The organism is Pedobacter steynii, from assembly GCF_900103665.1.
Lineage (GTDB): Bacteria > Bacteroidota > Bacteroidia > Sphingobacteriales > Sphingobacteriaceae > Pedobacter > Pedobacter steynii.
The window spans coordinates 115,343-173,013 of the sequence record NZ_FNGY01000013.1 but is presented as its reverse complement, the minus strand read 5'-3'; the positions used below and the strand labels follow the sequence as shown (position 1 = coordinate 173,013).

Here is a 57,671-nt window from a genome sequence, read left to right as displayed (position 1 = left end):
CACTGATTTCCAGTTCCAGCGGATTTTTTAAAGGATTATAAATTTTGGTTTCTACCAACACCTTTGCAGCACCCTTATCCAGAAGATTTTGGGGGACATACCAGGTTGTTCCTAATCTCCCATTATCAGGAAAATAAAGTGTCCCCGGATACAGCCCTCCCTTGGGATCATTTGGTGCCCTGACCACATAATTAGTCAGGCTATCCCCATTCAGCTGCAGCTGATTATAACCTCCTAGGTTTACCAGTCTTACCGTTGAATTTTTGCGGGCATCCGTTACTTTACGATTGTCAGATTGAAAATCTGTCTTGTCCTTTTTACAGGCTACAATAGCCAGCATCAGGAAAAACAGCATATATTTTTTTAGTTCTTTCATCATTAAAACAAATTATAAGTGAATCCCATCATAAATTCGCTGCCACGCTTATAACCACGGTTCAGGTATTCGTTTCCATACCAGGTACCGCCAGTTCCAGGATTGGCATATACTGTTTTGACAGATGGGTTCAGCAGGTTTTTCATGTAACCTTTAAAAATCACGTTCTTAAAAATGCGCTGACTGAATACAAAATCAAGGACCGGAACCGGACGGGTATACAAGTCAGGCTCACCAGTCAGGTTGATTTGTACCAGACGCTCCCCTACCATATTGAATGTTCCGGTAAGACTTGTTCCAGCGCGTTTGTTGTTATAGTTCAGCCATCCGTTAAGGGAATAAGGAGACTGTTCAAACAGCGGACTGTTGCTTGGTGTATGTCTGTCCAAAGAACGGTTTGCTTCCAGGCGCTCCGGTGATTTTTTAATCTGACTTTGGGCAAGCAGCAGGTTAGTACCGATAAAGAAATTCTGTAGCGGGTCCCAGATTCTGCCCAGGTCTTTTACAATTTCCAGCTCTAATCCCCATACTTTACCAATGTTAGGATCGTTTTCAAACCTGATGGTTGGATATTCCGGATAGGTTGCTGCCAGGCCACTTGTTTGCAAACTGAATACTTTATACAATTGGTTTTGAATCCGTTTTCCGAATAGAGATACTGCAACCACCTCCCCGTTGTTCGGAAAATATTCCCAACGGAAATCCAGGTTTTGGGTGTATTGGTTGATCAGGTTTGGATTTCCTACCACCAAGCCCATCTGGAAGGCATCAAACTCAAATACGTTAGTGATCTCTCTAAGTTCAGGTCTCGCCAATGTCGTATTGTATCCCGCCCTGAAATTCATCTTATCTTTAAAGTTGTAAGTCGCGTTTAAGGAATAGTAAGGCTTATATCCTGTTTTATAAACAGAGTTAGGGCTCGTTAAAGACAATGGGATCCTTGTTCCTCCTGCTCCAGGAGCAGTTAATGCAGGATCTAAAAACACTCCCGCCGTATCTACTGCCGACTGGATATTGGTAGATTCAAAACGGACACCCCCGGTTAACCTCAGCTCTTTTGTCACTTTCAGATCGACCATAGCATAAGCAGCCTTGGTTTCAAAGAAACCGGTATAATTGTTCGGTGACTTCTGACTATTGTATAAAAACCCACCTACCGGAGCTGCTCCTTCTCCTGCCCCCGGGGCCATCGGACGGATTCCGATAATCTCCGGACTTACCAGACGGTCCAGATTTCCTTCTACTCTGTATAATGGCAATGCGCCAAGGGAAGAGAAGTTAGAGCCCGGAAGAAACAACACATTTTCAGTAAAATCACGGTCGCGGTTCAGATAATTGACCCCGGTTTTAAATTCCTGTTTTTCTCCAAAGAGTTTAAAAGGGATGTTGATGTCTGCTTTATAATTGTAATTCTTCTCATCCAGGTTTCTGTAACGTCTGCCGTTGGGTTCCGCCTGGATAATGCCATACGCACCAAATCCATTTACATAACCAGATGACAACGCATATAAATGAGCTGAGTTTACCGGGTCAATGCTTCCGTTATTAAGACCTGTTGTTGGCCTGCTGTAATAAGCATCCCCTTTTGGCATATAGTCTGCAAGGGTAATGAAACGGTAATCCGGGTCATTCTGACCTGCTCTTGAAGAAGCGACATTATAACTTAACCTTGGCGAATATTCTCCGGCCAGGAACTTATGTTCTCCCTGAAGGTTAAACGTATTGAGCTTACGGTAAGATTGCTTCAGTGAATAGATCGTACTGTGGACATCACCAGGCAATCCGCTATATTCATAGCCACCATACATATTGGTTGCCTGCGTTTCACCACCCCAGCTGCCCAGGTATTGCATGCTGATTTCATGCTGCGGGCTAAAGCGGTAAGTTAAACCCAATAAGGTTCCATAATTCAGGGTTTCTGTTCCTGTATTCTCTTTATAGGTCTGATATTTACCCATAAATAAGCTGTTTGGGGTAATATAGTTGGGAATATTCCTTGGGCTGCTCACTTGTGGGTTACCCGTTACCACCCCCTGATAAATGCTATATTGCTGGATATCTCCACCTGAAATATCTGTAGTACGGCGGTAGTAGTTTCCTCCGGCAATGACACCCAGTTTATGTTTTTTAAACAAGGTATAGCTGTTTCCGAAAGTGGCCGAATACAACTGGTTCAGGGGACTTTGTTTGTAACGCGTAGTCATTACCGGATCAAAACCCTGCATGATTCCATTGATTCTTTTGACCTCCTGCTTCATCTCCGGACTGTATCCGCTGTTGGCGATCATGCTCTGGATTTGCGGAAGTCCGCCTTTGTATTGTGTGGCAAGGTTTAAGAAATCAGCGGATAAGTTTTTCTTATTGATTTTATCACCCAGGAACCCCATATCGCTATTGAAAAAGCTATTGTGTTGTCCGCCGATTCCGATATTGGAATTGAAACCCGATTGAATGATTACATCAAAGACCATACTGTCTGGTACAGATTTCGTTTTTAGTTCTACAATTCCGGCAGCCGCATCTGCAGGCTTATCCGGGGTTACGGTTTTATAAATCGTGATGTTGTCTAAAAGCGAAGCCGGAACCAGGTCTAAAGGAATAGAACTGCGGTCCGGATCAGAGGAAGCCAGACGGACACCATTCAATTGTCCGATCACACTTCTATCTCCTAAACCACGGATGGCCACGTATTTATCATCCGTGATGGTCACCCCTGAAACTCTTTGTAAGGCCTGAGTGGTGGTAATACTTCCGGTACGCTCAATCTGAACTGCTGAAATCGCATCCTGTACAACGGCCGACTTTTTACGTTCGTCCAGTACGGCAACTTCAGTATTTGTTTTACGTCTGGCCTGAACGGTCACCTCACTAAGCTGAGTAGAGGAAGCAATAAGATTGATGTTCAACTCTTTTGTCGCCGCATCCACTTTAATTTCCCTGCTTTGGTATCCCATATAAGAAACCACCAAAATTCCGCCGCCTTCGGGAACCGAGATTTTGAATTTACCGTTCACATCTGTAGATGCAGCAGTATTCGTCCCTTTCAGTTTTACGCTTACGCCAATGAGGGTTTCTTTGGTTTTCACATCGCTGACCGTTCCGGTAATGACGATAGGAACAGGTTTGCTATCAATTACGACATAACCTTCCACCAGTTTATATTGTAAACCGGTATTGGCAAGTAGCTTATTGATGGCTTCTCTGACGCTGATCTGTGCAGCAACAAGCGTAACATTCTTCTTTTCCCTTTGCATAGATTGCTCTCTCAGAGAAAACCGGATGTTTCCTACCTTCCCGATTGCAGACAATCCCTGTGCGATGGTCACATTTTCTAACCGCAGGCTTATTTTATGATCAAGATCCTGACTCTTTACATTACTGGCCATCAGGACACTTATAAAAGTAAGCTGGGCCGCAATGAGGATAAAAGAGCATTTCATAATAAATCGAATTGAAGGATATAGTTTTAATCCTTTTTGCATATTTTTGAACATTACTGGTTTATTCGCTGCGAGGCGATGATCTGTTAAAATTCCGTAGCTGTTTACAGTTACGGGTTGCTTTAAACCGTTAGGACGTCGAAATCATACGGTTTATGGGCATTAAATTCGTTCCCTGCCCTTCCAGGCGGGGAATGTTTGTTTGTAGACAACCTTACATAGCTTTCCTTTCCTGATTTGTAGTATTAATTAATGGAGACATTCCGAGAGGTGATGTGATATTTAAAATGGCCTGTTGCTGCCAGTATCTTCATGATTTTATTGAGCGGAACATCGGCCTGCAATACAACTGAAATTTTTTCCTTTGCTTTTCCTTTGTTATCAAAACTGATTTCCACATTGTACCAGCGTTCCAGTTCTGTTGCGATCTCTTTGAGGGATTCATTGTGAAACACCAGACGGGCAGCTTTCCATCCATTGATTTCATCGATTTCTGTATTTGCAGTTTTAATCATCCCCTGATCGTAGGTTACTTTTTGTCCGGGAGTCAGAATGGCCAATGATTTACTCGTCTCGTTTAGATATTCATCCACTCTTACTTTTCCCGTGGCCACTGCTATGGTTAGCGGACGGTTTTTGAAAGCATCAATTTTAAAGGAAGTTCCGAGTACTCTGGTCTGCACTTTTCCGGTATGGACAATAAAAGGTTTCTTTGGATCTTTTGTCACTTCAAAAAAAGCTTCACCTTCCAGTGCGATCTCACGGGAGTTTGCTTCAAACTGTTCAGGAAAAGTGATTCTGCTTCCCGCTCCCAGATAAACGGCAGAGCTGTCTGGCAATACAATCCTTGAGCGTTGGCCGCGGGGATTTAGAACCTCACGCATGGCGATCTGCTCCGCTACCGGAGTTTTTTTATATTGTAGAATTCCATAAGTACCCAGGCCAAGGAAGATGACCGCCATTACAGCAGCATAGCGCAAATAGGTCCTCTGTTTTATAACGCGCACTGTACTTTCTTCTTCTCCCTTTTGATGAGAACGCCGCGCCTCTTCCCCTTCCAGGTTTCGATAAAACTGTTGCAGCTTTTCCTGCAGGTGTGGCTGATCTGTATTTTCCTCTGCCTCCAGCCCTGTCCAGTTTTCTGACAGCAGCTCATCAAAAATTTGTTGTGTACCTGGAACCAACATCAATCTCTTTACTTCCTTCATCTCTTCAGGGCTGCAATTTTGATTGAGGTATTTTCTAATCAGGGTTTTATCTTTATGCTCTGGCTCCATTCTTATTGTCCTTCATATTGCAAAACACAATTATTGAAGAACACCACCTATGGGAAATGAAAAAAATAACATTTATTCTTATTTTGAAAATAGCATTGAACAAAGCCTGTGAAAATCAGCATCATTCCTACTGTATTGTTTCGGATAGCATTCGTAATCACCACGCTTTTTTTCAGAATTTAAGACAAATACAGATGCCACTTCGGTATATTCCTCCGCCTTTTCAATTATGGGTTCAAAAAATGGAGCGAAAGAAAAAAGATAAATTAACCCAATAGTAAGCTAATCAATAACACCAGCGTAAAGTCTGCATGTTCTTTCAGCTGCTTGCGAAAAAAGCTCAAAGAAGCAACCATATAATTTTCTACAGTATTAACAGACAAGTCCATATTTCTGGCAATTTCCGAATAGGTCATATTCTCTTCTCTGCTCATTTCATAAACTTTTCTCCGTTGAGGACTCAATAGATTTAACTGCTGACGGTAAACTTGTTCCAGTTCTTTACTGTCCAGTTCATGATCAGCAGATCTTGAAGTATGATTTAAATCTTCGGAGATCAATTCCAGGGACACTGTATTTAATATCTTTTTGCGGTAGTGGTTATAGATGGCATTCTTTACGGAACGATAAAGGTAGGCTTTGAGGTTATCTTCAACCTTTACTTCTCCCTTTGTTTTCCAGAGTCCGAGCATGACATCCATGGTGAGTTCTTCGGCTATACCCGCTTCTTTTACATTTTTTAAGGCATAGCCATAAAGTGGGTCATAATAACGCTTAAAAAGAACATTATAGGCGGAAGTATTCCCCTGACTATATTTTTCTAATAAAATTTTATCCCCTAATGATGTAATTGATTTTGACATGCTTGTATCAAAGAAACTCTTTGAGGCAAAAATAGGAGCTGAAATCCGTGGGTATATTAAGGAAACATTAACTTATAAAGAAGTGCTCGTAACAACAATAGGAGAATAAACTGAAAAATAGTGAAAAGAAGAATCCTCCTTTAAAACTTCCGTTATTACAATTGGATTGAAAGAAGGAAATTAATTAACCGTCTGGTTCTTGTTGACAAAAACCGGACGGCCCCTTTTTTCAACAGGAGCCATCCGGTTGGTCTGCTAAATAAGAAAGCAAGACCATATGGAGAAAAAAAAAATATTCAGATAAAGTCTAATTTGTTACATTAACGCCCATGTTGGCAAAAATGGTGGGACCAAAATCAGTTTCTCCAACAAGGTAAATAAACTGCTGACCGGTTGCTCCAAAGTCGGCTCCGCTAAGTGTAATAGAAGTTTTGCCGTTGACAGGTGCCGAAGCATAAAATTCCAATCGCGGGTTCCCCATTACCACCCACCTGAGTTCTGTTGCATTACCAAACATTACGTTTGCAGTATACTCATAAGGACCACCAGTCAGACTAACATTACGGGGTCCGGTCATGTTAAGCAATACCTTGCTTTTTTTAACTAAGTTTTTGGATGTAGTTTTTCTTTTTGAACCAGTATCATTATTCGCATTAACACTTAATGAACCAATCAAAAGAAATAGCGATAAGGATAAAATTACTGTCTTTTTCATTGTTTTTAATATTTAAGGGTTGATTAATAATTATTAACACACAATTTAGTTAAAATTACCATAATAAAACAAATAGATACAAAAACATCACCTATTAGAAAAATAAAGACATTTTACCTCATTAAATCATCGCTAACAGACATCTTATCCGGGCTCGTTAGACTATTTTGACGGGAAAAAACTGGTGTAATGTTCATCATCCTCAACTGCAAACAAATAAATGAAATTGTTTTCCCTAAAGGAACAGAGTCAAGACAGAAAAAAAACAGCCATAACTCACTAAAAATGAGCGATAAACAATAAAAACACAAATCAAAACAGACAGGCATATACAAATCCAGGGGCGAAATAGCTTTTTTAAAAAGACCACATGACACCAAAATACATTGATATATCTACATCCAGATATCTATACATAAATGAATCTAAAAAAATCAAACATAAAGATATAGAGACATCAATATATAAACATACTTAAGATACATAAACATATTTATATATTGACACACAGACATCCTATAGCACCGCGGAATACCGCCTTAACGCATAGATATAGCAATTTTAAATCGCTATATATTAATTACATATAGAATATATCCAGATATACTGAGTCAAAGAAACATCCATATCAATATATCTTAGTATCATTGTGTTCTTGTATAAAGATATATTGATATGAAGATTATTGCTATAATAAACCATAAAGGTGGTACAGGGAAAACAACCTCCACCCTAAATATTGGCGCTGGATTAGCGCGTATAAAGAAGAAAACCTTACTGGTTGATATTGACCCTCAGTCAAACCTAACGGAGGGCTTAGGATTCAGGGATGTGAAAGTTTCGATTTATGACAGCATAAAAGACGACGTAGCACTTCCAATAGCATCCGTTTCGGAATACCTGGACATCATCCCCTCTTCTCTTGATTTATTAGGGGCAGAAATTGAATTGGTTTCCAGGCTTGGAAGAGAAACCATCCTTAAAAGATTGCTAAAAAGCGTGGAAGGAAAGTATGACTATGTATTAATTGATTGCGCACCTGCTTTAGGAATGCTAACCGTTAACGCATTAGTAGCAGCCGACACCGTAATGATTCCTTTAGAAGCTGAATATTTTGCTTACCGGGGGATTGACCGTTTGATTTCCATCATCTCTGACGTCAGGACACATTACAATGAAAACCTGACCATTGGCGGGGTATTTATTACTAAAATCAATCCAAGACGTGTCATTACAGAACAAATCACAGAAAGTATCAAAAAATACTTCAGTGATAAACTATTCCAGACTTCAATCAGAGTCAACGTAGCACTGGTAGAAGCGCAGTTGAAAGGCGTGGATGTATTTGAATACGCGCCTATATCAAATGCAGCAGTCGATTATGCAAATCTGACTGATGAAATTGTAGAAAAAATATAAAGATTATGGCAAAAAAGAACTTAGGTGATATAGAGGATAACAACAAGAATTTAGGTGGCGTATCTGCCCTATTCAATTCTCCTTCAAAAGAGATCCTTACCAAAGCCGGCAAACCGGAAGCAGTTGCTGAAGAGGAAACTGTGACTTACCCCCTGAGACTTAAAAAGAGCTCATTAAAAGCTTTAAAAATACTCGCGGCACAAAGGGGGGTTACGGTAAAGGAATTGATTCTTTCTGTAGTAGACAAAGCTTACGACCTGTAAATCTGACCATCAAGAACGCTGATGTATAGAGATCAATATATCTATACATCAGCGTTCTTACATAAAAAAACCCCGAAACTGTGGTTTCCGAGGTTTTAATATTGAGAGAGCATTAGGGATCGATTTTGTTATCAGAATCGTCTGGGGGGATATATAGATTGACTCTAATTTCTTTTTATGGTAATGTTAATATGTATCTAAACTAAATCATTGCATCCGCTGATTTGATAGAACAAATATAACAGAAGATTCGCTGGATAAATATTTCAGCCTATTTCAACGAATGAATGAAAGCGCGGAGGAGATTCCTAAACAGAGAACTGGAGGAAATTCAAAAACAAAGAAATCATAAAACAAAACCCCGAAAAATGTAATTTCCGGGGTTTCAGTATTGACAATATAAAAGTCAGTAAATTATGGGCAGGTTAAAGGATAAGCTGGCCCTGTACCATTATACCTTGATAATGCACGTGCATCTGAATAATTCTCCGGATCCGGCTTGGTTGGAAACTGAAGGAAGATATCGTTAACTTCAAGTTTTTCCCAGGCGCCGAGCTCCGCATTCCAAACGGAATTTCCTTCTACTGCAGCGTCAAAACGGATATTAAATGCCCATGGATTTTTGAAAGAAACAAATTCATCCTTAAGGATGGAGTTTTCTGTTCCTACAGGAGAAATTGTCCTGTTCTTTTCCGTAAGGAAGTCCAGATACCCAGGATTAATCCAGCAGAAAGAAATGATGCCCATCACGATAGCACCAAATCCAAGAAAGGATTCATCACCACCGGCACCGAGATCATCCTCAATATTATTCACCATCGCAGCAGTATAATCTGCCTTATTCAGGCTAAAAGTTTTGTAATTTGTTGCCATGATTTCTTCCACATTTGCATGGGAACAAGGAACAGCACCTCCGGTATCGGTCACTTCGTATCCATTGCCGAACAAAGAGGTGAAAAGTGAATAATAAGCAGCCAGTGCCGCTGGTCTCTCGGCCGGAGCAGGAGCAGCCGGAATTTTGATCACAAAAAGATCAGCCCCTCCCAACCAGCCATTATTAGAATTGGGATCATAAGGAGAATAAACAGATACCGGTGTTGGAGGTAGGTCTTTATGCTTCTCTACATTTTTAATGATAAATACATTTGCTCTCCAATTCAGCTTTTGCTCTCTTGGAAGAAAGCCTTTAAACACTTCATTGTCAAGGATGTTTGTCCATTTAACATTGGGTACACTGATAAATTCTTTCAAAAATTCATCATCTTTCCAGCCACGGGCGATGCTTTGTAAATAGGCTGTACGGAAAGCCATTAATTCAGAGGTTAAATTCATTGTTGGTTTTTTTATGTTAAAGAAATAATTCTTGCTTATTTAATTCCAATTCTGTTAATTTCTGTTCCTGCCAGCCAAGCTGTACCGGAAGGTCGAACAAACGGCTGTTTCCCAGTTCCGGCCAGATAAAAATTAAGCCGGGAATAATGACCTTAACGGTATGTAAAACGCCTGCAGCTCTGGTGGTGTTGACCACAAAAATGTCAAAGCCCAATCTCGCCGTTTGCGCCAAACAGTATTCCACATCTCCTTTAATGTCGGGGCAGACTGCAATTGCATAATCTTCAAACACCTTCTGCTTCATATTTGCCGCCGGATATAAAAATGGCTGATCTGTGATTTGATTAAACTTAAAAGCTGTTTTATGCTGACCAGCGATCACAACAATCTGATAGAGCTCCGTTAATGCCCTGGTACAGGCAATTGCGATCTCAGGATGTGCTCCAAAGCCCAGCCGGAATTCATTACTTACCTTATGCTTTCCAACAGCAACGACCACAGGAATTTCAAAATCATGACTTAGATCCAGCACCCAGTAGTCCCAATCTTCGCCGAGGGCATTTTTGATTTTACTCAGCGCATCTACATTCATGCCCGCTATACAGACTTCTGGTCTGGGAATCCGGTTGTACCACCATACCGCTACTGCATCTCTTTCTATCAGCTCCAAAAACCCTTGCAAGACGGCTTCTTCGATTGTATTTCCAGCCGCACAACCATTAGAGTCAAAACGCATATACACTTCATCTGCATAAGGCGTATTGCTATAACAAAACGTAAACGGAAACCAGGCCTTTTCCTGATTCAATAAGGAATATGCCGGTGTCCAGTGTAATACCGTATCCCTCGGCATTTCCTTCACCGCCTGCCGTTCATTCAGATTCTGAGCAAAGCGCTCCAGCTGATCCTGACTATAACGCTTTAACATTTCAGGAAAAAACGCTACCGCATCCAGCTGATCTCCCTTCGCATAGGTACATTCTTCCGTGCCATCATACATGGCATTGTATCTTTCTATCGCCTCCGATAAGGCACTTATTTTTGATTGTTCCTTAGAAATCCCCTTCCCTAAAGAGTATTGAATAAAATCATCGCTTTTCAGCAAGCCATTTTTCCGGGGAACTTTAGAAAAAACAGTAGCATAAATACTTAACGCTTCATCATCGCCAGTCAGGCAGTTAACCGGACCTACAACTCCTGTCAGGGAGCTAATAACTGATTCCAGATTTTTGATGGATTGCGAAGGAGCAACCGTACGATAGCCCCCGTCATTTGTCTTTATTTTAAGTCTTGGGCTTAATACCAGGGCCGACTGCTTATTTCCCTGTGGTTCATTACACTGCCTGCAACTATATTGCGGACTAACCGGGTGCACTGTTATTTCAGCGCTCAATGCATTGATGACAGTCAATACAGAAAGGTCATCTGCCATTACCCCATTTAATGTATCCACAAGCAATTTCCTATGATTAAAGAAATGATCAACAGAAAAAACAACAGGAATTGTCATTGCCCCGGACTTGTTCTCAGTACCCCATTTACGGACAGGCTGATTTCTCCAGAGCTGCAGGGAAAGACAGTCATAACAGGCATTTGGCGAAGATGAGATTGTAAATAAAGGCCCGAGCATCAGTTGTGCTCCGCTCAGCTTAATGATCACCCATTGCGCCATATCCTTTAAAAACTCCTCCTGTATCCTACCTAAACGTGGATCAAGAAGATCATCTGTAAAGACAAAAAGTGTAGGAATGTTTACCGAAATTTCTTTAACGAAGTCTGCCAACCCCATTGTTTCGGGAATATCAGTCAGCAATAACATCCTGTGCTCCCCAACAGAAATTTCTTTTGGGTCTGAGGCATAATCAGGTACCAGAACCAGTTCTTCCGGTTCTTTATCCAGCAATAATCCCGCATCCTGGAATAAATTCACACAATATATCGCAAAAACTTCCTCCTGCAAATTGTTATAAAATCTATTTCCGTTTAACAGGAAAGAAACTGCCGTCTCATACTCCTGCTGTGTACATATAAAATGATCTGTTTCGGCTAAAAAAAGAAAATTGCCATTAGCAGCTGACTCCCGGGTGTACCTTTTATTCCAAAATAAAGGTTTACCAAAATACTCAAGATTCTCTATTTTGTCTTCAGCCTTCCCTTCAAATTTATCTTTAGCTTTCCCTTCAAAAGCCAGCAATATGATTTCGTAAGGTGCTTCCCCGTTATTTTTACTTTTAAAATCCGCTTCAGCATTGGCATAGGCGGGAGAACTTCCCGCTAAAGTATTGTAACGGCCTATAATTTCACTTCCTGAAACAATAGAAGTGATTCCACTGATCTGCTTAAACCCTGCCTGGAAATGGACTTTTTTAGCACTTCTGTTATTGATAATCGTCCCGTCATAGGAATAATCCGGATGGCAGTAATCAAATAAGATGCTCAATTTCCCCTCCTGTGATCTTACTTTCTGACCTATATTATAAAGTAATTTCTCCAGTTTTTCCTGCGTTAAATAAGGAGATACCCCCTCCATGATCAGCAATATCGGTTGTGGATCAGCACTCCACAGTTCATCCAGCCAATTTGCATTTTCTATGTCATCACAAGCTTTGTTACTGATATTTGATTGTTCCTCATAAAGTACATTTCTAACCTCAACAACATGCTTCAGATCAATGTTAATCCATTTATTACCACTTCCTTTTGTAACCTGTTGTAACCTGTTCGCGCGGGAACAAAGACCACAACCTAAACTCAGTACCGTTGCCCCCCGGTTTTGCAATAAAAATGTGCTGGTGACCCGATCAAATATCTTTGCCCGTTCTGTGATGGAAAAGATGAAATCTTTATCTGTTTTATCGATCGGAATGGCTGCCTTAACTTCATTTTTTATCGCTACTGCGTAGGGATCAGAAAACTGAAATTCCGGATAATACAAGGTCGCCAAAGCCCTTGCTTCCAACGTATACATCATAGAATAAGACATCGATTCCAACAGCGCTATTTTATTGGAAACGACATGAGGAGCGCTCTTAGTCAAGTTGTTTTGTTTTTATAAATATTGATTTTGTTTTTAACAATTCCGCTTTATAGAAATACTCTTTATTTTCTTCACAAAGTGCAAGGCATTGATCTACCCGTTCCAATGCCTGCTCTTCAAACCCGTTTTCATACTCCCAAACTGCAGGTAATGCCTGGTAATAAGTCAGCCCTAATTTACAACCCATCCCATCCAGCTGTGCGATGATCTGATCTATCGAATGTACATCATCAATTGCCCAGCAGTTTAGTGCCGCTGCATAAGCAGAGAAGGCAACGAGGCCATATTCTTTAGCCAGGGTTAAAATCTCGATGGTCAGCGCTGCTGTCTTTTCTTTTTCACCTTCAAACTGGTGTATTGCACTGCGATACATCAAAGTAAGACAAAGAGAAGGGATATGACTGATCTTTCTGGACCGTTCGATCGCCCAATCTGCTCTTTCTTTTCCTTCTTCCTTTTTACCATTTAACCACATCACCTGTCCCAACATAGAAGAAGCATAACAAAGATTATCAATCCCGATAGTCAACTCATTTGGCAGGTTAACATCATGATTTAAAGCATTCATGATCGTCTCCAGAATGAGAATAGAGGCATCAAATTCGCCATCAACATAGAGGTGAATTCCCTTTAAAATTCCCGCAGATGTCTCCAAAGTAGGGTCGTTCAAGTCCTTTGCGAGCTGTATCAAATGTGCGGTGATCTCTTTTACTTTCTCCCGCTCACTCGCCACATGGTAATAAGTAATCAGCGCCCAGTAAGACGATACTGAATTCATCAGCGAAACCTTACTTTCTCCAGGATTTTGTACCAGCTTAAAGGCAGTTTGCACACTGTCCTTCACCTCTTTTGCAGACCAGCCGTACTTTGCCATCAGTGCATTCGTTTGAATGCAATAAATGGTCAGCTCATCATCTTTACTCTTTACCTCTTCCTCCTGACAACCCAGCCAATCAATGACCTGTTTTGCATAAGCCAATGCCTCACTATTTAAGGACCTGTCCAAAGATTGTTTGGCTGCCCGGATTCCATAATGTACTGCTTTCGGATGTATAGCCGCTTCCGCGAGATGTCTGGCGATTTCAAAGGGATTTTCCTTAACGATGGCGTGAAAATCACTTTCTAACACTTCTGCAATCCTTCCATGCGTCTCTCTTCGCTGTGAGTTAAGCATTCCATCATAAGCCGCATCCCGTATCAGGGCATGACGAAAAATATAGCTTTCTCCCTGTACGTTTCGTTGCAGGTAGATCAGGTCTTTCTTCAGCAGTTCTTCAATATCAGCCTGGACCACTGCCTCCTCCAATAAGGAAGATTTAACCAAAAGATCATAACTGAATTCCCTTCCGATAACAGCCGCTAACTGTGCCGTTTCTTTTGAAAATTTCAACTTATCCAGTCGCGCGTTAAGCAGGTCCTGAAGTGTAGTTGGAATGCTTTCCGTTAAAATATTTTCCCTCAGCTGATAAGTCTCGTCCTCTAAAATCAAATGCCCCTGATCAACCAGCATCAACGTAAACTCCTCTATAAACAATGGAACACCATCTGTTTTTTGGGTCATATATTCAAGCGCCCCATCTGAAATAAATTTCCCGGCCAAAACACCTTCGATCAATGCCCGGGTTGAATTTACAGCAAAGGGTTGCAATGTAATTTCTATTGGCTGTATTTGCTGCCAGTGATGCGCATGCTCCAGACGGGCAGTTAACAGGATCATCACCTTTCCCTGTCCGGATTGACTTATAAATTCAATAAACTCCTCGCTGGTTGGATCAGACCAATGCAAATCCTCCACCAGGAGCAGAAAAGAACTGCCTTTATCAATGGCAAAAAAGCACCTGACCAACGTATCAAATAGAATTTTCTTTTGCTCTTCAGGAGAGACCTGACTGATGCTCAGGTCATCAGGTACAGGAATTGCCAGCCAGGAACAAAGGATAGGAAAACTTCGCTCCAGATCACATCCAGCTTCGGTTAAAGCACGCTTCAACCTTTCTGCTTTTTCTTTGTTTTCTGTTGAACTATTGATTCCCCACTGACTATAAAACATAGTCAGGAAAGGATAGAGCGCATTATTCTGATGTTCAGGAAGACATTGGGCTACTTTTACCAGCCCTGCTCTTTTACGAATGTCTTTTACCACCTCGTAGCTCAACTTGGATTTGCCGATACCAGCCTGACCAGTCAGCAGGACCACCTTATTTTCCGGGGATTCCCATTCGTTTAGAACCTGATCCAGCTCAGTTGCTCTTCCGATCATTTTACGCCCGGTACTCCAGGGTCTTAAAAAGGAAAGTGCTTCTGCCTCACATTCCCCTTTCAATAAAAAGGCCGCAGCAATTTCAGGGGTAGAAGGAGCTGCAGGAAGGGAGTCAAATTCAAGAAAAGGCTGCAGCAATTTACGGGAACTTTCGCTCGCCAGAATTTGCCCTGGTTTGGCCTGATACATCAGATCAAAAGCCGTATTGGCAACCAGACCTTCGGGAAGCTGATGGTCGAATACCGTAACATTCCCGGTATTTATTCCCATTTGGATTTCCAGCTTCACACCATGCTGCTTATAAAGTGCAGTACTTCTTCGCCTCACTTCGCTCAGCAATTCCAGTGCAGTTCTACCTGCCCTCCGGGCATCAGTGTCGTTCACTTCGGGAAAACCAAAATAAACAACGATATGATTGGTGATGCTTCCTGCAATCGTACCTCCAAATTGTATGGCGGTATTTCGGCACAGGTTAAGCTGATCCTTTTGCAGGGCTTCCCTGATTTCTAAATCTGATTTTGTCTTTTCTGTAATTTCTAAATTCAGTTTCAGGCACAATACGGTCATTTGCTTTTTCTCTGTGAACGCATTCTTTTTCAAAATGAAATTAGCGACGGTTAGTGCATCATCCTGATCATCCAGGTCTTCTGAGTCCCGGCCACTGAGGTCACCTACAATCGTATTAAAGTTGATCCGTGCATATTCTTCAAACACCGCCTTTGCATCTCCCATTCGCTTATGCTGACTTTTATCTAAAACACGTCTCAGCAAATCTGCCAATGGGTGTCCTGCGATAAAAGATGGCAGCGGAACGTTCAAAGCATTGAGCTGATTATGAAATATTTCAGCAACGGATCCGCCTTCAATAGCAGGCCGTCCTTTCAAACATTCAATCAGGATCAAACCCCAGGCATACAAATCCGATTTCAGCGTTGGAAACTCTCCACGCAATTGTTCGGGAGCGCTGTAGGTTGGCGTTCCCAAAGCCTCCGTAATCAGGGTCAGATCCCTCGTATCGTTGGTTTGATTATTTTTGGTAAAAGCACCAATTCCAAAGTCCAGAATCTTAGCATGAGGCTTTGATCCGGTTTGTGTGACCATAATATTGGCCGGTTTTAGATCCCGGTGTACAATCCCCAGAGAATGGGCACAAGCCAGTGCATCTAAAACCTGCCCCATCAGCTCTTTTGTAGCTACGGCCGACAAGCCGCGATTGGTATGGATCAGTTCTTTCAAAGAGACTCCTGAGATGTATTCAAAGACAGCAAAGGGCTCTCCGGCAGCACCATATCCCCTGTCCAGCAATTTGACAATATTAGGATGGTTCATTTCAGCACAAAGCTGGGTTTCCCGCTCAAAACGCAAAATCTGACGTTTCAGATACTGCTCTCCTTTTTCCTTCTGGAGTTTCAGCATTTTTATGGCAACCGTTTGTCCGGTACTGATTTGCTTCGCTTTGTAAACTAACCCATAACCTCCTTCTCCGATCTTTTCATCGAGGGTATAGTTGTCGTGAAGCAGTAAATCCTTTTCTTTATTGTCCATTGTATATGACATGAAGTCTTTTTTTTGTATAAGATGATTTTCCGGAACGAACTTTATTTAATTGAAACTACCAATGGCATTTTCTTTATTTATCCGAAAGTTATTATGCTCAAACCGCAGCTCTCCATTTCGTCTTTCGATAACATTTGAAAGAAGATGACCGAAAGGGTTCAACTCCATTAAGCGCTTTCTCAACCGATGAATTTGTAAGTTCACATAGTAGTTATCGATTTCTTTCAACAGCTCCTTCCCCAGAAGCGAAGTTAATTTCTCCATTGAAATCCAGCCCAGTTCTGTTTCCTGACAACCCTCTTCTAAATCTGCCTGCCTCTTTCTGGCCAACGCAAGTAAAACCTGATTATAGGTATGTTGCCCCAGGTCCAGTTCAAGATTGTTAATCTGAATCTTTATCGCGACCTCTTCTTCATCTACACTCAAAGAGAATAAAAAGTGAGTTTCTATTGAAATTTCAGGAATACACAAGGTTTGATCGAGCACCTCGTTTTCATAAAAGCACCACTCTCTATCTGCAAAAAAAAGGTTTTGACCATGCGTCAGCGCAATAGTTTGCAGGCCATTATCCACATGCCACTTTGTATCTGCAGTCCTGTAAAAAGAGACCTCAGGAGATTCCTCATTTGGGTAAGCGCTATACGATGAAAGCTCTATAATTTCTTTATTTTCAGCTAATGATTCCAGAAAGCAGATTGGGGGATTGACATTCAACACCAGCCAAATGGTATCTTGCTCCTGTCCGAATTGGATTTGATTACCGGCGGCTAGTTTCATACTTAAATGATTGATCCTTCTTCCCTTAATCAGCGTCCCATTACTGCTTTGATCTGCAAGAAACCAGGCATTGTTGACAAAACTAACAACCGCATGTGATTTTGAAATGTCGTTTCCCGGAATAATAGTCCGATTGTGTTTTCCTCTTCCAAAATTATGAACAGAAAAAAGAACTACTATTTCTTCCGTTTGCAAATTCTTAATTAATGCCATATCGTATTTATGTAAGTAAGCGCTAATGTTGGTTCAGCATTTATACTTCAAACTTACGTGCTTTAACCGTACAAAAACCGCTAAAAATACCATTTTTTTAAGACATATCTACCTGAATATTGACTATTTATAAAATCAAAAAAGACACTTTATAGTTTATAAAATGTCTTCCTTTGTAATTTAAAATTATCTCAACGAATTACTCCCTTATTCCTAATCAATAAAGCCGCGGCCGGCATCAACCCTCAAATCTTTTTTGTTTAGTGGAAAAATCCCGCTTATTTAGTCAGATTCCTGCTGGAGATATGCGGAACGATCGGATAAATGTAATCGTCGGCCTTTACACCCAATTTTTCCGGTGAAGATCCTACAAAAACAGTTTTCCTACCCTGAATGGTAATCCTCCCTTTATGATCAATTTCGATCATTGCCCAGAGTGGGTCCTGGTATGGAACGGTATATTTGATATTCGGGCGTGCTTTATCTACCGCTTCAGAATAACGTATTTCCTTAAAATCATCCCCTAACCATTGATATGAAGCACTATTAATCTGCACATAGTGAATGTCATTGATGCGGTTATAATAATCCTGATGGTGGTGCCCACTCAATACCAGTATCACTTTTTTCCAGCCAGCCTTTTGATTGGCCTGCTCCAGCGTGTAACGAAGTAAAGTGCCATTTTCTAGCCCACCGGAATCATTGTCAAGCCCTTGATGGCAACAAATAACCGAAGGCAATGTACTCGCTTCCAAATCCTTCCTTAACCAGTCCAGTTGTGTGGCCGAAATGAACCTTGCATAACCTCCGGGCCTGGACTTGCTTTCATTATGTTCATTTCCATTGAGCACTACAAAATGAAAACCATTGCGGTCAAAAGAGTAGTACTTTCCTTCCGCTTTCCAAAAATCAACCACTTCATCAGGTTTAAAACCTCCATCCGTATCATGATTACCTATGACATGGTATTTAGGCCCTTTAAACTGATTCCAGACCTCCATCAGCGGAGCATTCGTTTTCTTTGGCATGCAGAAATCTCCCATCTGGATGATAAAATCCGGAGTTTTTTGATTCATATCGCTGATAAATGCCGACAATCGTTCTATTCCATCATGCATAATGTCATGATGCAAATCTGCGATCACCCCAAAGCGAATCTTTTTATCCGCAGGCTGAAGTTCAGGATAGCGCGCCAGCAGGAATGTACCTCCTGCAAGCCCTGTTTTTGTGAGAAATTCTTTTCTGTTCATTTGTGTATGTGTTTAACCTTAATTTTTAAGCTTCATATTTGATGTATTCATGATCAAAACTCCCATCATTGTAAAGATTGAGCAGGGTATATCCAGGTACGGTCTGTTTATAAGCACTTTTCCCATCATCCCCTGGTTCCCACCAAAAGCCACTTGTTGCCCCGTTACACAAATAGGTCACGTCATTGTACCAGACTTTATCCAGTAAATGAATGTGTCCGCTTAAACAAAGCTTCACATTTTTATTCTTGTTAAAGACCTCAATAAATTTCATAATATCAAGGTGATTATAACTTCCGCTTATTTTAAAAGGCCCCGTGGCATCCGGCTTACTGTCCGTAATTCCGGTACAACTGAGTAGCGGATAATGGGACATGATGAGAATAGGTTTGCCCTGGCTATTCTTTTCCACATCATTTACAAACCAGTTCCATTGTATTTCGTCCAGCATTCCCGGACTGGTAGGATGATTGCTGTCCAGCATAATAAAATGCCAGCCATTCCGGTCAAAGCTGTAGTAATTGTGTGGCATGTCCAGCATTTTCAACACCCCTGGCTTGCCATACATTTCGTCGCCTTTTCCCTGCCACCACATGTCATGGTTTCCCAAAACATGGTGCATTGGAGTACCCGCCACCACTTTAACGCTATCTTTCCAACAGGCCCATAGCTCCAGTACCCTTTCTTTTTTGATGTGATCATAGTCTGCGGCGTAGATGGTATCACCACCGTTCAGAATCAGGTCTACCTTATCCTTTTTTATTTTTTCCAGGCAATTCTTAAACCGGTTCACGGCATTATACTCTGGTCTGATGTGCACATCGGTGAGGTGTGCGATTTTTAAAACTCTTTTCTTTTTTAGCGTTTTTAGCGCTGAGGCAAGGACAGGAGTACTGGTCATACCACTTAGCGCAAGCGTTCCGCCGGCAAGCCCTAACTTTTTAATTAGATCTCTTCTTTTCATAATTGACATCAGGCAAGCGTGCTCAGCTATGGAGACGGATTACCACATTAGACGAATGGTTATATTGGTTATCTTTCAATTAGTCATTTGCAATATTCTGAAAAAAGACCAACTAAACATCGGCGGCAGAACTGATTACAAATACTAAACAAAAGTTTTATTTAAATGTAGTAGTTTTTATCAAAAAAAATGAAAGACAACGAATATTTTACACCATAAAAACGACTAAAATCAACAAAAAGAATCATTTAAGCTAAAAATAGTCGCGATTACATGTTTTTAACGCAGGCTCGTTAAAACAAAAAACACAATTATAGAGCTCCAGAATAAAACACAAATACTAAACAATAGTTCATTTAGACCCGAACAAAAACAACCCTGATTATCTTTCTTAGCACAGCAAGATAACCAGGGTTGCGAGGATTATTAATTATAAAAACTACAGACTCAGTTTTACGCCTACTTGTCCGCGAACTCCATACCGCTCTACTTGAGAAGGACGTTCCGGTACTCCGAAATAATACCGGTATTCTGTGTTTAGTAAATTATTCGCTTCAGCAAACAACATTAACTTCGGACTGATCCGATAAGAAAGGTTCGCATCCATTGAGGTATTTTTACCAAAGTATTCATCAGCATTTGCGCTGCTGCCATGCGTTACAATATTACTTCCCTTATGATTTAAAGCAACTCTTGCCTGCAACGCTTTGTTTTCATAAAATAAGGCCAGGTTAAACAGGTTATTCGCCTGTCCAGGGATGCGCACTTTCTCTGTCCTATCAGGAATAGACATTTTGGAACGGATAAAAGTGTAATTGGCATTGATTCCAAGGCCCCCAAGCAGTCCCGGAAGGAAATCCAGCTTTTTACTCAGGCCCAATTCAAATCCGGCAACTCTTGCGTCTGCACCATTCTGATCCTGAACCACTCTTGCATCTTGTTTACCATTAAATTCAGCATAAAATTTAGAATCAGAGAAGATCGGATCTTTGACACTTTTATAAAAAGCACCCGCGGTGATTGCACCTACATTGCCGAAATAATACTCCGTCATCAGGTCCAGGTTATAAGACTTAACCGGCTTAATCAGCGGATTCCCATAAATGAATTTATTGTCCTGCGTAGTATAAGTACCACCGGCAACCAATGAACCAAAGTCCGGTCTGGCAAAAGTCTTCGTTGCCGCAATCCGGACATTTACATGATCATTTGGCGAGTATTTTATATGGAGCATAGGCAATAGCGTTGTATAGCTATTCCGCTTTGTTTGAGGCGTTAATTTCCCTCTGTAATTCGGTTGTCCAGCTACTGCTTCATACAACCAGCCATCCACCCTAAGGTCTGTATTTTCAACCCTTACTCCCCCGATCAGGGTCAACACTTCTGAAGCTTTCCATGTACCCATTGCATATCCTGCACTTTGCTTTTCATACACATCAAAGTTAGATCCGGTTTGTACTCCGTTTGCCAGCAAAGCAGAGCCTGTTGAATCGACTTTCAGGTTAGCCCTGTATTTGTTAAAGAAGTTATCCGTCTCTGAGACCGACATAAACTTAGGGAAGATTCCATTAAACTGATGACCAAATTCCTTTGCATAATCATTGGCGTAAGGCTTATTTACAAGGTTAAAATCGGTATAAGCCGGCGGCGGCGTAGTCCCTCCTTTATTGTCCCATGTCCAGGTTGGCAGTTCATACCTTTCGGTACGCAATTTATCCCTGTACTTCAATCCTGCCTTGAATTCAAAATCTGAGTTGATTTTATTTTTAAAGTTTACCTGGGCCACTACACGATCTGTTTCATTAATGTGATGAAGCTCCATCTGTACCGAGCTAAAAGTATATTTACCGGCATCATTAACCGCATTCTGACCTGGAAGGTGCGTTTGTGGAGAGTTGGGATCAATATCACCACCGTCCACCTGATAAGCCGCATACTTTCCGCCAATCAAATTGGTATATCCTACTTTATTCTGATCATATTGAACGATATAATACGAAGGAAAATCTTTGTTTGGAATATCCCCATAATTAAAATCATTGTTATAATGGGAGATTTTAAAATCTAAAGTTGAGTTTGTCCCCAAGCTAAAATCACCACCTACATCACCACCAAATAACCTTGTTTTTAAGATATTATGAATATTCTGAGCTTCAGCGCGGTCCTTTTCATAGCGCAAACGCAGTTTATAATGCTTCTCATTGTCATTAAGGGAACCATACATTCCCCTCACATAGATTTTAGAGTTTTTACCCACTTTATAGTCCGCCGCTCCGTTAAAACCCATGGTACGACGACGGCCATAATAATCACGCAATTCCATACGTGCTATATTCTGACCAGCAAAACGTGGTTCATAATTGTCTGTCGCCCATTGTCTGTTCCAGACAGATCCATTGACCAGGAATCCAAACTTATCATCTTTGCTGCGATTGCCATAAAGTACATTTCCGCTAAAAGCACCACCATTAGCTTTTGCGTTATAACCACCGCCCAGTGAAATGTCGAAAGTTTCCTTATCAGGAGAAGTCCGCGTAATAAAATTGACATTTCCTCCCAGCGCATCACCTTCCATATCCGGAGTGAGGGCTTTGGAGATTTCCACAAACTGAATCAGTTCTGTTGGAAAAAAATCGAAGGCCGTAGAACGTGAATTCGTCTGCTCCTCAGCCGTCGGAATCCTGTCGCCATTAATGCTGGAAGAGCTCCATTCTGCTGGTAATCCCCTTAGAGAGATGAACCTTCCTTCGCCCTGATCTCTCTCCAGAACTACACCAGAAACCCTTTGAACTGCTTCACCGGCATTACGGTCCGGTAATTTCCCAATTCCATCTGCCGCAATTACATTCACGATTCTCGGGCTTTCTTTTTGCATATTTAATGCCCTGGCTTCGCTGCCCCTTCGGGAAGAAGATCCGTTTACCGTAACCTCAGTCAGGTTATTTTCATTAGAGCTGAGTAACAATGCACCGAGATTGGTAATTTCTCCTGCTTTTAGGGTCACCTCTTTTTCCAATGGCTTATAGCCAATAAATTTCACCAATAATGTATAATTTCCAGCGGCCACATTCGACATCCGGAATTCTCCTTTCACATCAGAACTGCTTCCTGAACCATTCCCTTTCAGGAAGATGGAAGCACCGGGAAGGGGCCCTGCGTTGTCGGTAACTTTACCAGTCAATGCTCCTTTTTGAGCAAATGCGATACTGCTCAGCAATATCAGCGTAGAAGAGAGTAGAAATTTTAGTTTCATCAGGCTTTTTTTTCGTTGTTAATCGATCATGCAAACCTAAGTTGATGTTTAGCATTAATTACTATTGTATACAAATAGTAAACAAACGATAACAATCTCTTAACATAAAAAAAGCGCATAAGATGCGCTGAAAACGAGCCAATTACCCTGCGAAAAAGGGCTAAAAACCCAGCATTAACCAAGAAAAAAGATAGGTTGGACAAAGAAATATTTGAACGGTATTTTACACACCCGGAAAACCTGAACCTGGGCGAAATTTCATAAAAAGTAACCCACAAAGAATTTAATTAAACGTCCCGGAATCCGCTAAAATGATCAGGTCTTTTTCTTTCGTACGCTTTATGGTTCACCAAAAATTCACATTCCGGCGGCAAAGCAGCTTCGATTTTTGACAAGAATTCTTCATCTCCTTCCGAAGCGGAAACCAGAAGTAATTTTAAATTCCTTAAACATCCGATCTTCTCTAATCCATCAGGGCTGATTCCCGTTCCCCCCAAATGAAGTAATTCTAAACTTTGTATTTCACACAGGAAATCGATACAGCCATTGTCTATCGCGCTGCACTCTTTAAGCCTCAGTTCTTTCAGGACTTCTAATTGGGTTAAATAACCAATTCCTTCATTGGTTATATCCGTGCCGTCCAGGTCCAACTGCTCAATAGACTTCACATAACCGACCATTCTTAACAGCCCTTCGTCATCTACATTATAGATTCTAAAATTTACCCGTTTAAAAGAAGTGGGAATTTCATTAACGCCATCAGGAAGATTGAAATAACAGAAATTCGCCCAGAATTGCTCTTCCTTTAATCTTTGCAATTTCTTTCTTCTCATCAGATATCAGACTGAGGATCAATAACATTACCGTTCATTTTCAAAATCAAATCGGCTACATTTTTAGTACCCAGCTTTTTACCTATGTTCTTCCGGTGTGTTTTTATCGTCAGCTCAGCTACAAACAGCGCTTCCGCAATTTCCTTACTTGTTTTGCCAATCGCGATGAGCGAGATGATCTCTTTTTCCCGTTTTGTTAACCTCAGCTGCTGCGTAAAAGAATCTTCAAAAGTATGGGCCACAATGATGTTCGGATCAAGGTACAATTCTCCTTTTTTCATTCCCTCAAGTGCGTCTTCCAGAATGTTTTTTCCTGATATTTTCAGCACATAGGCATCTCCTTTAAAATTCGCCGGATTTAAACCGATATCCGAAGGCTGATACATCGAAAGAATCATGATTTTAAGCCCCCTGTATTCTTCCTTTATTTTCGTCAGCAACTCCAATCCATTATAGGGTGGCAGGTTGATGTCAAGCAATAAAAAATCAATAGGATGCTGTCTCAGTAAACTAAACATTTCCGGAACAGAAGCGGCTACAAAGGACAGTCGCAGATCAGAATTGCCAGAAATGATATTACTCAGGCCTTCTGCAAACAGCACGTGATCGTCGGTGATGCCTATATTATATGTTTTCATTGTTGTGCTGATTAAATTCAATAGAAATGCTGAAACCTTTATCTTCAGCGCTGTCGATACTAAAGTTACCTTTGAGCAGTTTGACGAGGTCTTCCAAACTTTTTAACCCCAGGCCGTCGCTCATTTTATGCTGATCCAGACCTACACCATTGTCCTCGGCGTAGATAGAGACCAGGTCCTGCTCCACCATCACCTGTAAAAATCCCGAACTTGCTTTGGAGTGTTTTAACAGATTTTGAAGTATTTCCTGTACCATTCTATAGATAATAATCTCGTATTGTACGGAAATCCTGTCTTTATGCCCCAGCCATTCAAACTGTAAATCAATCTTCCCGTTATTGATAATTAACTTCACCATTTCGGCAATGGACAGATACAATCCTTTATCCTGCAAAACCAGGGGGGAGAACTCATGGCTCATCGTCCTCACCTCCTGCCCCAATTTAGTGATGGCCCCGGCGATTTTATTCCGCCCCTCTTCTGTTAGCGGCATATTATCCGTTTCCAATCTTAGAAAACCAAGGTTCGCCCCTACGGTATCGTGTAAAAGTGACGACATGCGTTGCATTTCTTTTTGCTGATAAATGGCTGTTTCGTTAAAAATATTTTCCTGCTGAAGCTGAGTTTCCTTCAACAGTCTTTCTGAGTCATCTTTATAGGATTTGAAACGCAGGGCCAGGGCAAAGGCCATCACCATACCTTCGAAAAATAAGCCCCAATAGACGGCGGAAGAAGTAAAATCGTTCCTTGGCAGAATTTCATTTTGCTGAAGGACGTAAATTATTGAGGACACAAAAACAATCAGCAGGGAAATTACAGAATACCCCGCATAGCGGACGCCTTTTTTAAGGCAATAAACACCTTCCACAAGGATTACCATCAATACCAGGGGATAAACCACTCTGTTGGTGTGTACCCAATATCCCTGAATCTTATAATTTCCTGAAGCGGAAGTCGCAACAGCCAATACAAACAAAACCCCAAATGCGACCAGCAGACGCTTATTGAAAAGATACATCCGGGGCATTTTCTCCGGAAGGTTCATCAGGGTATTGAAAAAATTAACCTGGGGTATAAAGCTAAGTGCAAAAGCTGCAGGTCTGATGATGTCATTCAAAAAGGGATATTCAGGGTAGAAATACATAAAAAGATGCCCCATGCTTGTTCCCAGGTAGAGCGCAATCATCAAAATGTAAATGCTATACCACAGATACATACTCTGTCTCATGCTGACAAACAGATAAAAATTAAAAACAAATAGAAACACGGTGATTCCAAGAAATAAACCAAAGAGCAGGTTCTTAGACTGACTGGCATAGAGATAATACGTTTCTGTATAAAAGTTAACCGGAAGATCGAGTTTGGTATATCTTTTATCTGTGGCAATTACAAAATCACAGTCTTTATACTCCTGGCCGTTAATAGGATAAATGAAGGAAGCCGTAGGCAAGGGCCGGGCAGAAAATACGACATTATCCCCACTACGCTCAAATGCCTTTACAATACTGTCTTTTTTTATGATCCAGCATCTTAAAAAATTGATATGAGGATTGTTGATGTCTATAAAATTAAAATCCCCATACCTCAGCAAGGTCCGGATCGGAATTTTAAGCCATACACAATGCGGAGAATTACTAATGGGTATTTTACCGGTACTGAGCACCTTCCAATGCTTCATTTTTAAAAAGGCCGAATCACTAAAATCATTGCCGGAACTGAATGCATACTGAATACGGGCACCGGGATACTCAATCTGGCGGCCATTACTGGTGATTTCCAATTGTGCCCATGCAGCTGGAGCCGTAAAAAGCAACAAAATATAGATCAGCAGTTTCCAAAGCATCTCATAAAAGTAAACAATACAATTTCGAAATGAATAGAAAGGCTTTAAAATACTCCTTTATAGGTATTGTTTTGAAATTGCCTCTTTTCCATTTTTGAGTAACAAACGAAAATTCAGCCAGACAATAGAGAAATCAGTTGATGCCCTCAGAGACCTGATCAGACGATCGGGTCTTCTCTTCTTTCAGATAAGCCAGCAACAAAGCATTTAAATCCTTTGGTCTGAGGTAACCGGAGAAACTATATTGCACTTTATAGTTCGCATCGAGAATGAACCACATGGGATAAGCCATCTCTTTATTGCCCTTTCCCAACGCCAATACCAGTTCGTGAATCCCGGTAGACGGTCCATTGGGCTGAAAATGATACTGTTCATGATTAAAAGATATGGTTTCCTTATGTCCTGCATTCAGCCTGAGGTAATACACATCCTTGCCTAACAAAGAAGAAAGTTCTCCAGACTTCTTTACCCCATTTTCCTGCATACTACAATAGGTACACCAATCTGTATACACATTGATGAGGATGGGTTTTGGATGTTTAGCCAAGCTGTCTGGCAAGGCTCCGAAAGAAATGGCCACCTCGTTCTTTTGAGCAAAACCCATAAAAGGCAATAGGCCCAGGAGCAGACAACAGCAAAGTTTAGTCGAAATCATATGCCCCTTTTCTTTGATGATGGTCTTTTACAACTTTTAATGCCTGCTTCAGTTTCGAGATTTCTTTAAGCAGCTCTGTCGCCTTTTTCCTATCCTTAAACATTAGGTTCTCTCTGCTGATCAATACTTTTCTGTTCGATATTTCTGTTTGAAGTACTTTTATTGCAATTTCCATGATTGATGATTTAATTAAATAAGCGCCCGCAAATGCAGGCGCTTAAAAGGAAACCTATGGCTTTTACCTGCGTTACAGATGAGTTTCCTTAACCTTATTTAGACAAATCTAAATAAAATAAACACACAACCAACACAAAAAGTTAGATAAGACTAATTATTGACGGAATATTGCTTTTTTACGTACTTTACAAAACATTAAAAACATCAGAACTATGGGATACGACATCAGCTATCATCCAATAAATGAAACAGAGATCAAAGAATGGTATTTTGACGTACTTAACGATCCGGAATTAATCACTGGTATTGCTGGTCAGTATCAGGTAGAAGATTTCTATAAAGAGAAGTATCAACAGGTAATTAATATTGGTTTAGGAACAAACCCAGATGATTCTTTTGAACGCTCCCATGGTTATTACATCGCAGTTATACAAGGTTTTCTCCGCAAGTATTACTATACCAGAGGTTCTGCATTCTCATTTCTACTGGAAGAAAGACCATACTTTGAAAGATATACCAGAGATTTTAAAACGATAGTACCGGACAGCATTAGCAACCCAATCAGCAACAGAATTGCTCAGAATTACAGTTCAGGTGTATTTATTCCGGCAACACAGGTCGCCCGGTTATTGGAAGATTATGAAAACGATCAGGCAGTAAGGACAGATCTTGACGGTTTTTTCTCGGATGGCAGAATCGGGGTTTTCCTAAGGGCATTGGAAGACGCGAAGCAACAAGCGCTTGGTTTGCTCGAAGCGACAGAAGTAGTAGAACCAAATCCTTTAAATCTGAATGATTCCGCCTGTTATTCCAATTTGTTTAATTGTGATCAGGAAGGCGCCTATCTTTTCAAACAGGCGGCAATGGCACAAATGAAAGCGATGGAAGAACAGCACAACCTTCAGCCCGGAGAAATAGCGAACAACGCCGAACGTGTGGTAATGAATACAGAAGAAATCGAAGAAAAAGAAAAGAAAGGTTTTTGGAAAAAACTACTCGGATAACTTTCTTCTCTATAATTTCTGTAAAGTCATATCTTTCTATTTCTGTAGGATCCCTGCTTAGGTTCTCCGGATTAACCCGATATTTGTCTTTTCGATGAAAACCCGTTTACCCTATGCAAAACCTAAGTTCCAATACATTCGTCAATAACTTTACTGAAAGCTTCGAAGGAGATCAAAGCGGCAGTCTGCAGCCGAGACAAACTCCCGGAGTTTTTTACAGCAAAGTAATGCCAAGCCCGGTCAGTAAACCTCAGCTACTGGCCTGGACGGAAGACCTTGCTGCAGAACTGGAAATCAATGCCCCGAATGAAAAAGATATAGAATTGCTGGGAGGAAACTTTGTTAACCCTACCATGCAACCCTATGCCGCCTGTTATGCCGGGCATCAGTTTGGCAACTGGGCCGGACAATTGGGCGATGGCAGGGCAATCACCCTGGGGGAATGGCCTTTACGTTCAGGTCATTCATGGGAACTTCAATTGAAAGGTGCCGGAATGACTCCTTATTCCCGCAGGGCAGACGGAAGAGCGGTACTCCGTTCTTCTGTCAGAGAGTATCTGATGAGCGAAGCGATGTATCACCTGGGCGTTCCAACCACCAGAGCTTTAAGTTTGGTTGCTACAGGCGATCCGGTGAGGCGTGATATGTTTTATGATGGAAGACCAGCAAATGAGCCAGGAGCGATAGTGATGCGCGCAGCGCCCAGCTTTTTGCGTTTTGGAAACTTCGAAATGCTGGCAGCAAGAAAAGAATATGATCATTTAAGACAACTGGCCGACTGGACGATTGAAAACTTTTACCCTCATATAACCGGAGAAGACAAAACGTTAACCTGGTTCAAAGAAGTCCTGGAAAAGACGGCAACGATGGTGGTAGAATGGCTCCGTGTAGGTTTTGTGCACGGCGTAATGAATACAGACAACATGTCGATCCTCGGATTGACCATAGATTACGGACCTTTTTCGTTCCTGGATGCTTACGATCCGAACTTTAGTCCGAATACCACTGACCATCCGGGGCTCCGTTATGCTTTTGGCAAACAACATTCCATTGCTTACTGGAACCTGGGCTGCCTGGCCAATGCCATCGCTCCTCTATTTGAAGATACTGCTAAACTCGTCAAAAGCCTGGAGAACTTCGCTCCCGTTTTCTACGAAAAATATTATGCAATGAAGGCTGGAAAAATGGGATTAGATGAGGTAAAAGGAAATGATATTGAATTGATTGATCAGTTCGAAAACCTGTTGGCGACACTCCAACCGGATATGACCATTTTTTATCAGTTACTGATTGAATTACCGGAAGATCTGCAGGATGAACAGGCAATTGCAGCTTATTTTACCCCTGCATTATATGATCAGCTGAACAGTAGCGAACGCGAGCTTCTCAGCAAGAACATCAAAAACTACCAGGCCAGAATGGCATTAAATAAAACGTCTAAGGAAGTGGCAAAATCTCAGATGAGCACCAATAACCCAAGGTTTATTCTGAGGAATTTCCTGCTTTATGAGGCCATACAGGAACTGGAAAAAGGAGAAGACGGAGTTTTCAAAAGATTACAGGCTGCGTTACAAGATCCTTATTCTAAAGATCATGATGAGTTTTTTAAATTGAGGCCGGAATGGGCAAACGAACAACCGGGCAGTGCAACGTTATCCTGCAGTTCATAGATCAATGAGAAGCCATGCTTGTTCATTGATCTAGGAAGACAATAATCCGACTACAATAAGTCCCCAAAGTACAAGGCCTATGACAACCAATATGATTTGTCTGGCACTTAATCCGTCATCTTCATAGGAGCATACCTCAGAAGATTCTTGTAAACCATAATTTAAAGCGCTCACACTGGGCAGAAAGAACAAACAACCAGAAAGACTGATTAGAAAAAAAGGAGGGGGAAAAAGAGAACAGAAACTCACTCCAATGATTAAAACATAACTAATTGCCGGGAAGTTGCTCCCCTGATACCCCTCTTGTCTGGCAAACCGCCGAATTCTATTTAACAAGGCTAGCATAAAAAAGAGATTAAAAACTACTCTAATTGCAGGATTGGCATTAGATCCTTCCTTCTGAATAAAAAAGACCCAGGCCTTATAAATCCACCAAACCGGATACAATCCAAAGGTTAAAAAACTCAACAATAGGAATTTAGATTCTTTAATAAGGTACTGAGGTTCTATTTCGTCATTATAGAGGAAGGCTTGACCTATATCTTCTGTTTTATCCTGAGGCGTCATTAATTGAGGTTCTAATCAAATGTAAATATAAAATATCGATAGATCATATCGCTTTCTGTTTTAATCCACAGCGTCAAATAAACGAGTTTTGGCGTGATATAGAAATCTATATTACGCCAAAACCCTACCAAAAACAATAGTTTTGGCGCGATATAAGAAACTATATCACGCCAAAACTCACAATTTTCCAATAAGCGAATAAGCTTCAGTCATAACTGTATTTACCGCAGAGCAGGCTTTTTTCATCGATATAAGCGGTCATATTTCAAAAACAAGCTTTTTAGCCAAATCAATTATTTAAGTAGAATAATTAATTACACACAAAGCACAATCACCGTTTTACTAAAAATTTATTTAATTTCACCAAATATCAAATTTGCTCCATATGGACAGGAAGAAGAAGAAACAGGCAGCGATTAAATCTGCAGCGAATGTAGAACAGGCACGTAAAGCTTTAAAAGAGCGGTTTATGGACCGCATCAGGAAAATCATCGTACTGATTGGCGGTTCGGAATTGCTGGCTAAATTTCCTCCGATCTTTATGCATCACTTATATGAAGTCCGATATCCGGTATTGAAGGCAAAAGCTGCACCAGGATCAGAAATGTCCAAAACACGTATTATTCAATTCAACAAACTGATGTATCAACTCATGGAAGGTATAGACATCGAACTCGATAATGGGAACACCATTCCTTTAACCTGGTACCTTTCTGAAGGATTAACATTGATAGATTGTGTGGGTGAGATTGATATAATTGCCGATCCTGATTTAGCAGACCTCAAAACACATTTCCTCCCCTATTTACACGACAGCAAAACACATAGGGAGCTTCAGGACGGATTGGTTAATCTCGTTACCCATACCTGTCGGCTTTTAGCAGATTACAACGATCAAATTTATAGTGCCGATCTTTCCATGACGCCATATTTTGCCCGTTTTAACCCACAGAATGACATCATCATTCATCCTTTCAAACAAGAAAGGCACCAAATCATGCTAAAAGACGGTTTCCGCAGTGCAATACGCCTGGGCTGGGCTTCTCCAGATCTGGAGATGGAATACTTTAATGTAAAGCCTTCTTTGTTGGGATTTAAAACAGTTGGCCTGGATATTCCGTTACCCTTATACATCACGATTCACGCATTGGACAGGCTTAGAGAAAGAATCAATATCACACCGGGAATCATGCATGAAATCCTGCTGATGACCTTTTTACAAGATAAGATACCGCACCGCTGGTCTGGCAATGAAAGTCAGGTAGATTTCTGTATAGCGGATCAAAAAGTAGGATATTTTGCAGTGAAGTTGCATGGCGACAAGCTTGTGGTTCGTACTTTCCTATTCTTAACTAATAACGATACATTCGAAGGAGAAAAGCTTAGCCGATTGCTAAATATCAACAAAATTGATAAGGAGTATCTGGCGATTGACACGCTTCCTGCATTCAACTCTTACCACATTGACCAGAATGAGAAACTGAGCAAATTATTCAAAGATGCTGGTTGCGGATCCCTATTAGGGCTGGGTTACCTACAGGAATTCACTGCAAACCAGGTCAAGGATAAAGATCCTGAGTCTATATTACAATACCTTGCTGACGCTCCTTATTTTAACAGGCAGTTACAAACAGAGCAAGATGAACATGAGGGCACTGAGTATTGATTACTCGGGTCATAAATATTTTTTTACTTTTACACTATGGGAAAATACGCATTTACAATTATAATTCTATTATCCGTCTCTATTTCTTCTTATGCGCAAAAATATATCCTCCCAAATGAGGAGGTTATTTTATCATTTACTACAAAAAATAACAAACGTGTAGTATTGGCAAAAGACAAAGCCAATGCCTATATGATCTACCGCTTTGGAACTGCTCAGAAGATTGAATTTGAATTTCCTGAAAAAACAAAAGAGAGCTGGTCAAAATTTACTTATTCTTTTTACTTCCGGGGTGGAGGTGCAAGGAATGAAGGCATGGACCTGAATTATGTTCATTTCAATAATAAAGGCTATAAGTATACGGTTTACGATAAGACTCCGGAAACAGGAGTGACAATTACGAATCTTAAGACAAATAAAGAGACCGAGATAGAAGGAAAACCGAAAACAAGGAAAGGTAACTTATTAGATTTCAGAAGCAATGGATTACTGAAAATCACAGAATAAGTGATTTATGTTTACAATTTAAACAAATCTTCCATCAGCACTTCATTTTGAACAAGGCCGGTTTTATAGATATTATCCTTAGTCCCATAAGTAGTCACCATGGTCAAAAACAATGTTTTTTTTGTTTTTGTCTGCTCCTTAAATATATTCATCTTATCCTGTAGGGCGACTGCATAGGGTTTATCAATAATAAATTCTGAATTGGAAAATTTTATTTCACAAATATTGATACAAACGTCCTGTCTATCCACCAGCAAATCTATTTGTGTTCCGTTCCCTATCTTACCAGGCACAAATCTCCAGGCTGATTCTTCAGTATAAATCCCTGAGATACCGATCGCATTTTTAATCTGATTGATATGCTTAAAACAGATACTTTCAAATGCCGCTCCACTCCAACTTCTCCAGGATTGCGAAACTGATTTCTTCATCCATGTTCCATGTCCTGTAGCCCTGGATTGCTCAATAAATTTAAGGTAAAACAAGCTGTATTCATCTGCCAATTTATATATGGCTTCTTTAACATTCTTCTGAAAAGGAAGGTAAAACTGCACAAATCCGGATTCCATTAACTCCTCTATTAATTTTGTAGTTCCCCCACCGCTGATCAAATCACATTCTTCAATGATTTCTTTTCTCGTTAACCCTGAAGGTTTTCCAGCCAAAGCTTTGACAACAGCAATATGTCTGTCTGCCATCTCAAACAGCGAATGATAAAGGTTATAAAATTCATCAACAAGTAATCCATCCTTCGTGAAACATAACCTGTCAATAATTTGAGTAGCACTTTCTCCTTTCCTAATTTCCTTCAAATAATGCGGTATACCTCCCAAAACCATATAAAGCTGCAAAATCTGATACTGATCCAGATTCACGAGCCTACTTTTCAGATAAGTTGAGGTCTCATAAAGTGAAAAAGGCAGCAAGCGTATCCTTTTTGTAATTCTGTTATGCAGTCCACCTTTATTATTTATAATTTTTTGGATCATCCATGAGGCAGCTGAACCACAAATAGCAACGATTAAATTAGATTTTTTTGATCCCCATGAATTCCAGAAATATTCAAAAGCCGATAAAAAGCCTGATTTAGGAGCGCCCAACCAAGGAAATTCATCAAAGAAAATCACGACCTTTTTTCTCTTCAATAATGGTTCAGCAAAATTGATCAGCAATAGGAATGCTTCAGTCCAACTTTTTGGCACCGCCGGAGGTATCGGAGATTTTAAGACCAAGGCTATAGCATTTCTAAAATTCTCAAGTTGCTCCTGCACTGATGCATGATGTACACCCGAAAATTCACAAATCAAATGCTGACTGTAAGCTTGTCTGATCAGGAAAGTTTTACCAACCCTCCTTCTACCATAAACAGCAACCAGCTCTGCTTCATTGGATATTAGCGCATCTATCAATATATTTTTTTCCTGTTCTCTACCGATTAGCTTCTCCATTTCACCCATTTAAAATCAAGATATCCCATCAAATATAGGTAGTTTTGGCGAGCTATCAAAATATATAGCTCGCCAAAACTACTTTACATGATAGACTTTTGGCGAGCTATATATTTTGATAGCTCGCCAAAAGCATTACAAAAAACTATTTTTTGAATTAAGGAACAGACAGGTAATCTCACCGTATACGCCGACTAAATTAACGCTGTTTTGGAAGAAACTCAATTCCTGCCTACTGAATCAACTCATAACCATATTTCATAATGGGTTCAATAATTGGAATCGCTTTTAATCCTTTTTCCGTAATGCTATACTCCACTTTTAGAGGCACAACAGGGCATCACCCCCTTTTCTTCCAGATCTCTTAATTGCGTCATCACCATGTTATCTGTGACATGTCTTTTTTCATGGGTTGAATTTATTTACCAGATAAAGACCGGACCGCTTGCAGCGGCACAAGCTATCAACAGGCTTGCTACACGCTACTCACTCGGTGCACACTCGGTCAGAAGCGTTTTATTATCGTGTAACCAACGTATTAATTTCTAATAAACATCAAATAATTTCAAAAATAATCTACTATTTATCACTATATTGCTGTCTGATTAATTTTAAAACAATTACAATGGCCTCAATTAAAAATGGAATATTGGGCGGTTTTACTGGAAAAATAGGTAATGTTGTTGGCTATAGCACCTATGGCGTAGACAGAATGAGATCTATATCTGACCGTACCGCTCCTGCTACAGCAGCAGAACTCAGAAACAGAAAACAGTTTAAGCTGGTGCAGGACACCTTAAACTGCATTAAAGAACTGATAAAAATTGGGTTCAGAAACTACTGGACCAAGACAGGAGGCACCAGAGGTGCGGTTTCTTATAACAAAACCAAGGCTGTTCAGCTAAACGAAGACGATTGCTCGATCGCCCCTGAACGCTTCAGGTTTAGCGGTGGCGTACTTCCAGGCTTAAATAATGTAGCGGTCGAACTGGAACGCGATGACTTATTAAGATTTAACTGGAATCCCGAGCTTGTATATGGAGCTTCTCCAAAAGATCAGGTAATGTTATTGGCCATTGATCTGGAAGGAAAAAAGGCCTCCTACGAATGTCTGGGCAATTTTAGAGGCTCGGGAACAGATGTTTTAAAGCTATCAGACGACTTAAAAGGTAAGGATCTGGACATCTATATCGCTGTAGTGGCTAAAGACAGGTCAAAACAGTCAGACAGCCAGTATTTAGGCCGGATCAACATTCCGGATCATGATAAAGTGCTCGAAAAGGAAGCTGATGCCCCTCAGCAAATCATAGAAAACCCTCTTCCTGAGCAAGAAAAAGACCATACCAATTCAGTAAAAGCGTGCAAAGAGTTGTCGCCCCTTGCACTAAATGATGATGAATCTAAAAAAACACCTGTTCATAAAACGACGGAGCCCACTACGGTAACCACTCAACTGACGAGACCGCATTTGTTTAACAGCGTCTAACTCATAGATGGGAAAGAAATCCCCTTAATCTTCCTGAAAAGCTCTACTGCATAGATATCTGTCATTCCTGATATGAAGTCCAGTACGCTTTGAATTTTAGAATAAGCATCGGTTTCTTTGGTCAGAAATTGCCTGGGAATCAGTTCTACCAGTTTTTTATGGTACTTCGATTCATTCAGCAGGTATGCAGGAATAAACTCTTCCAGCAATCCACCCATCACCTGATAACCAGCCACTTCTATCTGTACGACAGAAGAATAGTTATAGATCTTTTTATAAGAAATTCTTTCAATCTCTTTCATTACGGAAAGGAAAGGTTCGTCAATTGCGTCCATCAGGCTGATGTTGAAATCACCATTCAGGATCGCTTCCTGTTCTTTAAAAAACACCGTAGAACATTGCCAGATCAGGGTACTGATCGACTTTGCCCTCATCAGGGTAATCTTGGCATCATTGTCTTCCATTTCCGCTAACCTTGCAGGCAATTTAGGATCATTACACAAGGGCAATAACAAGGTTTGCACCTCTTCGTAAGAAAGGATTTTCAGGCGATGTGCATCTTCCAGGTCAATGATATTATAGCAAATATCATCCGCAGCTTCCACCAGATAAACCAATGGATGACGTTTATAGACCAGGGGTTCGTCCTGAACTTTAATCAGGTCCATTTCTATTGCAATCTTCTCAAAACCACTTTCCTCCGACTGGAAGAATCCATATTTCTTGGTATAAATGTTCTTTTTATTATGCCCTGCCAATGAAGCACAAGGATATTTGGCGATAGAAGCCAGTGTAGCATAAGTCAAAGCGAAACCTCCTGTCCCCTTTCCGGCAAATTGATGGGTCAGGATTCTCAGGGCATTTGCATTTCCTTCAAAATGAATCAGGTCTTCCCATTGTCCGGGAGTCACCTGTGATTCGTATTGCTGACCATCACCATCAGTAAAGTAATGAGAGATCGCCGATTCCCCGGAATGTCCGAAAGCAGGGTTTCCAAGATCATGTGCCAGACAGGCAGAGGCAATGATATTTCCTATCTCACAAAGTAAAGGACAGGTCTCATCGATATTTGCATCATTTTCTTTGATCTTATTGTAAAAAATCGTTCCCAATGAACGGCCAACACTCGCCACTTCTAAACTATGGGTTAGCCGGTTATGAACAAATACACTTCCCGGCAAAGGAAATACCTGCGTTTTATTTTGCAGTCTCCGAAACGGTGAAGAGAAAATGATCCTGTCGTAGTCCCTTTGAAACTCTGATCTCGCTTCTTTCTGATTCCCTGCAAACCTATCCTCATTCCCCCAGCGTTTCGCCGATAGTAACTTTTCCCAATTCATATAATGGCTTAAAATTTTTGGCCGCAATATACAAATCTCTTGTTTGCGGATCCAATAGAATGCAAAAAGCTGCATCAATAGACATGATGCAGCTCCGATTCATTTGAATAATTTATTAATAATTAACCGACAATCCGAGGTTGACTGCTGTACCGCGTCCTTTGGAATAGAATCCGGGCTGCATAAACCATTGGGCCCTCGCCGGGAAGTAATCCTGGTTAAACAGGTTTTCGACTCCAAGGCTTAACCTGGTACTTTTATTAATCTTATAATTTCCTGCAAAGCTGAATAGATGATACGCTTTAACTGCGCCTTCATTCCCATTATAAACGCCATTGGCATTTTTCTGAAAGCGATTGCGCGAACCAATACCCGTGTAATTAAGGGTTAGTTCTAACAAGGCAACAGGTCTATACGTGATTGTTCCTGTATATTTTGGTGCAGAAATACGTCGGCCATTCAAATACATATCTTCGGCATCATCGTATTTGCCATTCTTGTTCAGGTCCCGTTTGCCTTCCGTATAGCTGTAACTTCCTCCCAATTCCAATGAAGGCAGCAAAGCATAATTAGCGGCAATTTCAAATCCATAAATTCTTTCCGGGCTCCTGCTCGTATTAAACTGATCTGTGGCAGGGTCATAGACCACTTCTATTCCTAACTTTGAAGTACTGGTATAGGCCGCAGCAGAAAAGGACAATCCCTCATAAATGGTTTCAAAACCAGCCTCATAGTTGTTTACTTTCACCGCATCCGTACTGATTTTATCAATGCTTTTCACCTTAGCATCCCTTAATGCAAGACCAATGTCCATGACAGAAAATCCCTGGGAGAAACTTACAAAAGGACTGAATACCGCATACTTGTTATATTTTAAAGCGGCATTAAAAAGATAAGTTCCATATTTTAGATTTCCACCGGTAACATCAAATGACGGGGTAAGGGTTGCACCGGCAGCATTGGTAGTCCGCAACGTGCGGTAATCATCGACTTTAATGTTCACCCGTTCATAACGTATTCCTGTTTTGAAGATCAAATCTTTAAATAGGTTTAGGTTTGCCTGTGCAAAAGGAGCCAGATTGAGCATATCCATTGTCGGCACCCAAATTCTACCGTCTTCCAATGGCTGAGCTGTTTTATCCTTCATAAAATCCAATCCATAAGCCAGGCTCAAGCTGATTTTTGGCTCCTTAACCAGTCCGCTCTGCAGGAATAAACGTGCGCCTTTTTTGTCGTTGGTAGCCAACGACTGTCCATCTCCCCCATCAAACCTGCCTAAAGAAACATAAAATACATCCTGACGCTTCTGATAAAATGCGTCTACATTCAGATTCGTGTTTTTAAACACACTGTCGATCTGATAAGATAAATGGAAGTTGTGGTTGTACTTTACACCGGTTGGCTTTCCCAGAGGTTTTCCTAAAACTCCGGTCGCCTTCTGACCAGTAGCAAGATTTCCGTTGACCAGGGTAAAGTTGCTATTCTGCAGACTACTAAAAGTATTATATACGAGTTGAAGACGCTGATTTTTTGCAGGTACATACCCAATTTTCGCAAATGCATTATAACTGTCTGTCTCACCTAAACTATAATTAGGTCCCACAACATCTCCTTTTGAATCCTTATATTCTCCGGTTTGTTCATAGGTTCCGCTGGCCACGTAATCAAACTTTCCAACTTTTCCATACACCATCTGGTTGATGCGGCCCCCGGCAGAATTTTTCATGTTCACCAAAGATCCATTCAGGCCAACCTGAGTTTTCCCGGCAAACTTCGCCGCCGTATCCGGCACTAAAGTAACATAGTTCACAAGACCGCCAGCTGCACCGTTACCATAAATCGCGGTAGCACCTTTTAACACCTCAATTTGTTGTAAAACTGAAGGATCTACGGATCGAAGATCTACTTCTGCGTTCCTCAATGGTGAAGACTGACTTACCCCATCAATCATCACGAGCATTGGTCTTCCCCGAAGGTTTTGTCCGACATTATTTCCTGTTTGAGCAGTAGGCGCAAATCCAGGAACCTGGTTTGCCAGAATTGAACTCAGGTCAGGGTTGATCGCCATTTCCGTTTCCAGTTTCTTTTTGGAAACTACGCTAACTGAAGAAGCGATATTTCGGATGTTTTCAGGAGAACGTGTGGCCGAGATCACTACATTATCGAGGGTATTCGTTTCTGCTTCTAAAAATAAATTTATCGTGGTATCCTGCCTTAAAGCGCCAAGTTTCAGGTTCAATGCCCTGTAGCCTATCGCATAAACCTTCAAAGTAAGCGGCTCACCTTGCTTCACAAAAAGAGCGTAATTGCCGTTGCGGTCACTGGAGGTCCTGGTTTCACCGTCCAGGGTAATGGTCGCAAATGGAACATTTGCCTGTTGGTCAGCAATCCTGCCTTGCAACTTTATATTCTGTGCAAAAGCACAGAAAAAGGAGAGTAATAAAAATGGAAAGAGTAAATATTTCATCATTAAATGCTTTTTTTGCAAATGTAAAAACATTAACAAGAATTAATCTAAATAATAACAATTGTTTATGACGTTATTTTCCTCCATTCAATTCCAATCTTCGATTAAAACTTAAGCTTATTTAACAAAGAAAATATCAGTAATGCGATATCCTGCCTTCTTAACTTCCGGTTTTTTTAAAAATCGCAGAAATGGTAAGAGATTCGTGACGATCAGGCATTTCATTTTGACATTGTTATATTTACGCTTAAAATAATTTCTAATGACACACACAACGAAACTAGTTTTAGCACTATTGCTTACCGTTACCCTTTCCTGCAAAACGAAAAAGGCGGTGGTTACCACCCCATCACCTGTGGAGAAAACAACTGATACAGAGCTGGATAAAATCAAGAAAGACTTACCTAAGGATCAGGTAGAAAGAACAGAGGCTGGTATTAAGTTCACCTTTAGTTCGGAGATCCTGTTCCCTACCAACTCCTCCATATTAAATCAGGAATCCAAAAAAAGAATTGCTGATGTTGCTAAAGTAATCGGAGAGAAAGACAAATCAAGAACCATTCTTATTGAAGGTCATTCTGATAAAACCGGAGAGGCAAAATACAATCAATGGCTTTCTGAGAAGCGTGCCGTTTCAGTCAAAACCTATCTGGTTAGCCTTGGGGTTAACGCAGAACGAATTACAACTGCAGGTCTTGGCGACAGCAAACCGATCGATGATAATAAAACCAAAGAAGGCAGATTAAAAAACAGAAGGGTTGAAATTACTTTGTTAAAATAACATTCAAACATCATCCAACAGCTACGATACACCCTGTGATGGCTGGAAATTTAGGAGCAGGCATTTCGATCTTAAGATTGAAATGCCTGCTTTTTTATTAAGGATGAGATCAAAGTATAGCAACTGGACCACTGAATTGTTAAGTTTACAAGAAGTAACAATAGTTTTTCAATTTTCAAACGTTTTGTTAAAACATTTGGAAAATTGAAAATATGTTTATAGTTTTAAGGAAGGGATATGAGTAAAAAAGAACTGGTAAAGGAAAAGATAGGAAGATCAGCCATGCAATGTTTCGCAAAGTTTGGCCTCGATAAGACTACCCTTGATGATATTGCTCAGGCGGTTGGCCTGAATAAAGCATCGTTGTACTATTACTATAAGAATAAGGAAGATATATTTATTGAGGTGGCACTTAAGGAAGGTGAAGATTTCATCAATTCTCTTCAGGAAACCACCTTGCTTAAAGAGGGAGTAGAAAACAGGACTGCATTTTATCTGGAGTCGAGGTTTAATTATTATAAAAACGTGCTCAATATGAACCGGGTATCCGTGGATACCCTAAATAAGATCTTACCACGTTTTTTTGAATTGTACAATGCATTGATGAAAAGGGAGAAGATCTTCTTAACACAGCTGCTGGAAAAAGCTGCAAAAGAGGAAAACCTGATGATGACTGATCCGGAAAATACGGCCTCCGTACTCATCAACCTTACAGATGCTTTAAAACATAGTGTAGAACAGCAGGCGATCCTGAAAGGGGAAACTGAAATTGACTACACACAAAGTCTTCAGGATATCAAATTTTTGGTATCACTGATCTTTACAGGAATAAGAAAATAGCGGTACTCACGTAGTTTCATGACGGTAAAAGGGGTTTAAGCTATTTTATTATTTAAAATTTTGTTGCCAACCTAAACCAAACCAAATATGAACAAAGTCATGTTACTTAGCCTGATTCTTTATTTCTTTATGCCCGATTCCCTCAGGGCGCAAAATCTAATCAAAGGAAATATTAAGAACAACGCCACGCAGGAAGCTGCTTATGCGGTATCTGTAAAGGTAAAAAATGGCACAGAAGGCACTTATTCTGATGACCGTGGCAGGTTTCAATTGAAAACATCAAAGAAACTCCCGCTTACCCTGATCATTTCCTCCATCGGCTACGAACCTAAAGAAGTCGCTGTTCAAAGTTTCTCCGTCATCCTGGAAATCGGATTGGAGCCTGCGTCCGTACTCGGACAGGAAGTGGTCGTTTCTGCCAGCAGAACGGTGCAAAAAAAGCTGGCCTCCCCCGTCACGATCGAACAAATCAGCAGCAAAGAGATCAGCAATTCGCCTCAGTTAAACTATATGGACATGATCCAGGGCTTAAAAGGAGTGGATGTAACGGTTTCCAGCATCGGTTTTACCAGTATCTCCACCAGGGGATTTAATACAAGTGGGAATACCAATTTCACGCAGATTGTGGACGGGATGGACAATCAGGCACCCGGACTTAACTTCCCCCTTGGCTCGGCCATCAGCTTAACACAACTCGATGTAGACAATATAGAAATGCTTTCCGGAGCCTCATCTGCACTTTATGGTTCCAGAGGTTTGAACGGAACGATGATCATGTCTGGCAAAGACCCTTTTAAATATCAGGGTTTAAGCGTGCTCGTCACTCAGGGGGCCAATCACCTGAACAACAAAAATAACAATGATCCGGTAGCCCCCTCCGCTTATTACGACTGGACCATTCGCTATGCGAAACAGATCAATGAGAAATTCGCCTTTAAAATTAATTCTCAATATACGCAGGCAAAAGACTGGGTGGCAAATGATGCCAGCAATAAAAACGGACCGGGAACGGCCCTTAACGACCCCAATTACAATGGTGCAAACTATTATGGAGGGGCGACCTCTGTTGACATTTCTCCTTTTTTGCAGGCCGCACTGGCAGGAGATCCTGCGCTGGCCCCAATTATCGATCCCTTACTCACCAAGTCGAATTATGTAGCAAGAACCGGCTACCCGGAATACGGCTACCTGGACAATAAAGCAAGGCTTTTTAAAGTAAATGCAGAACTGCGCTATAAGATCAATCCAAAACTCGAGGCACTCATCTCCGGAACTTACGGAACGGGAAATATTGTATACACCAATGATACCCGCTATCAGCTGAAAGGTTTTAAAGTTGGTCAATACAAAATGGAACTTAAAAGTGACAAATGGTTTGTCCGTACGTATACCACTCAGGAGAATTCCGGGCGGACCATCGTTGCCGGACCTACCGCACAATACATCAATGAATCCTGGAAAACAAGTTATGACGGCAATACCGGAGGATGGTATCCGGAATATACTTACGGTCTGATCAATGCATTGGCCGGAGGATCAGGGCTAAATGAAGCACATTTAGCTGCACGCGCATTTGCAGATCAGGGACGGGCAGAGTTGGGAAGCCCACTCTTTAACCGGCTGAAAGACAGCATTACCAATACCCCTATTTCCGACGGAGGCACGCTCTTCCTCGACCGCAGTAAATTATACAATGCGGAAGCACAGTACAACTTTAGTGATCTCGTAAAGTTCATGAGTGTCATCGCAGGCGCAAACTGGCGTTTATATAGCTTAAACAGTAAAAACACGCTTTTTCCGGATAAGAGCAAGCCCATCAATGTGAAAGAATACAGTGCTTATATTCAGCTGGCCAAGAAAATTGCCGATGATAAACTCAACATCAGCAGCTCCTTCCGCTATGATAAAAACACGTTGTTTTCCTCGCCAAAAGTCACTTCAAGGGCTTCCTTAGTTTTTGAAGCAGTAAAAGAAAATTTCATCAGGTTCTCTTATCAGAATGCCTATAGTTTTCCTTCCAACATTCAGGCATTGCAAAATACGCTGAGTGGCTACAACAGCTTTTCTTCCGGTGGCTCTTCTCTCCTGTTAAATGACAACTATCAGTTTAACAAATTCCCACCTTATACCCTGGAAAGTGTCACCAAATACCAGCAAACAGGCGATGCAGGTGTACTTCAGAAATTCCAGTACAATGATATCAAACCACAGTCGGTCAACGCATTTGAACTCGGCTATGCAGCCTTGATCGGAAAGCGGGTGATCTTCGATGTGCTGGGTTATTACGCTACCTGGAAAAACTTTATTGGCTATGCAAATGTTGCCAATACACCAGGTACAAATGATGTGACTGCATTTAAAGACCATAGCACCTATATTCAATACAACATTGCCTTTAACGGCGGGCAAATGGTAAATACCTATGGCTATGCCGCCAGTGTCAGTGTAGACCTCGGCCATAATTTCCTGACCAAGGTCAATTACTTTTCAGACCATATTAAGAATAAGAACAATTCTCAGATCAACAACTTCAACACTCCGAGCTACCACATCAATATGGAATTTGGAAACAGTGGTTTCGGTAAAAAACAAGAATGGTCATTCAGCACCAGCCTGCGTTATAAACCAGGATATTTCTATGTCGTTTCCGGAGGTCTTGCAGCTGGTCAGGTACCGAGTTCGGCGGTGATTGATGCACAGATCAGTTACAAGCTCATCAAGGCACGTTCTGGAATCAGGCTGGGTGCCACCAATATTACCAATCAATACTATACCACAGGGGTTGCCAATCCAAATATCGGAGCGGTATACTATGTGACCTATGCTTACAATATCTTTTAATCAAACCCACAAAAACGAACCAAATATGAAACACTCCCTCACTACATCACTCCTCTTATTACTGATGACCGGTATTTTGGGCTCCTGTATCCGCAAAACAAACCAGACAGACACTTACACCACTGTCCTCAGTTTCAAACCCGGTGAAGAGGCTAAAATTGCGGAAGCTTTTTTATCTTTAAAAGACAGCACAAGTATCCTCCTCAAAGCAGGAAACTATAAATTTGACAACCTGAGTATTGCCCAGGTCAACCATATCCTGATTCAGGGGGAAGGCCATGACAAGACTTTTCTTGATTTCTCCGGACAGACGCAGGGTGGCGAAGGCATCCGGGTAACCGACGTGAAAGGCTTTACCATTGATGCCATGACCATCAGGGACTCCAAAGGCGATTTGCTAAAAATCAACAAGAGCAGCAATGTGACGGTAACCAATCTCCATGCGGTATGGAGCAAAGCCGATTCTACCAGCGGCGGCTATGCCATCTATCCGGTATTGTGTACAAATGTGCTGATCGAAAACTGCTATACAGAAGGTTCTTCGGACGCCGGAATTTATGTTGGCCAGACCGACAGTGCCATCGTCAGAAAATGTAAGGCAGCTAAAAATGTGGCTGGTTGTGAAATTGAGAATACCTCCAATGCAGAAGTCTACGACAATGAGTTCTATAACAATACCGCAGGTTTCTTAATTTTTGACCTTCCTGACCTTTCAAAAAGAGGGGGCCATGTGAAAGTTTACAACAATAATATCCATGACAACAACTTTAGAAATTTCGCTAAAGCAGGTAGTTTCGGCACCACCTGGGGCGTTGGAAATGCCTCGCCGGGAAGCGGAATCATCATCCTCGCGGCTTCAGACATTGAAATCTACAACAATAAAATTATTAATAATAACACCTCTTCCATCACCATTGCTTCGGGCTTTGCCGTAGATGAGAAAGCCGGCGAAAAGATCAATGCCAATTACTCCCCTATTCCGAAAAACATCAGGATCCACGACAATACTATAGAAATGGGACCTGCTTTTCCTAAGCCTGCTTATGAACACCGGATCGGACAATTGCTTGTGGCTACAGAAGCTCAGCTGAACAGGTTGGATCCTGCCCGTAAAAACAAACGCATTCCCTGGATTATGTACGATGGGATTACCAGCAATATCCTGACTAAAGGAACCGCAGCAAATCCGGATTCTATTTGTATCAAACAGCCCGGCGACAATGTCTTCGTGAATGCCGATTTCCTCAACATCGCGAAACCTGAAAACTGGAAACCCAACACCAACATTAGCCCATACCAATGCAAATAAAGATGCGTAAAACTTATCTTTTTGGCACCTTGCTCCTCTTTAGCACTACATTTTCCGTGCTGATGGAGCAGGGTTGCAAAAATAAAACCAAGCCTGTAAATCAAGGGGATTTCCAATTTAAAGAGAAGCTTTCCGATTACGGTTTTTTCAAAGGACAACTCAAAGACCTGAATCCCGCAGCCGGGATTTTTAGTTATGAATTGAGCACTCCCTTGTTTACCGACTATGCCATTAAAGACCGGTTCATCGTTTTACCGGCCGGCAAGGCCATAAAATATACCGAAAGTGGTGCTTTAGACTTTCCTGATTCCAGCATCATCATTAAAAATTTCGCGTATACCAATGTAGCGCATCAAAAAGTGATGATTGAAACCCGTTTATTGGTAAAAGATCCAAAGGATAAAAAATGGAAAGTGATGAACTACCTCTGGAACAAGGAACAAACAGAGGCAGTGAAACACATTACCGGAGCCCGGGTTCCGATTACGTTACTTGATGAAGAGGGGAAAAAGTATTTCACCAATTATCAGGTTCCAAATACCAACGACTGTAAAAGGTGTCACATCAAAGATGGAACGTTAACCCCAATTGGCCCTAAGGCAAGAAACCTCAACTTTACCCTTAGCGGACAGACGGTAAACCAACTAAGCCAATGGGTAGCCAAAGCCAGACTTACCGGATTGCCCGAGCTGAGCAAAGTGCATCAGCTGCCAGTCTGGACGGACAAAAAGCGCTATAGTCTGGAGCAAAGGGCCAGGGCATATATGGATGTAAATTGCGCACATTGTCATACTAAAGGTGGCGATGCTTACAATACCGGATTGTTTTTAGATTATCAGGAAACCAATGCTGATCATTTGGGCATGAGAAAAGCACCGGTTTCGGCCGGTGGAGGTGCCGGAGGTTTAGACTACGACATCGTCCCTGGAGTACCTGAGCAATCCATACTCCTGTATAGAATGAACAGTACAGAACCTGGAACAGCGATGCCGGAACTGGCACGGACCATTGTTCATAAAGAAGGTGTGGAATTGATCCGAGAATGGATTAAGCGCTTGCCGAAACAGAAATAAACTCAGCAGGATTTAGGAGTACAGCATTCTTCAAATGCCAGATTCATAAATCCTGCTTTAAACTCAGATTTAATTACGGTTCTAATTGCCGAGTAAAGTGCCTATATTTTTGTTAAAAACGACCCCCTTGTCACAATTGGTAAAAAACACGTAGCCGTTTTTGTTCGCTTTATTGATCTTGAACCCGGATTGAGCGTCTCCGTTATTTCCGCCATGCTCATATATTACCCCATAACTTACGGGCCGGATTGCAATTCCCAGCCCCCATGCCGCATCTCCATTGACCAGAAAATGTGGCGTACTTTTATCGAGCTGCACCTGTTCTTTGAACAGCTCATTGCTACTCTTTTTTGACAGTCCTTTACCCGTCATCAGCGCAATCAGAAAGGTCGAATAATCTACTGCCTCCGTATGTAATCCTCCTGCAGGTTCAAACCAGGTTGAATCCTGCTCCGGAAAGGCAGTTGGCCATCGCTTGCCGGTCAGCTTTCCATCAGCATGCCCTTTCACCCTATGTTTGGTGATGTAATCATTTCCACTAAACCAGGAATTTTTGAGCTGAAGCGGCTTAGCTGCCTCTGATTGAAAATACGGATCCAGCGTCTGTAAAGTCAGGTGATTTAAATGCGCAATCACTCTGGCAAGATAAGAATACCCTTCACCTGAGTAGGCAAATTGCGTTCCCGGAGTAAACCTGATATATAATTCACCGTATTTATAACGGTTTTCATCACGCTTATCGAAGTAACGCCAGTTTGGGAAGCCAGTAGTATGAGACAAGACCATTCGTGCCGTGATCAGTTTATAACATTCATCTTTGGCAATATCCGGATAAGGTAAATACCTGTACAAAGGAGTATCCAGGTTCAGCACTTTCTGATCAACCAGCTTCAATACAAAATAACTGAACAGGGGCTTTGACAAAGAGGCCGCTTCAAAAAGGGAATTCGCATCCACCTTTTTCTTAGTCACGATATCTGAAACCCCAAGGGAGCGGTGATAAACCACCTTACCCTTATTGATCAGCGCAAATGATAAACCTGGGAGGCCCAGAGAATCCATTTGTTTTTTAATAAATTTGTCTAATTGTTCCACACTCAGTTTACTGCCTTTGAGGGTTTGTAGTTGAGCAGAACTTTTAAAACTCAGAAACAACAGCATGATAAACAGACCAATAGGAAGTGCTTTTTTATTCATATTCGGAAATGGCTAAGGTCGTGTATGGTAAGGGTTCTATACATTAGAGCATTCCAATGTATTAAAGTTACAGATCCGGATTAGTCATAAAAGACAAAAGCCACGACATCCATCGGGGCTCCTGTATCAACTAAACCTAAACTTATAAATACTAACCAAATATTTATGGCGCAAAACTAAGGTTGCATTGTAAAATTCAGGTTAAGCGTATATGATTTATGAGGTTCAGAAAAAATAGTTTTCTGCGGGTTTATAAAAGAACAAATCAGGTATATCGCTATGCTATATACCTGATTCATTAAGCCTGCCGGCTATTTCTTAACAGGGATTTCCTGTAAAACTTTCAATAAATAGCTCCAATATTTCTGTACCGAAGAGATTTTCACGCATTCATCAGGGGAATGTGCCCCATGAATCGTAGGACCAAAAGAGATCATGTCCATTCCCGGAAGGTGAGCACCTAAAATACCACACTCTAAACCGGCATGACAAGCATTTACATTTGGTTCTGAATGGAAGGTTGTTTTATACAACGCGGTCATCAATCTTAAGATATCAGAATCTGCATTTGGTTTCCAGCCCGGATAATCTCCGCTTCGGGAAACATCACAGCCCATATTTGCCAATGCTGCACCTACTGCATTAGCCACATCGTCTTTTGTGCTTTCCACACTGCTTCGTTGCAGGGATTGCGTTACAAACTCACCACCTTTGATGATCACCCTTGCCAGGTTTGAAGAAGCTTCAACCAGGTCAGCAATATCAGGGCTCATTCTAAATACACCATTAGGGATTGCATAAATTGCATTCACAATTTTTTGGAAATCAGCTTTATCCATTCCATGTTCAGGAAGGGTAGTTTCTTCAGCACTGATGCTTAACCCGGCTTCGATGCTTTGGTATTCTTCTTTTAGAATCGCCGAAAAATCAGCTATAAAAGCAAGAAAGGTATCTTTTTGATTTGCCGGAACGTTAACTACGGCTTTAGATTCACGTGGAATTGCATTTCTTAAACTTCCACCATCTACGGTACTCAATTGTAAGTCTACTGCTTTAAGACCCGCATAAAACAAGCGGTTCATCAGCTTATTGGCATTTGCTCTTCCTTTGTGGATGTCCATTCCGGAATGTCCGCCAACAAGCCCTTTGATTGTAATCTGATACGCCTGGTGATCTTTAGCTGCTGGTATTTGTTTATAGTGATAAATGCTGTTCGTATCTATCCCACCGGCACAGCCAATGGTCAGTTCATCATCTTCTTCCGTATCCAGGTTTAACAGAATAGTTCCCGATAGATTAGCCGGATCAAGTTCTTTAGCACCCGTCATTCCGGTTTCCTCATCGATGGTAAATAAAGCTTCAATGGCAGGATGAGCAATAGTAGAAGAAGCAAGGATGGCCATAATGGTTGCGACCCCGATTCCGTTATCCGCTCCCAGCGTAGTTCCCTTTGCACGTACCCAGTCGCCATCTACAAACATTTCAATTCCTTGTGTTGCAAAGTCGAAATTGCTGTCGCCATTTTTCTGATGAACCATATCCAGGTGTGATTGCATGATCACTGCCTGTCTGTTTTCCATACCGGCAGTTGCTGCTTTCCTGATCACGACATTGCCTGTTTTATCCTGAATGGTTTCCAGACCAAGGCTGTTACCATAGTTAACCATAAACTCAATCACCTTTTCTTCTTTTTTTGAAGCTCTCGGCACTGCGTTCAGGTTTGCAAAATTATTCCAAAGTTCCTGAGGTTCTAAATTTTTGACTTCCATTACTATCTCTTTGTTGTTTCAAACAAAGCTAGAAAAACCAGTAAGATATTCTTTACTCAAAGGAGATAATATCCATAAAAAAGACCGTACCAGTGTGTGAGCTGGTACGGTCGATAGATATTAAAAAAGCGGGGGGATTGATATTAATATCCTGGGTTTTGTTTCAATTCTTTATTTTTATTGATCTCATCACGACTAAAAGGCCTGAAATAGATCTTGTCATCCCAGGAACGGTCTTCCTGAGCGGTCTCTGTGGTAGGTGTATACGTATAATCGTAAATAGAAGGATCATATTTGTACTTCCCTGACAGGGTCTTTCCAGGCTTAAACTTACCTGTTACCTTGATATAAGTCGTTTTTCGGCCAAGTGTTTCTTTGGCGATCATCCATCGGCGGGCATCATGATAACGCTGTTCCTCGTACACCATTTCTATGCGGCGTTCATGTCGGTAGATCTCTCTGAGTTCATTTTGTCCGGTCTCTGTTATCGCCGGCATTCCTGAACGGAAGCGAATCCGGTTTAACCAAAGCAGGGCCTCATTTACCTGACCAACCTCAATGCTCGCTTCGATATAGTTCATCACTGCTTCTGTATACCTGAAGAATGGCCAGGGCACAAACTGAGGCATAGAAGCATCTACAATACCCGGATCCGGATCAATAAACTTATGGGTATAATAACCTGTCCAGCTTCCATTCCAGCTTTCAATAGGTCCCGAACGGGTATCTAAACCTTTGGCAGTGATCAGTTTTCCTTCTACCATCAGGTCATATTCACCGGTTTGAATCTGGCTTACCGGATCTACATCTCCAGACACCTTGTCTCTTGGTTTCCATCCCGCGCCATCATAAAGTACAGTGGCATAAAACCGTGGATCTCTATTTTGGTAAGGCGCTGCTTTTTTTACAGGGTCAGACCAGCTGAACTTTGTTCCGTCTGCCATTTCATAATCGTCAACCAATAAACCTACAGGCGTATTACCTGCCCAGTTCCGGTATCCGTTAGGACCATTTGCACGTCCATAACGCATGTCACTACGGTCGATAAAATACCTGGCCAGGATTAATTCAGCACCTGCGGCTCCATCAATTCCTGGTGCTTTACTTCCGCCACCCATTGCAAGACTTTTATAATTATTACGTCCTTCCTCCGGAGAAACCTTATCGGAAAGCGTTAGTTTATATCCGGTTCCTGCATCCATTACCACTTTAGCGGCAAGCTGTGCAGCTGCCCAACGTTGCTGCTGATCGCCATCCGTGTAGACCAATGGTGCGAGTGCTTCTGCATTTAAACCTGCAAGCAAAGTAGATTTCGCCTTGGCTTTAGTCTGGTCATGTAAATCGCTGGCAGCGTATAGTAAAACCCTGGATTTTAAAGCCAGTGCAGCCAATGCCGGAGCCCTTCCTTTTCCGATACTTTTACCCGTTAGCAATCTGTTTGCGTCTTCGCAATCTTTGAGGATAAAGTCGACACATTCTTTATAAGTTCCACGTTTTGCATTGTAATCATCATTCAAAACGTAAACTTTGGTAATCAGCGGAACACCGCCATAGTACCTTAACAGCTGATGGTAAAAATAGGCACGAAGGAAATGAGCTTCTCCAAGGAGCCTGTCTTTCAAGGCCTGATCCGTAAGGCCATTCTCTGTTCCTGATAACTTCTCTATCGTGATGTTACAGCTCCGGATGCGGTTATACATTTTCGCATAACCCCAGGTATCATCCACCCAGCCCAATGTAGAAGGGTTAATCGTACTGGAATTCACCAGATCTATTCCCCTGTTTGGATGGGTAAAAAGTGATTCATCCGATACTGACGACAACATCTGTTCTGAGAAACCGCCTACACTCAGGCCGTTGTAAATCTCCAGTACAAAAGCATCAGCTAAGCCCCCATCCTGCCAGATCAGCTCTGTAGGAATAGTGGTTGGTGGTTTTTCAGAAAGAAAGTCTTTTTTGCAACTCGCCGCCAGCAAAGCCATCACAGCAATTGCCCATATATATGTATTCTTGATTGTTAATTTCATCTCTATATTTTTTAGTTTCAGTGGTCCTGGTTTGACTTAAAAAGTAGCTTTGATTCCGGTATTGATCACCCGGGCCTGCGGATAATACTGCGCACTGGAATTGGTAGATTCCGGATCCCAGATTTTGATCTTATCCAGTGTAAACAGATTCAGTCCGCTTACATAAACCCTCAAAGCAGTCAGTCCCATCTTTTTACTCAAAGTACCTGATAAAGAATAACCCAATTCCACGTTCTTTAATCTGATATAGTTGTTGCTGCGCATCCAGTAGGTATTTCTGGCTGCATTATTCAAATCGGTATAATACGTTTTCCCGCGGTTAGAGAGGCGTGGATTTTCGGAGCTTGGATTTTCTATCGTCCATCGGTTTTTATAAGACCACTCCAGGAAATTCCCGATATCGCCGGATTCTGTTAAGCCGATAATCTGTACCCCACCAGTAGCGCCCTGAATCAAAACAGACAGGTCGAAGTTTTTATACTGAAGGTTCAGGTTTAGTCCGCCGGTGAAGGTTGGCGTGCTTGTTTTATCCAACCTGATCTGGTCGTCAGCATTGATTTTTCCATCTCCGTTCGTGTCCTGAAATTTCATATCTCCAGGCAATAACTTCGGCGTAATCGCGCTGTAATTAATCTTATTGGCATCAATTTCCGCCCGATCTTTGAATACTCCTGCAAACTGATATGCCAATTCCGTTTTGGTAGGCATGCCTGTAGAACGTTGCCATTCCGGTGCACCCGGAGTTTCATCCCAGAAAACAATCTTATTTTTCGCATAGCCTCCGTTTACGCTGATGCCATAGCCAAACTCGCCGGCCCGGTCATTATAGCTCAGCTTAAATTCGTATCCACTGTTGTTCACTTTCCCCAGGTTTACCGGAGGCAGCTTATCTATAATCCCTGAACTTTCAGGAATGGAATTTCCTCTTCCGATCAGGATTTTTGTTCTTTTATTATAGAAATAGTCGAACTCCAGGGTTAGCCTGTTGTCCAGGAAGGAAGCATCTAAACCAATATTGGTATTGTTCGCTACTTCCCAGCTGAAGTCCGGATTGGGAACACGGTTTTCAGACAAAGTCTGGCTCAGCTGATCATTCACAACATAATTTCCAAAACCTGCGGTGCTCAGGTATTGATATTCAGCCAATGCATCTCCAAAATAGGCCTCTGCTCCCATCTGTCCCCAGGATCCTCTTAATTTCAGGTTGTTTACAAATTTCACGTTGTCTTTAAAGAAAGGCTCTTCAGACAAGCGCCAGCCCAGCGATACGCCCGGGAAGAAGCCATAACGTTTATCCTCCGGGAAGATGTAAGAACCATCTACCCTCCAAAGAAATTCGGCAAGATATTTTTCTTTATAGTTGTACCCCACTCTTCCGAAATAGCTCAGACGTGCACGGTTAAACAAGTTATTTGGCCCATCAGCAGGATTGCCTACCGTTTGCTCCTTATCACTTCCTGCCACCAGCTCCTGTAAAGCGGTAGAAAGGAAATAGCGGCGTGAAGCATTGAAGCCATCATTATTTACCTTTTCACTCGTCATACCAGCCATCAGGCTAAAAGCATGTTCTCCGATTTTCTTATCATAGTTAGCCATTGTCATCAGGTTGATCGCCAACTGATCTCCGGCAGTTTCCGACAGACTTGCATCTTTACGTTCAGAGCTCACCGCTCCAACCAGTTTGGGTGTTACCCCATCTGCTTCGAAAGTCTGTTTATCCCAGCTGTACAAAGTCCATGGTGTTTGCCATCTTTTTTGTCGGCCTGCAAACTTATCGATGGAAGCTGTACCGGTTAATTTTAGCCCTTCTACACCCGGAATCTTGATTTCTACTTTACCGGTGGTCTGGAAATAGTCTCTTTTATCTTTATTATACCCCGTGAGATCTGTGGTCGTCACATAAGGATTGTAACCGTATTCAATGGCAGGTCCTGGCAAACCATTTGGCCAGACCTCCATTTCGTTAGGTCTTCCACGCATTAGCATCCTAAAGATATCTCCTGCGCCGACGGTAGGAAAATTCCTCAGCTCTTCTCTAGCAGTCACGCCCAGAGTGGTGGTGATGTATTTATTTAGTGTCGCTTCGAGGTTAATCCTCATGTCATATTGCTTATACCCCGTTGCCGACTTTTTGTAATAGCCATCCTGATCGAGGTAGCCCATAGAAATCAGGTATTTGATATTTTCTGCACCTCCGTTGATCTGCAGGTTATGTCTTTGCTGCGGCGACCAGTTTTTAAGGGTGGTCTTGAACCAGTCGGTATTTGGGTATCGGAGTGGATCAGAACCGTTTCTGAATTTCTCCATTTCATCCGGACGGAAAGCAGCAGTAATCGTATTCCCATTATCAGGTCTCTGGTAAGATCCTGTATTTTTAAAGCCTTGCGATGCTGCGCCCCATTGGTTGTCTGGCAGATCTGAGCTAAAGATTTTCAACTCATTCAATATTTCTGCATACTGAACCGAGTTCGACATCTTAGGTGTTCTGGTAGGCTGTTGTAATCCGTAGGCATAATCGTAAGAAAACTGAGGTTTACCCGTTTTACCTTGCTTGGTGGTCACTAAGATTACACCGTTTGCTGCTCTGGATCCGTAAATTGCCGCCGAAGCATCTTTCAGTACAGATACACTTTCTACATCATTCGGGTTCAGACGCTCCAAACCACCCGCCCTGTTAGGCACCCCATCGATCACGATTAAGGCATCACTGTTTCCAAGGGAGTTGACACCACGGATACGGATCGAAGAACCATCATACCCCGGTTCTCCACTCGATTGCATCGCGGTTACCCCCGGCATCCTTCCCGCAAGGGAATTGGATAGGTTTGCTGTGGGAGTTTTGGCCAGATCAGTCCCCTTTACAGAGGTCACTGCTCCGGAAACTACTGCCTTTTTTTGTGTACCATAACCTACAACAACGATCTCCGATAAGTCCTGGCTATTTTCCAGCAATTTCACATTGATGGTGCTCTGGTTGTTTACGTCTATCTCCTGACTCACGAATCCGATATACGAAAACATCAGGACACCATTATCCGGAACCTTGATGCTGTACCTTCCGGTAGCATCAGTTGTAGTCGCGATACTACTGCCTTTCAGCTTAATACTTGCTCCTGGAACAGCGACACCTTTTGCATCGGTAACCGTTCCTTTTACCAATATGTCTGCGACATCTGCATTTTTTGAGCGGATGACCACCAGGTTATCTTCCAGCGACTGGAATTTTAATCCAGTGCCTTTTAAGAAAATAGCCAGTGCATCAGACACCAGAATATCCTTTTCGATGAGGGTAATACTTTTCCCCGCAGGAAGATCTTCCTCGCTGTAAAGCAATCTGAAATTACCCTTTTGTCCGAGGATGGTCAGGGCCTCTTTCAATTTCACTTTTCTGAGGTCCAGATCCACCTTGGTATTTTGTGAATAGGTCGCTGCCGATACCTGTATGCACAGGAGGAACGAAAAAACAAAGCTCCAGTTTAACATTAGTAATATTTTTTTTCGGGAAAACCCGGCACATAGAACTTTATTGCACAGTCCTTTTTTTTTCATAGATTTGTGAATTTCAAAGTTAAAAATCTGATAATGGTAGCTTTAGCTACCCATGAAGGTTTGGAAAAGGGGGAAAATGTTGGCGCATTTACTCCCTTTTTTTTTGGTCTAGTAAATAATTACGTCATCTGCTTTAAGGTTAAAGTGAAAAGGTTTGATTAATTGCATCGCCGTTAAGGCTTCTTTAATGTCTTCATTTTTAAAGATCCCGGTGAAGCGGTAAGATTTAGGTACGTTCCCACCGATCTCGATCTGAACATTAAACCAGCGTTCCAGTTTAGGTTTTAATTCTTCAAATGACTCGTTTTTAAAGACGAGGACATCGTCCTTCCAGGAAGTTTCTTCAATATAATCCTGTCCTGCAATTCGTACCGGAGCTATATTTTCTATTTTTAAGGTCAGATCATCCGAATCCCGAAGCCTGGCTTGTTTGTCTTTTGATGTCTTCCTGTTTTCTGTAAGTGCGAATTTTTCGGAAGGTTTTAAAAGGATTTTTTGCTGAGATCTGTTGTTGACCGACAATTCTATCGATCCACGAAGCAGGGTGGCCTCAGATACCTGATCCAGGTCGTAAGCTTTCACATTGAACGCCGTACCTAAAACCTTTATTGAAATCTTGTTGGTCTGCACGATGAAAGGACGGTTTTTCCGATGGGCCACATCAAAGAAAGCTTCTCCGACAAGGTGTACCAATCGTCTTTCTTTTTCATCGAGGTCACTATCATAAGAGAGTTTGCTGTCTGCATTGAGCCAAACGAGTGTGCCATCCGGAAGGGTGATCTTTTTACGCATTCCTTTGCCACTCACAATCTCTGTGTCGAAGTCTACGGCCTTTTTATTCAGCTGAAATAAAGCGGCAAGACAGATCAGAAACAGGCTGCAGGCGATGGCAAAAACACCAGCGTATTTTTTAAACCAGCCGGCAGGTAGCGCTTCTTCCTGTACATCAGGTTCAAATTCCTCAGAAAATTTCAGTTTATGTTGTTCAAATAGTCGGTTGAGGTGCAGGTTATGCAAAGGTTTTTCTTCTCCGGAATCGCTCCATATTTCTTTCAATACCTCCTCATAATGCAGGGAATCAGGATAGATAGCCATGAGTTCATCCAGCTCTTCCAGCTCAGGCCGTGTCGCTTCATTGGCCATTTTTCGGGCCAATAGTTCTATTATTCTATTGCTATCCATTTGGACGGTTCGTTCTGAAGTTTATATTGGTTGTTTGTATAGGACAATATTTTTCAGGAAACTCCCTAGTCTGACAAGAAAAAAAATGAAAATAAATTACATGAGGTTAAATTCCATCTTCAGAATGGCCGTTAATTTCTTTACGGCGGCAACGAGATGTGCATCTACCGTCTTTACAGAGATATTTAAAATGGCCGCGGCTTCTTTGTAACTCAACCCATCTTCTTTGATCAGCTTGAATACCAATTGGCATTTGCCCGGTAAAGACTGTGTAGCGAGTTCCAGCTTTTTCTTTAGTTCTCCGTTAATCAGCAATTGCTCAGGATTTAAAGCATCTAAGGTCACTTCAACCTCAATGTCATCTATAGAAACCAGTTCTTGTCTGGCGTGTTTATTCAGGACATTCAGGGAAAGGTTTCTGGCAATCACAAAAGCATAAACCCTGACATTTTCCACTTCCAGCAATTTCTGTCTGTTCTTCCAAAGCGTAATCATGACATCACTTGCCACTTCCTCAGATAGCTCCCTCGACTTTAATATGCAATAGCTGAACCTGTACAAAGAAGGGAACAATCCCTTAAAAAGTTGTTCATAGGAACTCTGACTGTCATATAAAGCAATGTGACTGATCAGGCTATTTAAGTCGGGTGAATGCTTGGACATAGGAGGTTTAGGTTAGATTAATTCAAATGTATGAATTTAACAATACCATCCAAATCTTTGTATATTTACTTAAGTTCAGAACTTTCTGAGCTTAAAACTGTTAGTAGTGTTAAGCTATAGTGTTATTTGTACATTAACGGGGTTTGAATCAATGTATAAAAAGGCAATCTCATTTTATAAAACAAGCTGGCCCGGGTTAATATTAGTCGTAATATTTTCCTTTACTTTCATTTTTGGCTTTCTAAAGGCCACATTCCCAGAGGCTTTTTATGAAAAGGCAAGCGGAAAAATTGATACCGCTATTATTGGAATTGGTTATTATCAGAATAACCATACAGTAGAACTGAAACTGGGCACTGGAAACCTGGTGTTACATCAAAACTATCCCCTATGGTGGTATGCGCCACATCCTAAAGCGGCAGATTTGAAATCAGGAAAACAGGTGTCTGTATTAATAAAAAAATCTACAGGTGGCTTTTTTGGAATCAAAGCAGGAGGAAAGGTGATTCAGCCAGCCTGGTTTGACATATTAACGGATTATTTTAATTCCCGTTCGATACTAATGGTCATGATTGCGTGTTTCCTGCTGATCAGCATTTATCATTTTGGAGAGGTGATTAAGAATGTTTATTTATGGATGCCTTATGCGCTGGGCATTCTTGCTTTAACGGTTTTCTGGGGATATCTTAACCTGATCATTTTTGTGATCGTTGCTTTGGTGGTACTGAAGTATATCCTGAAGAAAAGGAAGGCGCAACAACTCAATGAGCAGCCTGTTGTGGAGTAAATAAGGATTATCTGGTAAACGGTCGTCTGCTTGAATGTCGAATCCTTAAGATGCGTATCTCCTTAGGCATTTTTCGATATGATATTCTATACCTATCGACTTCAAATGCATGAAAATCACCGTTATTTTTCTTTTTTAGTCGATCAAGCTGATAAATCTGTGATGTTTTAGGAAGAGATTTAATCTTAGATAAGATTTCCTTCTCTATTTTTTCCGCGTAAGCAAAAAGCTCATTATCCTCAAGATATTGAATGGCATCCAGCAACTGTTTTACAGCTAACTTATTCCATTTAATTTCCATTAAAGAGCTTTTCTCCGTTTTTTAAACAACTCTTCTACGTCACTATGGTTAACAT

Annotated in this window: 43 protein-coding genes (2 of these 43 running past the window's edge); 13 read left to right on the top strand and 30 right to left on the bottom strand. The window is 41.4% G+C overall.

Annotation, left to right across the window (positions count from 1 at the left end; all coding sequences use genetic code 11):
• The 5 genes from BLQ87_RS28770 to BLQ87_RS28745 form a co-directional block, all read right to left on the bottom strand.
• Positions 1-379, bottom strand: the beginning of a protein-coding gene (locus BLQ87_RS28770) for a DUF4397 domain-containing protein (RefSeq protein WP_245723950.1). It extends 1,298 nt beyond the left edge of the window; the window shows 379 of its 1,677 coding nt (coding positions 1-379); its start codon is at positions 377-379; its stop codon lies beyond the left edge, outside the window.
• A complete protein-coding gene (locus tag BLQ87_RS28765; protein WP_245723949.1) occupies positions 379-3,816 on the bottom strand; it encodes a TonB-dependent receptor in 3,438 nt (1,145 codons plus the stop codon). Before BLQ87_RS28765 ends, BLQ87_RS28770 begins: the two co-directional genes overlap by 1 nt.
• A gap of 245 nt (positions 3,817-4,061) precedes the next feature.
• On the bottom strand, positions 4,062-5,093 hold the full coding sequence (locus BLQ87_RS28760) for a FecR family protein (RefSeq protein ID WP_074612348.1): 1,032 nt from the start codon (positions 5,091-5,093) through the stop codon (positions 4,062-4,064).
• Positions 5,094-5,359: 266 nt separating this feature from the next.
• The gene (locus BLQ87_RS28750; RefSeq protein WP_074612346.1) at positions 5,360-5,956 is read right to left on the bottom strand and encodes an RNA polymerase sigma-70 factor; all 597 of its coding nucleotides are present in this window, start codon (positions 5,954-5,956) and stop codon (positions 5,360-5,362) included.
• Between the two features lie 307 nt (positions 5,957-6,263).
• Positions 6,264-6,671, bottom strand: coding sequence for a hypothetical protein (locus BLQ87_RS28745; RefSeq protein ID WP_074612345.1), 408 nt, complete (start codon positions 6,669-6,671; stop codon positions 6,264-6,266).
• Positions 6,672-7,346: 675 nt separating this feature from the next.
• Between BLQ87_RS28745 and BLQ87_RS28740 the strand changes: the two genes are divergently transcribed.
• Both BLQ87_RS28740 and BLQ87_RS28735 read left to right on the top strand, forming a co-directional pair.
• On the top strand, positions 7,347-8,090 hold the full coding sequence (locus BLQ87_RS28740) for a ParA family protein (protein WP_074612344.1): 744 nt from the start codon (positions 7,347-7,349) through the stop codon (positions 8,088-8,090).
• 5 nt (positions 8,091-8,095) lie between these two features.
• Positions 8,096-8,353 (top strand): hypothetical protein, encoded by a 258-nt coding sequence (locus tag BLQ87_RS28735; RefSeq protein WP_074612343.1) that lies wholly within the window; start codon positions 8,096-8,098, stop codon positions 8,351-8,353.
• 414 nt (positions 8,354-8,767) lie between these two features.
• Here the strand turns inward: BLQ87_RS28735 and BLQ87_RS28730 are convergent, their stop codons facing one another.
• The 12 genes from BLQ87_RS28730 to BLQ87_RS28675 form a co-directional block, all read right to left on the bottom strand.
• Positions 8,768-9,685: a hypothetical protein gene (locus tag BLQ87_RS28730; RefSeq protein WP_074612342.1), complete on the bottom strand. Its 918-nt coding sequence runs from the start codon at positions 9,683-9,685 to the stop codon at positions 8,768-8,770.
• A gap of 16 nt (positions 9,686-9,701) precedes the next feature.
• Entirely contained in the window at positions 9,702-12,722 is a 3,021-nt protein-coding gene (locus BLQ87_RS28725) for a TOMM precursor leader peptide-binding protein (RefSeq protein ID WP_143010569.1), read from the bottom strand.
• Positions 12,715-16,539, bottom strand: a complete 3,825-nt coding sequence (locus BLQ87_RS28720) for a TOMM system kinase/cyclase fusion protein (protein WP_083362103.1) — start codon at positions 16,537-16,539, stop codon at positions 12,715-12,717. The genes BLQ87_RS28725 and BLQ87_RS28720 overlap by 8 nt, the downstream gene beginning before the upstream one ends.
• 45 nt (positions 16,540-16,584) lie before the next feature.
• Positions 16,585-17,529, bottom strand: coding sequence for an FHA domain-containing protein (locus BLQ87_RS28715; protein ID WP_074612339.1), 945 nt, complete (start codon positions 17,527-17,529; stop codon positions 16,585-16,587).
• A 278-nt stretch (positions 17,530-17,807) separates the two neighbouring features.
• Positions 17,808-18,779, bottom strand: coding sequence for a metallophosphoesterase family protein (locus BLQ87_RS28710; RefSeq protein ID WP_074612338.1), 972 nt, complete (start codon positions 18,777-18,779; stop codon positions 17,808-17,810).
• A 25-nt stretch (positions 18,780-18,804) separates the two neighbouring features.
• A complete protein-coding gene (locus BLQ87_RS28705) occupies positions 18,805-19,743 on the bottom strand; it encodes a metallophosphoesterase family protein (protein ID WP_074612337.1) in 939 nt (312 codons plus the stop codon).
• Between the two features lie 439 nt (positions 19,744-20,182).
• Positions 20,183-22,996 (bottom strand): TonB-dependent receptor, encoded by a 2,814-nt coding sequence (locus BLQ87_RS28700; protein ID WP_074612336.1) that lies wholly within the window; start codon positions 22,994-22,996, stop codon positions 20,183-20,185.
• Positions 22,997-23,283: 287 nt separating this feature from the next.
• Positions 23,284-23,829, bottom strand: coding sequence for a leucine-rich repeat domain-containing protein (locus BLQ87_RS28695; protein ID WP_074612335.1), 546 nt, complete (start codon positions 23,827-23,829; stop codon positions 23,284-23,286).
• A complete protein-coding gene (locus BLQ87_RS34205) occupies positions 23,829-24,467 on the bottom strand; it encodes a LuxR C-terminal-related transcriptional regulator (RefSeq protein WP_074612334.1) in 639 nt (212 codons plus the stop codon). Before BLQ87_RS34205 ends, BLQ87_RS28695 begins: the two co-directional genes overlap by 1 nt.
• Positions 24,454-26,310, bottom strand: coding sequence for a 7TM diverse intracellular signaling domain-containing protein (locus BLQ87_RS28685; RefSeq protein ID WP_074612333.1), 1,857 nt, complete (start codon positions 26,308-26,310; stop codon positions 24,454-24,456). Before BLQ87_RS28685 ends, BLQ87_RS34205 begins: the two co-directional genes overlap by 14 nt.
• A gap of 133 nt (positions 26,311-26,443) precedes the next feature.
• On the bottom strand, positions 26,444-26,965 hold the full coding sequence (locus BLQ87_RS28680) for a thioredoxin family protein (protein ID WP_143010568.1): 522 nt from the start codon (positions 26,963-26,965) through the stop codon (positions 26,444-26,446).
• Complete coding sequence (locus BLQ87_RS28675) at positions 26,952-27,140, bottom strand: hypothetical protein (RefSeq protein ID WP_074612331.1); 189 nt, start codon at positions 27,138-27,140, stop codon at positions 26,952-26,954. The genes BLQ87_RS28680 and BLQ87_RS28675 overlap by 14 nt, the downstream gene beginning before the upstream one ends.
• A gap of 214 nt (positions 27,141-27,354) precedes the next feature.
• On the opposite strand from BLQ87_RS28675, the gene BLQ87_RS28670 reads away from it, so the two are divergent.
• Both BLQ87_RS28670 and BLQ87_RS28665 read left to right on the top strand, forming a co-directional pair.
• A complete protein-coding gene (locus tag BLQ87_RS28670; protein WP_074612330.1) occupies positions 27,355-28,146 on the top strand; it encodes a hypothetical protein in 792 nt (263 codons plus the stop codon).
• Between the two features lie 113 nt (positions 28,147-28,259).
• The gene (locus tag BLQ87_RS28665) at positions 28,260-29,816 is read left to right on the top strand and encodes a protein adenylyltransferase SelO (RefSeq protein ID WP_074612329.1); all 1,557 of its coding nucleotides are present in this window, start codon (positions 28,260-28,262) and stop codon (positions 29,814-29,816) included.
• A gap of 30 nt (positions 29,817-29,846) precedes the next feature.
• On the opposite strand, the gene BLQ87_RS28660 is transcribed toward BLQ87_RS28665, so the two are convergent.
• Entirely contained in the window at positions 29,847-30,383 is a 537-nt protein-coding gene (locus tag BLQ87_RS28660) for a hypothetical protein (RefSeq protein ID WP_074612328.1), read from the bottom strand.
• A 385-nt stretch (positions 30,384-30,768) separates the two neighbouring features.
• Between BLQ87_RS28660 and BLQ87_RS28655 the strand changes: the two genes are divergently transcribed.
• Together BLQ87_RS28655 and BLQ87_RS28650 are read left to right on the top strand one after the other, a co-directional pair.
• Positions 30,769-32,049, top strand: coding sequence for a hypothetical protein (locus tag BLQ87_RS28655; protein WP_074612327.1), 1,281 nt, complete (start codon positions 30,769-30,771; stop codon positions 32,047-32,049).
• 36 nt (positions 32,050-32,085) lie between these two features.
• A complete protein-coding gene (locus BLQ87_RS28650) occupies positions 32,086-32,556 on the top strand; it encodes a hypothetical protein (RefSeq protein ID WP_074612326.1) in 471 nt (156 codons plus the stop codon).
• Between the two features lie 11 nt (positions 32,557-32,567).
• Here the strand turns inward: BLQ87_RS28650 and BLQ87_RS28645 are convergent, their stop codons facing one another.
• Positions 32,568-34,004, bottom strand: a complete 1,437-nt coding sequence (locus BLQ87_RS28645) for an AAA family ATPase (RefSeq protein WP_074612408.1) — start codon at positions 34,002-34,004, stop codon at positions 32,568-32,570.
• Between the two features lie 232 nt (positions 34,005-34,236).
• A complete protein-coding gene (locus BLQ87_RS34290; protein WP_218129467.1) occupies positions 34,237-34,335 on the bottom strand; it encodes a winged helix-turn-helix transcriptional regulator in 99 nt (32 codons plus the stop codon).
• A 294-nt stretch (positions 34,336-34,629) separates the two neighbouring features.
• Here BLQ87_RS34290 and BLQ87_RS28640 point away from each other — a divergent pair, with 294 nt between their 5' ends.
• The gene (locus tag BLQ87_RS28640) at positions 34,630-35,490 is read left to right on the top strand and encodes a DUF6266 family protein (protein ID WP_074612325.1); all 861 of its coding nucleotides are present in this window, start codon (positions 34,630-34,632) and stop codon (positions 35,488-35,490) included.
• Here BLQ87_RS28640 and BLQ87_RS28635 read toward each other — a convergent pair.
• Both BLQ87_RS28635 and BLQ87_RS28630 read right to left on the bottom strand, forming a co-directional pair.
• Positions 35,487-36,830, bottom strand: a complete 1,344-nt coding sequence (locus BLQ87_RS28635; protein ID WP_074612324.1) for a deoxyguanosinetriphosphate triphosphohydrolase — start codon at positions 36,828-36,830, stop codon at positions 35,487-35,489. The two genes, BLQ87_RS28640 and BLQ87_RS28635, sit on opposite strands and share 4 nt — an antisense overlap.
• 115 nt (positions 36,831-36,945) lie before the next feature.
• Positions 36,946-39,300, bottom strand: coding sequence for a TonB-dependent receptor (locus tag BLQ87_RS28630; RefSeq protein ID WP_172664986.1), 2,355 nt, complete (start codon positions 39,298-39,300; stop codon positions 36,946-36,948).
• A gap of 259 nt (positions 39,301-39,559) precedes the next feature.
• Between BLQ87_RS28630 and BLQ87_RS28625 the strand changes: the two genes are divergently transcribed.
• The 5 genes from BLQ87_RS28625 (at position 39,560) to BLQ87_RS28605 (ending at position 46,141) form a co-directional block, all read left to right on the top strand.
• Entirely contained in the window at positions 39,560-40,078 is a 519-nt protein-coding gene (locus BLQ87_RS28625; protein WP_074612322.1) for an OmpA family protein, read from the top strand.
• A 237-nt stretch (positions 40,079-40,315) separates the two neighbouring features.
• A complete protein-coding gene (locus BLQ87_RS28620) occupies positions 40,316-40,918 on the top strand; it encodes a TetR/AcrR family transcriptional regulator (RefSeq protein ID WP_074612321.1) in 603 nt (200 codons plus the stop codon).
• An 87-nt stretch (positions 40,919-41,005) separates the two neighbouring features.
• A complete protein-coding gene (locus tag BLQ87_RS28615) occupies positions 41,006-43,759 on the top strand; it encodes a TonB-dependent receptor (RefSeq protein ID WP_074612320.1) in 2,754 nt (917 codons plus the stop codon).
• Positions 43,760-43,784: 25 nt separating this feature from the next.
• Positions 43,785-45,068 carry a parallel beta-helix domain-containing protein gene (locus BLQ87_RS28610; protein ID WP_172664985.1) on the top strand — a complete coding sequence of 428 codons (1,284 nt, stop codon included), beginning with the start codon at positions 43,785-43,787 and terminating at the stop codon, positions 45,066-45,068.
• Entirely contained in the window at positions 45,059-46,141 is a 1,083-nt protein-coding gene (locus BLQ87_RS28605) for an SO2930 family diheme c-type cytochrome (RefSeq protein WP_083362100.1), read from the top strand. The genes BLQ87_RS28610 and BLQ87_RS28605 overlap by 10 nt, the downstream gene beginning before the upstream one ends.
• 81 nt (positions 46,142-46,222) lie before the next feature.
• On the opposite strand, the gene BLQ87_RS28600 is transcribed toward BLQ87_RS28605, so the two are convergent.
• The 6 genes from BLQ87_RS28600 to BLQ87_RS28575 all read right to left on the bottom strand — a co-directional run bounded on the left by BLQ87_RS28600 (position 46,223) and on the right by BLQ87_RS28575 (position 56,528).
• The gene (locus BLQ87_RS28600; RefSeq protein ID WP_074612318.1) at positions 46,223-47,338 is read right to left on the bottom strand and encodes a serine hydrolase domain-containing protein; all 1,116 of its coding nucleotides are present in this window, start codon (positions 47,336-47,338) and stop codon (positions 46,223-46,225) included.
• A gap of 311 nt (positions 47,339-47,649) precedes the next feature.
• The gene (locus BLQ87_RS28595) at positions 47,650-49,107 is read right to left on the bottom strand and encodes an aminoacyl-histidine dipeptidase (protein WP_074612317.1); all 1,458 of its coding nucleotides are present in this window, start codon (positions 49,105-49,107) and stop codon (positions 47,650-47,652) included.
• 143 nt (positions 49,108-49,250) lie between these two features.
• Positions 49,251-51,134 carry a RagB/SusD family nutrient uptake outer membrane protein gene (locus BLQ87_RS28590; RefSeq protein ID WP_074612316.1) on the bottom strand — a complete coding sequence of 628 codons (1,884 nt, stop codon included), beginning with the start codon at positions 51,132-51,134 and terminating at the stop codon, positions 49,251-49,253.
• A 36-nt stretch (positions 51,135-51,170) separates the two neighbouring features.
• Entirely contained in the window at positions 51,171-54,617 is a 3,447-nt protein-coding gene (locus BLQ87_RS28585) for a SusC/RagA family TonB-linked outer membrane protein (RefSeq protein ID WP_083362114.1), read from the bottom strand.
• Between the two features lie 174 nt (positions 54,618-54,791).
• On the bottom strand, positions 54,792-55,865 hold the full coding sequence (locus BLQ87_RS28580; RefSeq protein ID WP_083362099.1) for a FecR family protein: 1,074 nt from the start codon (positions 55,863-55,865) through the stop codon (positions 54,792-54,794).
• A 96-nt stretch (positions 55,866-55,961) separates the two neighbouring features.
• The gene (locus BLQ87_RS28575; protein WP_083362098.1) at positions 55,962-56,528 is read right to left on the bottom strand and encodes an RNA polymerase sigma factor; all 567 of its coding nucleotides are present in this window, start codon (positions 56,526-56,528) and stop codon (positions 55,962-55,964) included.
• Positions 56,529-56,679: 151 nt separating this feature from the next.
• On the opposite strand from BLQ87_RS28575, the gene BLQ87_RS28570 reads away from it, so the two are divergent.
• On the top strand, positions 56,680-57,315 hold the full coding sequence (locus BLQ87_RS28570; RefSeq protein WP_074612314.1) for a hypothetical protein: 636 nt from the start codon (positions 56,680-56,682) through the stop codon (positions 57,313-57,315).
• Between the two features lie 7 nt (positions 57,316-57,322).
• Here the strand turns inward: BLQ87_RS28570 and BLQ87_RS28565 are convergent, their stop codons facing one another.
• Together BLQ87_RS28565 and BLQ87_RS28560 are read right to left on the bottom strand one after the other, a co-directional pair.
• On the bottom strand, positions 57,323-57,616 hold the full coding sequence (locus BLQ87_RS28565; RefSeq protein ID WP_074612313.1) for a type II toxin-antitoxin system RelE/ParE family toxin: 294 nt from the start codon (positions 57,614-57,616) through the stop codon (positions 57,323-57,325).
• Positions 57,616-57,671, bottom strand: the end of a protein-coding gene (locus tag BLQ87_RS28560) for a hypothetical protein (protein WP_074612312.1). It continues 184 nt past the right edge of the window; the window shows 56 of its 240 coding nt (coding positions 185-240); its start codon lies beyond the right edge, outside the window — the gene reads right to left on this strand; the stop codon is at positions 57,616-57,618. The genes BLQ87_RS28565 and BLQ87_RS28560 overlap by 1 nt, the downstream gene beginning before the upstream one ends.

Excerpts from the sequence above, each read along its gene's own strand:
- BLQ87_RS28640 (WP_074612325.1), top strand. The coding sequence starts at position 34,630 with ATGGCCTCAATTAAAAATGGAATATTGGGCGGTTTTACTGGAAAAATA.
- BLQ87_RS28665 (WP_074612329.1), top strand. The coding sequence starts at position 28,260 with ATGCAAAACCTAAGTTCCAATACATTCGTCAATAACTTTACTGAAAGC.
- BLQ87_RS28735 (WP_074612343.1), top strand. The coding sequence starts at position 8,096 with ATGGCAAAAAAGAACTTAGGTGATATAGAGGATAACAACAAGAATTTA.
- BLQ87_RS28685 (WP_074612333.1), bottom strand. The coding sequence starts at position 26,310 with ATGCTTTGGAAACTGCTGATCTATATTTTGTTGCTTTTTACGGCTCCA.
- BLQ87_RS28635 (WP_074612324.1), bottom strand. The coding sequence starts at position 36,830 with ATGAATTGGGAAAAGTTACTATCGGCGAAACGCTGGGGGAATGAGGAT.
- BLQ87_RS28730 (WP_074612342.1), bottom strand. The coding sequence starts at position 9,685 with ATGAATTTAACCTCTGAATTAATGGCTTTCCGTACAGCCTATTTACAA.
- BLQ87_RS28655 (WP_074612327.1), top strand. The coding sequence starts at position 30,769 with ATGGACAGGAAGAAGAAGAAACAGGCAGCGATTAAATCTGCAGCGAAT.
- BLQ87_RS28610 (WP_172664985.1), top strand. The coding sequence starts at position 43,785 with ATGAAACACTCCCTCACTACATCACTCCTCTTATTACTGATGACCGGT.
- BLQ87_RS28700 (WP_074612336.1), bottom strand. The coding sequence starts at position 22,996 with ATGAAACTAAAATTTCTACTCTCTTCTACGCTGATATTGCTGAGCAGT.
- BLQ87_RS28645 (WP_074612408.1), bottom strand. The coding sequence starts at position 34,004 with ATGGAGAAGCTAATCGGTAGAGAACAGGAAAAAAATATATTGATAGAT.
- BLQ87_RS28695 (WP_074612335.1), bottom strand. The coding sequence starts at position 23,829 with ATGAGAAGAAAGAAATTGCAAAGATTAAAGGAAGAGCAATTCTGGGCG.
- BLQ87_RS28765 (WP_245723949.1), bottom strand. The coding sequence starts at position 3,816 with ATGAAATGCTCTTTTATCCTCATTGCGGCCCAGCTTACTTTTATAAGT.
- BLQ87_RS28745 (WP_074612345.1), bottom strand. The coding sequence starts at position 6,671 with ATGAAAAAGACAGTAATTTTATCCTTATCGCTATTTCTTTTGATTGGT.
- BLQ87_RS28670 (WP_074612330.1), top strand. The coding sequence starts at position 27,355 with ATGGGATACGACATCAGCTATCATCCAATAAATGAAACAGAGATCAAA.
- BLQ87_RS28580 (WP_083362099.1), bottom strand. The coding sequence starts at position 55,865 with ATGGATAGCAATAGAATAATAGAACTATTGGCCCGAAAAATGGCCAAT.
- BLQ87_RS28565 (WP_074612313.1), bottom strand. The coding sequence starts at position 57,616 with ATGGAAATTAAATGGAATAAGTTAGCTGTAAAACAGTTGCTGGATGCC.
- BLQ87_RS28650 (WP_074612326.1), top strand. The coding sequence starts at position 32,086 with ATGGGAAAATACGCATTTACAATTATAATTCTATTATCCGTCTCTATT.
- BLQ87_RS28740 (WP_074612344.1), top strand. The coding sequence starts at position 7,347 with ATGAAGATTATTGCTATAATAAACCATAAAGGTGGTACAGGGAAAACA.
- BLQ87_RS28710 (WP_074612338.1), bottom strand. The coding sequence starts at position 18,779 with ATGAACAGAAAAGAATTTCTCACAAAAACAGGGCTTGCAGGAGGTACA.
- BLQ87_RS28600 (WP_074612318.1), bottom strand. The coding sequence starts at position 47,338 with ATGAATAAAAAAGCACTTCCTATTGGTCTGTTTATCATGCTGTTGTTT.
- BLQ87_RS28630 (WP_172664986.1), bottom strand. The coding sequence starts at position 39,300 with ATGATGAAATATTTACTCTTTCCATTTTTATTACTCTCCTTTTTCTGT.
- BLQ87_RS28715 (WP_074612339.1), bottom strand. The coding sequence starts at position 17,529 with ATGGCATTAATTAAGAATTTGCAAACGGAAGAAATAGTAGTTCTTTTT.
- BLQ87_RS28660 (WP_074612328.1), bottom strand. The coding sequence starts at position 30,383 with ATGACGCCTCAGGATAAAACAGAAGATATAGGTCAAGCCTTCCTCTAT.
- BLQ87_RS28675 (WP_074612331.1), bottom strand. The coding sequence starts at position 27,140 with ATGGAAATTGCAATAAAAGTACTTCAAACAGAAATATCGAACAGAAAA.
- BLQ87_RS28720 (WP_083362103.1), bottom strand. The coding sequence starts at position 16,539 with ATGTCATATACAATGGACAATAAAGAAAAGGATTTACTGCTTCACGAC.
- BLQ87_RS28570 (WP_074612314.1), top strand. The coding sequence starts at position 56,680 with ATGTATAAAAAGGCAATCTCATTTTATAAAACAAGCTGGCCCGGGTTA.
- BLQ87_RS28750 (WP_074612346.1), bottom strand. The coding sequence starts at position 5,956 with ATGTCAAAATCAATTACATCATTAGGGGATAAAATTTTATTAGAAAAA.
- BLQ87_RS28760 (WP_074612348.1), bottom strand. The coding sequence starts at position 5,093 with ATGGAGCCAGAGCATAAAGATAAAACCCTGATTAGAAAATACCTCAAT.
- BLQ87_RS28575 (WP_083362098.1), bottom strand. The coding sequence starts at position 56,528 with ATGTCCAAGCATTCACCCGACTTAAATAGCCTGATCAGTCACATTGCT.
- BLQ87_RS28680 (WP_143010568.1), bottom strand. The coding sequence starts at position 26,965 with ATGATTTCGACTAAACTTTGCTGTTGTCTGCTCCTGGGCCTATTGCCT.
- BLQ87_RS34205 (WP_074612334.1), bottom strand. The coding sequence starts at position 24,467 with ATGAAAACATATAATATAGGCATCACCGACGATCACGTGCTGTTTGCA.
- BLQ87_RS28590 (WP_074612316.1), bottom strand. The coding sequence starts at position 51,134 with ATGAAATTAACAATCAAGAATACATATATATGGGCAATTGCTGTGATG.
- BLQ87_RS28595 (WP_074612317.1), bottom strand. The coding sequence starts at position 49,107 with ATGGAAGTCAAAAATTTAGAACCTCAGGAACTTTGGAATAATTTTGCA.
- BLQ87_RS28625 (WP_074612322.1), top strand. The coding sequence starts at position 39,560 with ATGACACACACAACGAAACTAGTTTTAGCACTATTGCTTACCGTTACC.
- BLQ87_RS28705 (WP_074612337.1), bottom strand. The coding sequence starts at position 19,743 with ATGAAAAGAAGAGATCTAATTAAAAAGTTAGGGCTTGCCGGCGGAACG.
- BLQ87_RS28620 (WP_074612321.1), top strand. The coding sequence starts at position 40,316 with ATGAGTAAAAAAGAACTGGTAAAGGAAAAGATAGGAAGATCAGCCATG.
- BLQ87_RS28605 (WP_083362100.1), top strand. The coding sequence starts at position 45,059 with ATGCAAATAAAGATGCGTAAAACTTATCTTTTTGGCACCTTGCTCCTC.
- BLQ87_RS28615 (WP_074612320.1), top strand. The coding sequence starts at position 41,006 with ATGAACAAAGTCATGTTACTTAGCCTGATTCTTTATTTCTTTATGCCC.
- BLQ87_RS28585 (WP_083362114.1), bottom strand. The coding sequence starts at position 54,617 with ATGTTAAACTGGAGCTTTGTTTTTTCGTTCCTCCTGTGCATACAGGTA.